The sequence below is a fragment of the Leptolyngbya sp. FACHB-671 genome (assembly GCF_014695745.1).
Classification (GTDB): domain Bacteria; phylum Cyanobacteriota; class Cyanobacteriia; order Elainellales; family Elainellaceae; genus JAAUTN01.
The window spans coordinates 1-57,671 of the sequence record NZ_JACJOV010000129.1 but is presented as its reverse complement, the minus strand read 5'-3'; the positions used below and the strand labels follow the sequence as shown (position 1 = coordinate 57,671).

52 protein-coding genes (1 of these 52 running past the window's edge) are annotated in these 57,671 nt (G+C 49.3%); 27 read left to right on the top strand and 25 right to left on the bottom strand.

The window, feature by feature from the left end:
- Nucleotides 1–610 carry the 5' portion of a cobaltochelatase subunit CobN gene (cobN, locus tag H6F93_RS19040; protein ID WP_190683946.1) on the bottom strand. Its footprint begins 3,257 nt before the window's first position, so only the first 610 of its 3,867 coding nucleotides appear in the window; the start codon lies at nt 608–610; its stop codon lies off the left edge, out of view.
- 210 nt (nt 611–820) lie between these two features.
- Between cobN and H6F93_RS19035 the strand changes: the two genes are divergently transcribed.
- Nucleotides 821–1,990 (top strand): zinc-dependent alcohol dehydrogenase, encoded by a 1,170-nt coding sequence (locus tag H6F93_RS19035; protein WP_190683943.1) that lies wholly within the window; start codon nt 821–823, stop codon nt 1,988–1,990.
- A 53-nt stretch (nt 1,991–2,043) separates the two neighbouring features.
- Here the strand turns inward: H6F93_RS19035 and H6F93_RS19030 are convergent, their stop codons facing one another.
- The 3 genes from H6F93_RS19030 to crtO form a co-directional block, all read right to left on the bottom strand.
- Nucleotides 2,044–2,970, bottom strand: coding sequence for a glycosyltransferase family 2 protein (locus H6F93_RS19030; RefSeq protein ID WP_190683940.1), 927 nt, complete (start codon nt 2,968–2,970; stop codon nt 2,044–2,046).
- Between the two features lie 78 nt (nt 2,971–3,048).
- On the bottom strand, nt 3,049–3,852 hold the full coding sequence (locus H6F93_RS19025; protein ID WP_206755748.1) for an iron-containing redox enzyme family protein: 804 nt from the start codon (nt 3,850–3,852) through the stop codon (nt 3,049–3,051).
- Nucleotides 3,853–4,450: 598 nt separating this feature from the next.
- Nucleotides 4,451–6,142, bottom strand: coding sequence for a beta-carotene ketolase CrtO (crtO, locus tag H6F93_RS19020; protein ID WP_190683934.1), 1,692 nt, complete (start codon nt 6,140–6,142; stop codon nt 4,451–4,453).
- 233 nt (nt 6,143–6,375) lie between these two features.
- Here crtO and H6F93_RS19015 point away from each other — a divergent pair, with 233 nt between their 5' ends.
- Entirely contained in the window at nt 6,376–6,858 is a 483-nt protein-coding gene (locus tag H6F93_RS19015; protein ID WP_190683930.1) for a DUF2243 domain-containing protein, read from the top strand.
- Nucleotides 6,859–7,027: 169 nt separating this feature from the next.
- Entirely contained in the window at nt 7,028–7,702 is a 675-nt protein-coding gene (locus H6F93_RS19010; protein WP_190683927.1) for a Fe2+-dependent dioxygenase, read from the top strand.
- A 335-nt stretch (nt 7,703–8,037) separates the two neighbouring features.
- Here the strand turns inward: H6F93_RS19010 and H6F93_RS19005 are convergent, their stop codons facing one another.
- From H6F93_RS19005 to H6F93_RS18970, 8 genes are all read right to left on the bottom strand, one after another.
- On the bottom strand, nt 8,038–9,516 hold the full coding sequence (locus H6F93_RS19005; protein WP_190683924.1) for a di-heme oxidoreductase family protein: 1,479 nt from the start codon (nt 9,514–9,516) through the stop codon (nt 8,038–8,040).
- A gap of 206 nt (nt 9,517–9,722) precedes the next feature.
- Nucleotides 9,723–11,360 (bottom strand): imelysin family protein, encoded by a 1,638-nt coding sequence (locus tag H6F93_RS35330; RefSeq protein WP_347277324.1) that lies wholly within the window; start codon nt 11,358–11,360, stop codon nt 9,723–9,725.
- A gap of 369 nt (nt 11,361–11,729) precedes the next feature.
- A complete protein-coding gene (gene ureC / locus H6F93_RS18995) occupies nt 11,730–13,439 on the bottom strand; it encodes an urease subunit alpha (RefSeq protein WP_190683921.1) in 1,710 nt (569 codons plus the stop codon).
- 223 nt (nt 13,440–13,662) lie between these two features.
- Nucleotides 13,663–15,153 carry a mannitol dehydrogenase family protein gene (locus H6F93_RS18990; protein WP_190683918.1) on the bottom strand — a complete coding sequence of 497 codons (1,491 nt, stop codon included), beginning with the start codon at nt 15,151–15,153 and terminating at the stop codon, nt 13,663–13,665.
- Between the two features lie 39 nt (nt 15,154–15,192).
- On the bottom strand, nt 15,193–16,299 hold the full coding sequence (locus H6F93_RS18985; protein WP_190683915.1) for an ABC transporter ATP-binding protein: 1,107 nt from the start codon (nt 16,297–16,299) through the stop codon (nt 15,193–15,195).
- A 32-nt stretch (nt 16,300–16,331) separates the two neighbouring features.
- On the bottom strand, nt 16,332–17,162 hold the full coding sequence (locus H6F93_RS18980; RefSeq protein WP_190683912.1) for a carbohydrate ABC transporter permease: 831 nt from the start codon (nt 17,160–17,162) through the stop codon (nt 16,332–16,334).
- A gap of 16 nt (nt 17,163–17,178) precedes the next feature.
- Nucleotides 17,179–18,084 (bottom strand): carbohydrate ABC transporter permease, encoded by a 906-nt coding sequence (locus H6F93_RS18975; RefSeq protein ID WP_190683909.1) that lies wholly within the window; start codon nt 18,082–18,084, stop codon nt 17,179–17,181.
- Nucleotides 18,085–18,259: 175 nt separating this feature from the next.
- Nucleotides 18,260–19,633 (bottom strand): ABC transporter substrate-binding protein, encoded by a 1,374-nt coding sequence (locus H6F93_RS18970; RefSeq protein ID WP_190683906.1) that lies wholly within the window; start codon nt 19,631–19,633, stop codon nt 18,260–18,262.
- A 238-nt stretch (nt 19,634–19,871) separates the two neighbouring features.
- Here H6F93_RS18970 and H6F93_RS18965 point away from each other — a divergent pair, with 238 nt between their 5' ends.
- On the top strand, nt 19,872–20,687 hold the full coding sequence (locus tag H6F93_RS18965) for an SDR family NAD(P)-dependent oxidoreductase (protein ID WP_190683903.1): 816 nt from the start codon (nt 19,872–19,874) through the stop codon (nt 20,685–20,687).
- A 173-nt stretch (nt 20,688–20,860) separates the two neighbouring features.
- The gene (locus tag H6F93_RS18960; protein ID WP_190683900.1) at nt 20,861–21,823 is read left to right on the top strand and encodes a sugar-binding transcriptional regulator; all 963 of its coding nucleotides are present in this window, start codon (nt 20,861–20,863) and stop codon (nt 21,821–21,823) included.
- 46 nt (nt 21,824–21,869) lie between these two features.
- Here the strand turns inward: H6F93_RS18960 and H6F93_RS18955 are convergent, their stop codons facing one another.
- From H6F93_RS18955 to H6F93_RS18925, 7 genes are all read right to left on the bottom strand, one after another.
- Nucleotides 21,870–22,013 carry a hypothetical protein gene (locus H6F93_RS18955; RefSeq protein ID WP_190683897.1) on the bottom strand — a complete coding sequence of 48 codons (144 nt, stop codon included), beginning with the start codon at nt 22,011–22,013 and terminating at the stop codon, nt 21,870–21,872.
- A gap of 110 nt (nt 22,014–22,123) precedes the next feature.
- Complete coding sequence (locus H6F93_RS18950; protein ID WP_190683894.1) at nt 22,124–23,641, bottom strand: tetratricopeptide repeat protein; 1,518 nt, start codon at nt 23,639–23,641, stop codon at nt 22,124–22,126.
- The gene (locus H6F93_RS18945) at nt 23,638–24,993 is read right to left on the bottom strand and encodes a P-loop NTPase fold protein (protein WP_190683889.1); all 1,356 of its coding nucleotides are present in this window, start codon (nt 24,991–24,993) and stop codon (nt 23,638–23,640) included. Before H6F93_RS18945 ends, H6F93_RS18950 begins: the two co-directional genes overlap by 4 nt.
- Before the next feature lie 212 nt (nt 24,994–25,205).
- Entirely contained in the window at nt 25,206–26,672 is a 1,467-nt protein-coding gene (gene xylB / locus H6F93_RS18940; RefSeq protein ID WP_190683886.1) for a xylulokinase, read from the bottom strand.
- A gap of 52 nt (nt 26,673–26,724) precedes the next feature.
- Nucleotides 26,725–27,111, bottom strand: a complete 387-nt coding sequence (locus H6F93_RS18935) for a response regulator (RefSeq protein WP_190683883.1) — start codon at nt 27,109–27,111, stop codon at nt 26,725–26,727.
- A 34-nt stretch (nt 27,112–27,145) separates the two neighbouring features.
- Entirely contained in the window at nt 27,146–29,143 is a 1,998-nt protein-coding gene (locus H6F93_RS18930) for a PAS domain-containing sensor histidine kinase (RefSeq protein ID WP_199313825.1), read from the bottom strand.
- A gap of 99 nt (nt 29,144–29,242) precedes the next feature.
- A complete protein-coding gene (locus H6F93_RS18925; protein ID WP_242043525.1) occupies nt 29,243–31,729 on the bottom strand; it encodes a response regulator in 2,487 nt (828 codons plus the stop codon).
- Nucleotides 31,730–31,777: 48 nt separating this feature from the next.
- Here H6F93_RS18925 and H6F93_RS18920 point away from each other — a divergent pair, with 48 nt between their 5' ends.
- From H6F93_RS18920 to H6F93_RS18910, 3 genes are read left to right on the top strand one after another with little or no spacing between them, the layout of a single operon-like run.
- Nucleotides 31,778–32,674, top strand: coding sequence for an SDR family NAD(P)-dependent oxidoreductase (locus H6F93_RS18920; protein WP_242043524.1), 897 nt, complete (start codon nt 31,778–31,780; stop codon nt 32,672–32,674).
- A gap of 18 nt (nt 32,675–32,692) precedes the next feature.
- On the top strand, nt 32,693–33,229 hold the full coding sequence (locus H6F93_RS18915; RefSeq protein WP_190683878.1) for a nuclear transport factor 2 family protein: 537 nt from the start codon (nt 32,693–32,695) through the stop codon (nt 33,227–33,229).
- A gap of 15 nt (nt 33,230–33,244) precedes the next feature.
- On the top strand, nt 33,245–34,285 hold the full coding sequence (locus H6F93_RS18910) for an aldo/keto reductase (protein ID WP_190683875.1): 1,041 nt from the start codon (nt 33,245–33,247) through the stop codon (nt 34,283–34,285).
- 239 nt (nt 34,286–34,524) lie between these two features.
- Here the strand turns inward: H6F93_RS18910 and H6F93_RS18905 are convergent, their stop codons facing one another.
- Nucleotides 34,525–39,423, bottom strand: coding sequence for a translocation/assembly module TamB domain-containing protein (locus tag H6F93_RS18905; protein WP_190683872.1), 4,899 nt, complete (start codon nt 39,421–39,423; stop codon nt 34,525–34,527).
- Nucleotides 39,424–40,269: 846 nt separating this feature from the next.
- Here H6F93_RS18905 and H6F93_RS18900 point away from each other — a divergent pair.
- Nucleotides 40,270–40,668 carry a DUF3110 domain-containing protein gene (locus H6F93_RS18900; RefSeq protein WP_190683869.1) on the top strand — a complete coding sequence of 133 codons (399 nt, stop codon included), beginning with the start codon at nt 40,270–40,272 and terminating at the stop codon, nt 40,666–40,668.
- Between the two features lie 3 nt (nt 40,669–40,671).
- Nucleotides 40,672–41,607 (top strand): N-acetylmuramic acid 6-phosphate etherase, encoded by a 936-nt coding sequence (gene murQ, locus H6F93_RS18895; RefSeq protein WP_190683867.1) that lies wholly within the window; start codon nt 40,672–40,674, stop codon nt 41,605–41,607.
- 43 nt (nt 41,608–41,650) lie between these two features.
- On the opposite strand, the gene H6F93_RS18890 is transcribed toward murQ, so the two are convergent.
- The 5 genes from H6F93_RS18890 to H6F93_RS18870 form a co-directional block, all read right to left on the bottom strand.
- On the bottom strand, nt 41,651–41,998 hold the full coding sequence (locus H6F93_RS18890; RefSeq protein ID WP_190683864.1) for a hypothetical protein: 348 nt from the start codon (nt 41,996–41,998) through the stop codon (nt 41,651–41,653).
- 37 nt (nt 41,999–42,035) lie between these two features.
- Nucleotides 42,036–42,287 (bottom strand): hypothetical protein, encoded by a 252-nt coding sequence (locus H6F93_RS18885; RefSeq protein ID WP_190683861.1) that lies wholly within the window; start codon nt 42,285–42,287, stop codon nt 42,036–42,038.
- Entirely contained in the window at nt 42,288–42,974 is a 687-nt protein-coding gene (locus tag H6F93_RS18880) for a Uma2 family endonuclease (RefSeq protein WP_524537968.1), read from the bottom strand.
- Between the two features lie 22 nt (nt 42,975–42,996).
- Nucleotides 42,997–43,206: a hypothetical protein gene (locus tag H6F93_RS18875; RefSeq protein ID WP_190683858.1), complete on the bottom strand. Its 210-nt coding sequence runs from the start codon at nt 43,204–43,206 to the stop codon at nt 42,997–42,999.
- 88 nt (nt 43,207–43,294) lie between these two features.
- Complete coding sequence (locus H6F93_RS18870; protein WP_190683856.1) at nt 43,295–45,406, bottom strand: NACHT domain-containing protein; 2,112 nt, start codon at nt 45,404–45,406, stop codon at nt 43,295–43,297.
- A 530-nt stretch (nt 45,407–45,936) separates the two neighbouring features.
- On the opposite strand from H6F93_RS18870, the gene H6F93_RS18865 reads away from it, so the two are divergent.
- From H6F93_RS18865 to H6F93_RS18790, 17 genes are all read left to right on the top strand, one after another.
- Nucleotides 45,937–47,457: a site-2 protease family protein gene (locus H6F93_RS18865; RefSeq protein WP_190683853.1), complete on the top strand. Its 1,521-nt coding sequence runs from the start codon at nt 45,937–45,939 to the stop codon at nt 47,455–47,457.
- A gap of 2 nt (nt 47,458–47,459) precedes the next feature.
- Nucleotides 47,460–48,284, top strand: coding sequence for a PIN domain-containing protein (locus H6F93_RS18860; RefSeq protein ID WP_190683850.1), 825 nt, complete (start codon nt 47,460–47,462; stop codon nt 48,282–48,284).
- 951 nt (nt 48,285–49,235) lie between these two features.
- Nucleotides 49,236–50,171, top strand: a complete 936-nt coding sequence (locus H6F93_RS18855; RefSeq protein ID WP_199313824.1) for an MBL fold metallo-hydrolase — start codon at nt 49,236–49,238, stop codon at nt 50,169–50,171.
- A 439-nt stretch (nt 50,172–50,610) separates the two neighbouring features.
- Nucleotides 50,611–51,585, top strand: coding sequence for an alpha/beta fold hydrolase (locus tag H6F93_RS18845; RefSeq protein WP_199313823.1), 975 nt, complete (start codon nt 50,611–50,613; stop codon nt 51,583–51,585).
- Nucleotides 51,582–51,782, top strand: a complete 201-nt coding sequence (locus tag H6F93_RS33415) for an SDR family NAD(P)-dependent oxidoreductase (RefSeq protein WP_199313822.1) — start codon at nt 51,582–51,584, stop codon at nt 51,780–51,782. Before H6F93_RS18845 ends, H6F93_RS33415 begins: the two co-directional genes overlap by 4 nt.
- 18 nt (nt 51,783–51,800) lie before the next feature.
- On the top strand, nt 51,801–52,070 hold the full coding sequence (locus H6F93_RS18840; protein WP_347277326.1) for an SDR family oxidoreductase: 270 nt from the start codon (nt 51,801–51,803) through the stop codon (nt 52,068–52,070).
- 177 nt (nt 52,071–52,247) lie between these two features.
- A complete protein-coding gene (locus H6F93_RS18835) occupies nt 52,248–52,613 on the top strand; it encodes a nuclear transport factor 2 family protein (RefSeq protein ID WP_190683843.1) in 366 nt (121 codons plus the stop codon).
- A 6-nt stretch (nt 52,614–52,619) separates the two neighbouring features.
- Nucleotides 52,620–52,904: an AraC family transcriptional regulator gene (locus tag H6F93_RS18830; RefSeq protein ID WP_190684157.1), complete on the top strand. Its 285-nt coding sequence runs from the start codon at nt 52,620–52,622 to the stop codon at nt 52,902–52,904.
- A 162-nt stretch (nt 52,905–53,066) separates the two neighbouring features.
- On the top strand, nt 53,067–53,411 hold the full coding sequence (locus tag H6F93_RS18825; protein WP_242043522.1) for a RidA family protein: 345 nt from the start codon (nt 53,067–53,069) through the stop codon (nt 53,409–53,411).
- 96 nt (nt 53,412–53,507) lie between these two features.
- Nucleotides 53,508–53,936: a response regulator gene (locus H6F93_RS18820; RefSeq protein WP_524537974.1), complete on the top strand. Its 429-nt coding sequence runs from the start codon at nt 53,508–53,510 to the stop codon at nt 53,934–53,936.
- 55 nt (nt 53,937–53,991) lie between these two features.
- Complete coding sequence (locus tag H6F93_RS18815; protein ID WP_190683837.1) at nt 53,992–54,612, top strand: PAP/fibrillin family protein; 621 nt, start codon at nt 53,992–53,994, stop codon at nt 54,610–54,612.
- A gap of 274 nt (nt 54,613–54,886) precedes the next feature.
- Complete coding sequence (locus H6F93_RS35855) at nt 54,887–55,012, top strand: hypothetical protein (RefSeq protein ID WP_277882200.1); 126 nt, start codon at nt 54,887–54,889, stop codon at nt 55,010–55,012.
- Nucleotides 54,978–55,223, top strand: coding sequence for a hypothetical protein (locus H6F93_RS18810; RefSeq protein ID WP_242043520.1), 246 nt, complete (start codon nt 54,978–54,980; stop codon nt 55,221–55,223). Before H6F93_RS35855 ends, H6F93_RS18810 begins: the two co-directional genes overlap by 35 nt.
- A gap of 302 nt (nt 55,224–55,525) precedes the next feature.
- The gene (locus tag H6F93_RS18805) at nt 55,526–55,885 is read left to right on the top strand and encodes a nuclear transport factor 2 family protein (protein ID WP_190683834.1); all 360 of its coding nucleotides are present in this window, start codon (nt 55,526–55,528) and stop codon (nt 55,883–55,885) included.
- 167 nt (nt 55,886–56,052) lie between these two features.
- Nucleotides 56,053–56,289 (top strand): response regulator transcription factor, encoded by a 237-nt coding sequence (locus tag H6F93_RS18800; protein ID WP_190644242.1) that lies wholly within the window; start codon nt 56,053–56,055, stop codon nt 56,287–56,289.
- 171 nt (nt 56,290–56,460) lie between these two features.
- Nucleotides 56,461–56,715, top strand: coding sequence for a hypothetical protein (locus H6F93_RS18795; protein ID WP_190683831.1), 255 nt, complete (start codon nt 56,461–56,463; stop codon nt 56,713–56,715).
- Between the two features lie 85 nt (nt 56,716–56,800).
- Nucleotides 56,801–57,484, top strand: coding sequence for a hypothetical protein (locus H6F93_RS18790; RefSeq protein ID WP_206755747.1), 684 nt, complete (start codon nt 56,801–56,803; stop codon nt 57,482–57,484).
- The last annotated feature ends 187 nt before the right edge of the window (nt 57,485–57,671 follow it).

Below are 57,671 nucleotides of genomic sequence, written 5' to 3'. Positions count from 1 at the left end.
CGATTTGGGGGTTGGGGGTTGGGGGTTGGGGCGATCTCGGAGAGATACTCGCAAGGGGTCGCCATTCATACAAACCTACACGCGGAATAGGTTGGGCGGGACGCAGATCGTAGTGCTGACCCAAACTGGTGTTTGCGATGAATTTGAAGGCGTTAATGGTGTTTTCGATGCCGCCTTCGATCAAGTAGCGCCAGAGTTGATTAACGGCAGTGAGTGGAACGGTGGAGTGGCTGATCAGGTCAGGGTCAGGGCGATCGTCTCCCGGTAAAACAAACAGAGCGGCTCCAGTTTCCTCTACTGTTTGTTTCACCACTTCCAACCCGTAAGACCAATAAGCTCTTCCTCCAAGTAAGCGCAGGACAATTACTTTTGCTTCTGTCAACACCTCCTCAGCATAAGTATCGATACTCAACTGTTGCTGAAGCTGTAGCAGATTGCTGACTCGCAACTCTGGAAAGCCAGATGGAAGTAGGGGCAATGCTTTTGCCAACGTTTGAATCTCTGTATCAGCCGCTGTTAAAAATACCAGCGGAGCCGGATTTTGTTCGATAAAAACAACACCCTCAGTTTCAGGATTCCATCCTCCCGGAGTTGCAGCAATACGATGCATAAATGAAAGTTACTTGTGTTACTTGGTGTTGATGAAAATGTAGGTTGGGTGAAGCGAATGCGCAAACCAACCTACGATGCTGGCTAAACAATGAGCGTTGCCCACTTTACCACAATACGGCAGGACTCTCCTTCCAAAGGAAGACGATAGCCTCAATCAGCACTTGTTACCTTGACAGGTATCAAAATCTAATTTATCTCCTGTGAGCTAATGAAAGCAGTATGCTGGCATGGTGCCAATGATGTTCGAGTTGAGACAGTTCCTGATCCTAAGATTCTCAACCCCCGTGATGCCATTCTGAAGGTAACAGCCACTACCATTTGTGGTTCTGATTTACATATTTACGATGGCTATATTCCCTCTATGCAAGCAGGAGATATCATCGGTCATGAGTTTATGGGGGAAGTAGTCGAGATTGGTTCAGAAGTCAGGAAGCTGAAAGTAGGCGATCGCGTCGTTGTCTCTTCAATCATTGGCTGCGGTCAGTGTCGCTATTGCCAGCATCAAAAGTGGTCGCTCTGTGACAACTCCAACCCCAATAGCTGGATGCAAGAACCGTTGTTTGGTTTTGGCACAGCGGGCATTTTTGGCTATTCTCACTTGTTTGGCGGTTATGCAGGCGCGCAGGCAGAATATGTGCGCGTTCCCTTTGCTGATCATGGCGCAATTCCCGTTCCTAAAGAACTTAGCGATGAACAGTTGTTGCCAATCTCCGATGCCTTCCCGACAGGTTTTATGGGAGCAGACTTGTGTAACATCCAGCCAGGAGATATCGTTGCCGTTTGGGGATGTGGACCAGTAGGCCTATTCACGATGCGTAGCGCTTACATGCTGGGAGCGGAAAGAGTGATTGCGATCGATCGCATCCCTGAGCGACTGAAAATGGCGCAAGAGTTTGGCAAAGCCGAAGTGATTAATTACGAAGAAGTAGACGCAGGGGAAGCACTCAAGGAAATGACGGGCGGTCGCGGTCCCGATGCCTGCGTCGATGCCGTCGGCATGGAAGCCCACGGTATGGGTTTAGAAGGATTCTATGACAAAGCCAAGCAGTCTGTGCGACTGGAAACCGATCGCCCCCACGTATTACGGCAGATGATTGTGTCCTGTGCTAAAGGTGGCACCCTGTCAATTATGGGAGTTTACGCAGGTTTCCTCGACAAGATGCCAATGGGTGCCGCGATGAACAAAGGATTAACCTTCCGGATGGGACAGATGTTTGGACAAAAGTATATTCCTATGCTGGTTGATCGCGTTCAGAAGGGAGAAATTGACCCTTCTGTTGTGTTTACTCACCACTTACCGCTAGAGGAAGCAAAGCAAGGCTACGAGATTTTCAAACATAAGAAAGATAACTGTATCAAAGTCCTGTTGAAACCATAACAACCTATAACATGTAAGAAAAATGCAGGTGAGCGATGCCACCTGCATTTTTCTTATCTTGCCCCTGCTATCCAGTCTCGCCCTGTGCCTTTAGCAATTACCTTGTCGCCAAAAGGATAACCTTTGTGAACCAGCCACCAGTAAACTGCCCAGTACACACTTAGCGATCGCTCCATCACCCAAAGTGGTGCAAAAAAACAGATGTTAATTGGGAAAAATGGCTCGGCTCCGCTGCGTCCTTTAAACGCAATTAGGATGGAGGCGATCGCCACTCCCAGTCCATACCCCAACGCTGCTTTTGTACCCCAAAGCCACGCTAGCAGAATGCCAGCAGGAATGAGTGCTAGAAATAGAGCCGTCTTAAATCGCATGACAAAATCTTCGTAAGCCTGACGGGGGCGTTGTTCCCACCATTTTTGCAGGGTTGGAGGAAGCTTTTGGATAAAGAAGTCTGTGGCGTAACCGATGCTTGCTCCTTTTACGGCAAAGTGACGTACCATTTCCTCGTTGTCAAACAGCACGTCTCCGTCATAGTGACCCACTCGCAGCATTGTACTGCGTCTGAAACCACAAGTTCCGGGATAGTCGCCGGTTGGTAAGATGCCTCGATTGAGCAACATTCGGGCTGCTTCTAGCCTTCCCCACCAGGGTAGCGGTTTGAAATAGTTTTGGGGACGCACCAGTTCATACTGCTCAAGCATGGCAACCATTCGAGCTACATTGTCGGGTGTGTAGCGAATGTCGTCGTCTCCGACAATGATGCGCTCACAGTCCGTCAGCGCAACCCCAGTGTGGATTCCATTCACCTTTCCATTCAGGTAAGGGTATTGCGGATCGACCGTAACATGGCGACATAACTTACCCCATACCCGCTCATTTTCTGCAAAAACATCGGGAGGTGAACCATCAACAACTAATACTTCGCAACCCGCCTCAGCTAACATTTGAAAGTAGTTAGCAAAGTCCGCTAACTCCACCATTGATACGCTTACTCTGCGAATTGGCAGGAGGTAAGTGCAACAGGGAATCATATTGGTACTCCTGGCTAATTGATACTCCTAATTTTTTGCTCCAGAGGATTTCGCGATCGCCCGTTCCGCTCGTTCTGCGGCTCTCACCGAAGAGGCGATCGCTGCCACCGCTCGTCTACTCATTGCTCGCTGCTGGTCATATCCTAAAACTAGTTCCCAAGCCTGTTGAGGACATTGGTTTGCCACAGGTAGGACAACCTTATCCAACATTTGGTAACCATCTTCTGTATGAAGCCGTGTATGTAAATCCCAATAGTTAATTACAACCGATGGGAGCTTGAGACGCTGGGCAGCTACTTGATAGTGAGTAAATGCTGCTGGCACCGCAACCTCCAGATAGAGCAATCCCCCTACATACTGGAGCAGATAATTTTTTTCTCGGGTCAGCAGAAAGGCTTGATTGTGCAGAGCAAACACTTCCCACGGAACCACATCAAAATAGGTTTCTGGTTCTGTATTCATGCCAAGGGCGGCAAGCATCTTGTTAAAATAAGTAGAATATTGACGGTTTAAAGGGGCAAGGTAATTTTCCTGAAGAAATAACCTTGTGAATTCGCTTGGTATAGAGTGATCTTTACTGGTTGCGTTTAGAGTACGACAAAGATGACTGACTGCGGCCAATCCGTCTATAGAGGCGATCGCCAGCAAGCGTTGATAGCCAGCCTGAGTCATTTGAGTGCGAAAGAAACGATCATTTTCAGCCGAAATAGAATTTGAATCCGCTACAATTCGCTCATTTAGTGTTTTTTCAACACTCACTTTTTTTAATGCATCAAGCTCAAACTGAGCTAATTCCCACCGTTGCCAAACCTTTTCAATCTGGTTCCGCAAACTGTGTAAGTAAGTGCTGCATTCGTGCGTAAGAAACTGTGAATGATCAGCGTTAAGACGACTAAGCTGAACGTTGATCTGATACAGAATTCTCTGTAAAAATCGATGAGCAAGGTGCGAACCTGGTGTTTTTCTATCTGCTCCTGACAATACAGAAGCAAATGCTTTTAGTATTGCTTCAGACACCGTATTTTGAAAAAACTCTACCTGTGAAGATAGAGATAGAACTTGATTAGAATTCTGCTTAAATAGACTGTCTAGGTACTTTTCAGCTTGTGCATAGTTTGCAATATCTAACTGATTGCTGCGAGAATATCCTATTTTGGGAGCCTTAAGAGCGGAAACCATAATATTTTGCGGCCTTGCAAACATTCCCTTGAGCATCCAGACGAGTGAAGTAACAGGATAGAGAGTGTCTACACGTATGTTGATTACCCTTACACTGTACAGGTCACCTTTTTGTTTAATCTAGATCCAAAGGTGGTGTCTTACGCCTAACTATGTTAAGTATGCTTGTGTTCCCGCTCACAAGCCATCTCGAAACACTTTACTCTTATCACCTCAAAAGTCTCTAAGGAAAAGGGCTTCAAGCAAAATTTTAGGGCAGGTTAAAGACTGATTTTGCCGTCAATTTTAGAGAAGTTCCAGCATTAGCTAGCGTTTTGGTTATCGATCGCTGATGTTGTAAAAATACCTTAGCACAGTTGCGGCCTGGCATTCCTGAAACAGAGCCGCCCGGATGAGTTCCAGCACCCGTCAGAAACAAGCCTGAAATTGGTGTGGTGTAATTAGCCAGTTCTGGCAACGGACGGAAAAACATCATTTGATCGAAAGTCATATCCAAATGATAGTAGTTGCCCTTCAGCATTCCTAGCCGTTCTTCTAGGTCTGGTGGACTTTCAATGTGGCGCGCAATGATACTGCTCTTAACATTGGGAGCATATTCTGCTAGCTTGTCAAGGACGCGATCGGCAACCTGGTTTTTTAGCTCTTCTGTCCAGCCCGTACCTTTTATTCCCGTACCTGCCGCTCCAGCAATTTCGTAGGGCACAAAGTATTCAATCCACAACGTGTGTTTACCGGGAGGAGCCATTGAGGGGTCAAGCATGGTTGGCACCACCACATACATCGAAGGATCTTCGAGCGGAATCTTACCGACATTTGGATCAGTGTGAGCAACTTCTACCTGATTAACTGAATCTGCAATTAAAACAGATCCAATCAAGTACTCATCCTGGTGATTGTGATGTTCAAAGCGAGGCGCTTCTGATAAAGCACAGTCAATTTTGAGAATGGCTTCATTGTGGTTGACAATACGACGAGAGAGGCGATCGCCCAACTGGGCATCAGCAGCTTTGACATCCGCCTCATCCATTAAATGTAAAAAGGTACGTTTTGCATCCAGACTAGAAATAACACCTTGCTTTGCCCGGTATTCCTGCCCGTTGGCAAGCTGCACCCCTACGGCTCGACCATCATCTACCAGAATTCGCTTAACCTGCTGGTCGGTCAAAATCGTACCGCCCAAGCTTTGCACCAGTCGAATCAACGCCTCTGTTAATGCCCCAGTTCCACCTCTAGGTCGTGCCATGCCAGGGTCATGCCGCAACGACATCATGATTGAGCCGATAGCCATGTTCTTTTGAGAAGGAGGAGTGCTGAGTTCAGCCGCTAGTCGAGCCAGAGGAGCTTTGAGGAACTCTGAATCAAAGTACTCATCAATCACATCCATTGGACTGGTGAACATGGTACGGACCAAATCCAACGTTTTGTTTGGTGAACCAACCAGCGAGAATACATCCTTAATCTTGCCGATGTCGTAGTTACTCAGAATGTCAACAATGGATTTGGGAGGTGCATTAAAAACAGGAGTCAACATCCCAATTACACGTTGCCAAAAGTCAGTAAATTCAGCATACTTCTGAGCATCACGAGCGCTATACCGTGCAATTTCAGCGCATGTTTTTTCGACTGAGCGGTGAGCCAGAAAGTATTTGCCGTCTGGATGCGGACAAAAAACAACCGGATCGCAGAACAGATACTCTAACCCGTATCGATGCAGCTCTAATTCTTGAACAACGGGGCCAAGATGGATAAAGATATGGTCGATCGCACAAGGATTAAACCGAAAACCAGGAGCGTCTTCTGGCAGTAGCTCTTCTGTGGTTGCTCCTCCGCCCGGAAACTCTCGTTTTTCCAGCAACAGTACTCGATAACCTGCCTTTAATAAGTAGGCAGCACAAATTAAACCGTTGTGACCTGCCCCAATGACAACAACATCAAATTCCATCTAAACCGTTTCCCCAACCTACTAACCGACGATGTCACTTTAATCGTGATTCCAAACGTAGGTTGTTGGAGCAATGCTGGACCTCTGACTGAAGAGGGAAGTTTGCAATTAGTAATAACTTTATGAGAATCTTGAAATCTACGTCTTTGGAGAGTTGGTCAAATTCAACTTGCCTGTCGGAATGAAACTAAGCACCTTTGAAACTTGTGTTGAACGTAGACCAAGGAAAGCCAGTGGAGAAGAATCTTACCCATCGCCCCATCATTTTGGCGGGAATAGTCCTGGGTATTGGGCAAGCAGGATTTTTTGACGGCATTGTGTTGCATCAACTGCTGCAATGGCATCACATGTTTAGCAGTGTTGCCACCGATACAACCGTTTCGGGATTAGAGTTAAACACGCTTGGAGATGGGCTGTTTCATCTGGCAGATTGGCTGATAACACTGACAGGAATTTTTTTGCTTTGGCGGGCAGGCAGGCAGGGCAATGTAATTTTTTCTACGCAAACTTTTCTCGGTGCTTTTGTGCTGGGTTTTGGACTATTTAACGTAGTTGAAGGCATCCTCGACCATCAAGTTTTAGGAATCCATCATGTTAAGTCAGGTCCCCATGAGTTGGCTTGGGATATAGGCTTTCTAATCGTTAACGCTGTAATTTTGGCGATCGGTTGGTTGACTTTGCAAGCTGGCAAGCAGAATGCAGAAGCGACTGATTGACTGACAAATCTTCTGATGTAGGTTGGGTGCAGCAGAGCGGAACCCAACTCCTGCTTTAAAGCATGGTTAAAACAGTGGATTAAGCGTAGGTGGGCGAAGCAAAGATTGCTAGCAAATCGCCAGTATCAAGATACGCTAGAGGGAGTATTCTCAATTGATCTAACGTTGCATGATTGTATGCATTGGCGATGTCTTAACGCCTGATGAACTAAGCAAAATTACGACAATGGTTGAAGTGGCTGAGTTTGTCGATGGCAAAACAACAGCAGGTTGGCACGCCAGCCTGGTCAAGCACAACACTCAACTTCCCAAAGATGCACCAGAACTAGATAATATTCGCAAGCTGATTAGCGCAGCATTGCAGCGCAATCGGTTATTTCAAATGGCGGTACGTCCAAAGCGGATTCATCCAATGCTGATTAGCCGCTACCAAACTGGAATGGCTTATGGGGTTCACACTGACGATGCATTAATGAATTCTCAACAGCAGTTAATGCGATCGGATGTCTCCTTTACGCTGTTTCTTAACTCACCAGAAGAGTATCAGGGGGGTGAACTGGTAATTGACAGTACTCAAGGCGAACAACCCTACAAACTAGAGGCAGGTGCCATGATCGTTTATCCATCTTCTACACTGCATTGGGTTGAAACGGTCACGAGTGGAGTACGTTTGGCGGCAGTCAGTTGGGTGCAAAGCTTGATTCGTGACCCGCAGGAGCGAGAAATCTTGTTTGACCTGGATACGGCACGGCAGGCATTGTTCAAGCAACAGGGAAAAACGAGAGAGTTTGATTTGCTCTCTAAAACTCATGCGAATTTACTGAGAAAGTGGGTTGAGGTGTGACCTTTAGCTGAGCCATGTAGGTTAGGACAAAGAAGGATAGGGTAAAGTCCTATTCCTTTTTCGCCCGCTCTTACAGCTATGTTTGGATGAGTAGAACATAGTGTAGTAGCGCGGCAAGTCTAAGCGTTGGGTTCCGCTCTGCTCCACCCAACCTACGGTTCTACGTCTGTGTTCTGTAGGTTGGGTGAAGCGCAGCGAAACCCAACTTCTTAAGCGTAATGCTATACCAATTTAAACAGCTCTTGTGACACATCAATTTCTGTAAGGGCACACCGCAGTGTGCTCCTACCCACGTCTGCAACATCCTCAGATTAAATTGGTATTAGGAACGTGGACTAAAGCGATCGCAAAAACTGAATCAAAGCAGCACGATCTTCTGCTGACAGGGTGCGAAAATACTCTCTTGCGGTAGCGGCTTCGCCCCCGTGCCAAAGAATAGCTTCTTCTAGGGTACGGGCACGACCATCATGTAGATAACCCGAATAGGGTAATACAGTTTGCGTCAGTCCAACGCCCCATAAGGGTGGTGTTCGCCACTCATTTCCGTCGGCAAGAAAGTCGGGACGACCATCTGCTAACTCGCTTCCCATATCGTGTAACAACAGGTCGGTGTAGGCATGAATGGTTTGGTTCGCCAAAGCTGAAATTTCGTGTTCGCCTGTGTGTAGCTCAGCCACATGGCAGGAAGCACAGTTCGCAGCAAACAACCGTTCTCCTTGCTGCACCTGTGGACTGTCTAACAGCGTACGAGCAGGAACCGCGATTGTTTGCACGTAGACCGCAGCCGCTTCGAGGATGTCTTGGTTAATATCCTGGGTGTTATCTGTGTCTGGAAACAGGGGATTGGTAACCCCCATGTCATTAACGTAGGCGGATGCGGACTGCTGTAGCAAGGTGGGTGTGTTTGCTTTCCAGCCAAATCGCCCCAATGCCTCGGCTTGCTGAACTACATCCCACACTCGATTTGGGCGACCAGAGATGCCGTCGCGATCGCCATCTTCAGGGTCTGCTAACCCTAAAATTTCAGATTCTGGAACCGCCTCTAGTAGCCCCGCCCCAAAGACAGGTTGAGGAATCCGGTTGGAAATAGCGACCCCTTCTGGAAAAGGTGTGCCATCCCAGAGGGACAGTTGTATTTGGGGCGATCGCAATGAGTAAGCGGTGCCATCTCCATAAGTTCCCTGTTGCTCTTGCCAGTCCAACTGCACCACCGCTTCTGGTTCATATCCATACACGCCTTGTTCCTGCACCTGAGTACCAATTCCCAGGACGGGTAATATATTTTCTCCTGGTACTTCGGTTTCCAAGGCATGGAAGGAGCCGGATTCAGGGGAAGCGCCAGAATCCTCGGCTGGCTTTTCAACGGTTAGCTGGCTAAGGCGCACGACTCGCTGCCCTTTTTCTGGCATTCCTCGCCCATTTTTGATGTGGCATCCCGCACAGGATGTGCCGTTGAATAGGGGACCCAAACCCGGATTGACATTGGCGGGTGCTGTCACAAACGCCGCTTCAAAAGCCAGATCCCCCACAGCATGGCGGTCAAGCCAATAGGCATCCAGGTTGGGAGCAGGTTGTTCAAAGGCACGAGAAGTGCGATTTTGGATGGTTGTTTCCCCTCCTGCCAAGGGGGGTGATATTTGGGACTGTGCTGGCAGGTGGAGCAGCGTAGAGAGGAAGATCCCGGCGATCGCAGCCACGAATCCCAGAACGAGATGGCGGTGAGGAAAGATAATAGGGCGTACAGAGAAACTGAATCTCTGCTTGAAGTGGTGAGATGGCTCTCTGTTATTCCCCTGAATCAATTGTCTTACCATTGCTTCCCTATTTCCTCTCCTCTCATTTCTTACCGTGTAAACACATTACTTGTGATTAACCTCAAGCCTCTCATTTCGCCCCTAACTCCGCATTCTGAAGGACTTTTGAACCGCGTCCATAAAGGATTTAAAGTGGCTCCAAGTACCTCAGAATGGGGATCTAAGGGGGCTGAAAGGACTTATGTTTACACCCTATTCTCTATTTATCACTGTTGCACCAGAGGTAAAACACGCTGTTCAAACGTTTCAAACAGTTCGATGACGCTGGTTTGAGCGGCTTCAATTTGTGGTCGGGCGCTGCGATCGCACAGGGTTTGCTCGATTGGTGCAGGAATTTCTGCTAATGCGGTTGATGCGGTTTCCATCTGCTGACGAATTTGGGCATCCAGGCTAGGATCAACTGCTACAACAAAATCGCTGAGGCTGCGACCATCCGTACCCGCTGCGGGAAATTCTCCTAGGTAAGCATTTTTGGCACTGAGCAAATTATTCTGAAAATCTTGCAGAGAGCTTTGGGCAAAGCGTCCCTCCAGCAGGAAGGGGTTTTGGGCTTCTAGCGCTTCGCCAATTTTGACGTTACCCAGTTCGTCCAAAATACCCATGATGCCTTGAACGATTTCTTCCCCAGCTGCCTGCACGGTGGGGTAAGCGCTGCTGCTTTCACCCGCGTTGACAAACTCACTACGATAAGCAGGATATCCGTCTACGCCTTCTGTCCAACTGCTCAACAGATCATTGGCGGTCTGGTCGAAAACGGGAGCGATCGCCCCCAAATACTCCAGTTCGCGAGGAGTAAATGCCTGCAAAGACTTATCACTTTCCGTGCCAAATAGCAAAAATCCGATGGCATGGAAGCCCTTCTGACTAGTTTGCAAACTGTCAACGTATTCTGGCGTGAGTGTATCTGAGCTATTGAGAACAGCTTGCACATCTGCCTCGTTCAGCGGCCAGTCATCCAACTCTGCATCTAGTCCCAGGGATGCGGCTGGGCCAAAGGCAAATGCTTCACTTTGCTCCCAAGGGGCGCGGGTCGCCAACCATGCTTGACGAGCAGCTTCTAGCGTTGTCTCATCAGGATTGCTGACAAATGCATCAATTGCGGTGGCTAAGTTACCCGAACGCTCTGTCAAAAGCTGGTAGTTGGGGATGATCAGTTGGTCAACAAAATCTGTAATGATTTGGCGATCGCGAAATTGTCTTGCAGGCGGTAAAAATATCCTTGTTATACCCGTTGGTGCACCAGTAGCGCTGCTGCCTTCGCCGCCTTCACCGCCTTCGCCACCCTCACCGCCTTCGGATTGTCCAGTAGGCACAGCGGCTTCACCGCCTTCACCGCCTTCACCACCTTCGGTTTGTCCAGTGGGTGCAGCAGCTTCGCCACCTTCACCACCCTCACCGCCTTCACCACCTTCGGTTTGTCCAGTGGGTGCAGCAGCTTCGCCACCTTCACCACCTTCGGCTTGTCCAGTAGGTACAGCAGCTTCGCCACCTTCACCGCCCTCACCGCCTTCGGATTGTCCGGTAGGTGCAGCGGCTTCACCACCTTCGCCACCTTCACCGCCTTCGGCTTGTCCAGTGGGTGCAGCAGCTTCGCCACCTTCACCACCTTCACCGCCCTCGTCACCTTGGACTTGCTCAGTTGGTGCGGGTTCTTCACCGCCTTCACCGCCCCCTTCAACGGCTACAGCGGCGCAAGTATTGCTCTGGCTGATTAGCACAGGTGTTTCGCTCAGACCCTCTGAAACTTCAGCATTGGCAGGATCTGCAATGGTAAAGGCGATCGCCCCTGCATGAGCCAGGGCATAGGTACCAATTCCTGTCCAAATTTTTAGCCGTTTCCCCACAGTTTTCTCCTTGCTTTTTTGGAATAAAAATGCATTAATTCCCCAGCTTTTTACCTGGGACGTGTCATAAGCATGAAGTATTGTACCCCTAATTATTGAGATTTCTTCCCAATAAGAAATTAAATTCTCGCGCCAGTTCAGAAGTCTAGTCACTTAAGCTAGAGCAACAGAAGTGAGAGATGCTTCAGAATCTAATCCTAAATCCGTCTCTGGAATAGCAGTAAATACTGTGTAAGCTCTATGAGCGGTTACTTGAGCGGAATACGAAATGTGGCATACAGCAGCAGTGAGGTGTATCGCCGCTATATGCCACGCAATTGAGAATCTCTATATTTAGGATGTAGGGTATCAGAACTCTAAAACAATTTCCTAAAACAGAAAATATCGCTGAGCCATTGGTAAAACAGTAGCGGGTTCACAGGTGAGCAACTCCCCATCAGCTCGAACTTCGTAAGTTTCGGGATCGACTTCCATCTGCGGTAGCGCATCGTTCAGTTTCATATCGCGCTTGGTAAGTTTGCGAATCCCGGAAACAGGAAGGGTGGCTTTTTGTAGCTTCAGGCGTTTGGGAATATCGTTGTCTAAACCCGCTTGAGAAATAAAGGTGAAAGAGGTAGTGGCGATCGCCCCACCAAAACTACCAAACATTGGTCGCATGTGAACAGGCTGTGGCGTAGGAATGCTGGCATTGGCATCGCCCATTTGTGCCCAAGCAATCAAACCTCCTTTGATCACCATCTCTGGTTTTACCCCAAAGAACGCCGGTCGCCACAGACACAAATCGGCGATTTTCCCTTCCTCAACGGAGCCAACATATTCAGCAATGCCATGAGTAATCGCAGGATTGATCGTGTATTTCGCCACGTAGCGCTTGGCACGGAAATTATCGTTGCGATCGGAGTCCTCAGCTAATGCACCTCGCTGCACTTTCATCTTGTGAGCCGTTTGCCAGGTGCGGATCACCACTTCTCCGATCCGCCCCATCGCCTGCGAGTCAGAAGAAATCATGCTGAAAGCACCCAAGTCGTGCAAGATGTCTTCAGCCGCGATCGTTTCTCGTCGAATCCGTGACTCAGCAAACGCCACATCTTCTGGAATGCCGCGATCGAGGTGGTGGCAAACCATCAGCATGTCCAGATGTTCCTCTAAGGTATTGAGGGTATAAGGACGGGTCGGATTGGTGGAAGAGGGCAAAACATTTAACTCACCACAAACCTTAATGATATCTGGAGCATGTCCACCGCCTGCTCCTTCCGTATGGTAGGTGTGGATACAGCGATTTTTGAACGCAGCAACGGTATTTTCGACAAATCCAGACTCATTTAAAGTATCGGTGTGAATTGCGACCTGAATGTCATAGTCATCGGCAACGCTGAGACAGGTGTCGATTGTCGCGGGAGTGGTTCCCCAGTCTTCATGCAGCTTCAAGCCGATTGTGCCAGCGAGTACTTGCTCGGTTAATCCCTTGGGCTGAGAACTGTTGCCTTTGCCAAGCAGTCCAATGTTGACCGGGAACGCGTCGGCAGCTTGCATCATTCGATAAATGTTCCAGGGTCCAGGTGTGCAAGTTGTGGCCGCGCTGCCTGCGGCGGGTCCGGTGCCGCCACCGATCAAGGTTGTTACGCCAGAAGCGATCGCCACCTCAACTTGCTGGGGACAAATCATGTGAATGTGAGAATCGATTCCACCCGCAGTGAGAATTAACCCTTCTCCGGCGATCGCCTCTGTTCCAGGGCCAATGATGATATCGATATTGTCTTGGATGTAAGGATTTCCAGCTTTACCAATTTTGAAAATCCTGCCGTCTTTAATCCCGATGTCTGCTTTGACAATGCCCCACCAATCCAGGATTAGCGCATTTGTAATGACCGCATCTACCGCTCCATCTGTATTGGAAATGGGGGACTGCCCCATGCCATCCCGAATCACTTTACCGCCGCCAAACTTGACCTCATCACCATAGGTGGTGCGATCTTCTTCCACCTCAATGATTAACTCGGTATCCGCTAGACGGATGCGATCGCCAACGGTCGGGCCATAGGTTTCAGCGTAGGCACGGCGATCCATGCGGTAACTCATCGGGGCACTCCTTCACAGCACAACAAGAATGGCAACTCGCCCCAAGTACTATAGAGCAAGTCTGACTAGATATATAGTCAAACAGCCTACAGCAAATTGGGATACATCGCGTTGCTTGGTTGAGCGATCTTTGTCAGAAGACTTAGAGTTATCAGGCAGACGTAGGTTGGGTTTCGCTTTGCTTCACCCAACCTACAAATTTAGGTTAGACGTACTACTACAGTTAATGCTGCATGAGTTGAGCGAGGGTTTCTTTGACTCCAAGCTGATCAAAATTTTGTAAGTGTTTTGCAACCGTTTTGACGAAGTGAGACGACTGGGATAAGTCTCCAAAAATTTCAGTGAGTTCAAACAAAGAGTGAGGATCAGAGCCACCCGTGTTAGCCCGCTGGGTCAACACATCTGCCATTGCATCGTCAATGGGAATGGGGTTGCCCTGCTCATCCTGTCCTTTGAGATAGCGAAACCAGGCGGCGATCGCCAAACTCATGTATTCAACTGCTCCATTCTGGTTCAATGCATCTCGCACCGAACCTAAGAGAAACTTGGGAATCTTGGCGGAACTGTAGAGACACAAACGCGGTAGTTGGTCACGAATTTTTGGGTTGGCAAACCGCTCAATCAAAGTTTTCTTATAATCATCCAGGTCGATGCCAGGAACTGGCTGCAGGGTAGGCGTGACCTCGTTCATCAGGCGATCGACTGCTTGCCGAATCAGTGGATCAGCCATTACGTCATGCACATAGGTGTAACCGACCAATGTGCCGAGACAACCAATCAGCAGATGACTGGCATTCAACAGGCGAATTTTCATCATCTCGTAGGGATGAACATCGTCGGTCATTTGAACGCCAACGCTTTCCCAGTCAGGTCTTCCGGCACAAAAATTATCTTCAATTACCCACTGTAAAAACGGCTCCGCAACCACTGGAAACCCGTCTTCAATGCCAAACTGAGTTCTCACCATTTCAACGTCGGCAGGAGTCGTTGCAGGTGTAATGCGATCGACCATGTTGTTTGGAAAGGTGACATTCTCAGCAATCCAATGAGCTAATTCTGGGTCTTGCAACTGGGCAAAGGCAATCAGCATTTTTCGAGCAATCTTGCCGTTTCCCTGCAAGTTATCACAGGACAATACGGTGAATGGCTTGTATCCTGCTTGCAAACGTTGACTGAGGGCAGCGGTCAGAAAACCAAACACCCCAATAGGCTCATTCGGATACTGTACATCGTGCTGAATGGTGGGATGATTGACATCCAGTTCGCCCGTGCCTTCAATGTAGTAATATCCTGCTTCGGTAATGGTGAGTGAGACAATTCGGCATTTTGGATCAACCATTGCGTTAATCACGGCTTGCCGATCGTCTGGAGCAAACAGGTATTTTGTAATTGCACCAATGACGCGGGCGCGATCGCTCTCTGGTGATCGCTCCACCAATGTGTACAAGCAGTTCTGAGACTGAAGCGCATCCCGCATTTTCTTGTCATATTCCAGCAAGCCAATCCCACAAACTCCCCAGTGGCGATCGCTCGTTTGATGTAGATAGTTATCGAGATATAGCGCCTGATGAGCGCGATGGAATCCACCGACCCCAATGTGAACAATGCCATTTGTGACCTGATGGCGATCGTATTTAGGAATTTGAACGGTATCGGGTAAATGGGAGAGAGATTGCTCATTCAGCTTTGTTACTGCTGTGCGATGAGTATTCATATCGTTTACTTACACAGTTTTTCTATTTACGCAGTTTATTCAAACAGTGAGAGGACGTAGTTCGGCTCTAGGAATAGTCATTCCCTGAGGGTCAAATAAATGGCAGCGATCGCCATTCAGATAAATCGGCACCTGATCGTGGAGTTGCACCGGAGTGTCTCCATCTGTTTTCACGACCATCGTGTCGCCACCGGGTAAGTTGACGTATGCAAAAGTTTCTCCTCCTAGCCGCTCAACCACTTTGACTTCTCCGTGAATGGTGGCATTGGTGCGATCAAACCGCAAATGTTCAGGACGAATGCCAAGCGTGGGGCGATCGCCCACGGCTAGATTTCTGGGCTGTACGGGAATAGAAATCGTTTCGCCACCCGGCAGTTTGACCGTTGTTGCAGAACTGTTAACGTCTGTGACGGTTACCGTCAAGAAGTTCATGCGGGGTGAACCGATAAACCCGGCTACAAACAAGTTATGAGGATGGTGATACAGGTCTAAGGGTGAACCTACCTGCTCGATCACGCCACCCTGCAACACCACAATTTTGTCTGCCAGAGTCATTGCTTCTACCTGATCGTGAGTTACGTAGATCATGGTCGATTTCAAGGTATCGTGCAGGCTAGCCAGCTCAATTCGCATCTGTACCCGTAATGCCGCATCCAGGTTTGACAAGGGTTCATCAAACAAAAATACCTTTGGATTTCGCACCAGTGCCCGACCGATCGCCACCCGTTGTCGCTGTCCTCCAGACAATGCTCTGGGCTTGCGATTGAGCAAGGGTTCTAACTGCAAAATCCGGGCAACGTCCTGTGCCCGTTCATGCCGTCTTGCTTTGGGCACACCCGCCAAGCGCAGGCTAAATGCCATATTCTCAGCAACGGTCATGTGTGGATACAGCGCATAGGTTTGAAACACCATTGCCAATCCCCGCTTATCGGGCGGCACATCATTCATGCGATCGCTATCAATCAGCAAGTCACCAGACGTAATTTCCTCTAATCCAGCAATCATGCGGAGCAGGGTTGATTTGCCGCATCCAGAGGGACCTACAAACACCACAAACTCACCATCGTTGATATCGAGATCAACTCCTTTGATTACATCAGCGTCGGTATACCGCTTGCGAATATCTCGTAACGTAACGGTTGACATAGAAGACTCCTATTGATGCATTTAACCAGAATCTATTTCACAGCCCCAAAAGTCAGACCCCGAACAAGCTGCCGTTGGCTGAGCCAGCCAAAAATTAGGATGGGAGCGATCGCCAGCGTAGAGGCAGCAGACAACTGTGCCCAAAACAAGCCCTGAGGACTGGAGAAGGACGCGATAAAAGTGGTTAATGGAGCAGCATTAGTGGTGGTTAAATTCAAGCTCCAAAAAGCCTCATTCCAAGACAGAATGATGGCAAGTAGTGCAGTCGAGGCAATACCCGGTAACGACAGCGGCATCAACACATGAAACACTTCTTGCTTAGGGGATGCACCATCCATCCGTCCCGCTTCGAGAATATCTTTGGGAACGTCTTTAAAGAAGGTGTAAATCATCCAGACCACGATTGGTAAGTTGATCAAGGTGTAAATAATGGTTAATCCAATTCGTGTGTCAAGCAAATTGGAGTCCCGAAATAACAAGTAGATCGGAACCAATACCCCCACAGGCGGCAGCATTTTTGTGGAGAGCATCCACAGCAATGTGCCTTTGGTGCGTTTCGTGGGAAAGAACGCCATTGCGTAAGCAGCAGGAATCGCTAGGATAAGCGCCAACAGCGTAGAGCCAACGGATATGACAATACTGTTCATGGCAAATGAGAAATAATCTGCCCGTTCCTGAATCGTGACGTAATTCTCAAAGGTCGGTCGAAAAAAGAGTTTGGGAGGAAGAGCGATCGCTTCAACTTCAGTTTTGAAGCTGGTGAGAACCATCCAGAAAATCGGAAAGAACAAAAGTGCGGCGGCTAGCCAGCCCAGAACAGTTACAAATAGGTAACGATAGCGTTTTGAGGATGCGGATGACATGAGTTGAGTTCCCTCACTAAACGTCCAGATTACGAGCAACAAGACGCATTAAGAAGATCGCCACAATGTTTGCCAGGATGACGGCAATTAAACCTGCGGCTGACGCGCCACCGACATCAAATTCAAATAAGGCTCTGAGGTAGATGAAATAGGCGAGGTTTGTTGTTGCTAGTCCGGGACCACCGGAGGTAGTGACGAAAATCTCGGCAAAAATGGTGAGAAAGAATATCATCTCAATCATTGCCAAAACTGCGATCGCCCGTCCCAAATGGGGCAATGTGATAAACCGAAAAATTGCTGTTGACTTCGCCCCATCCATACGAGCGGCTTCTACCTGTTCATGATCCAGAGATTGAATCGCCGTGAGTAAAATCAACAGGGCAAACGGCAACCATTCCCACGACACGATCAAAATCACCGACAGCATGGGATATTGAGCAAACCAGTCAATCGACCCCAAGCCTAGCGCTCGCGTCACAAAGGCGAACAGTCCGTTGACCGGATGCATCAGCATATTTTTCCAGATCAAGGCACTTACGGTCGGCATCACAAAGAAAGGGGCGATCGCCAACAATCGGGCAATGCTGCGTCCCCAGAATTCTTCGTTAAATAGAACGGCTAAAAGGGTTCCCAGGGCGATCGTAATGACCAGGACAGAACCCACCAGTACCAGCGTATTGAAGATCGAGATCCACAGTGACGAAGTGGAAAGCAACGAAATATAGTTGTTTAGCCCTGCGAAACCAGTATTTGCTGGGTTAAGTAGGTTGTACCGCTGAAGTGAAAACCACAGCGTCATCAACAGCGGCACAATCATCCAGATCAGCAAAACCAAGACAGAAGGCGCAACCAGCGGCAGTGTTGCCACCTGCCGTTTAGAGGTCTTTGTATTGTGAGGCTTAACCGCCAGTGTAGAGGACATAGCTTTTAAGAGTTAATGTGGGAATCCCGTACGGTGCGTTAGGCAACGCCGTAACGCACCGTTGTAATTAGAAGGCACGTACCTGTTGCGATCGCCTTACATCAGGCGTGATTTGAGCTAATCGAGGTGCGTTACGCTGAACGCTAACGCACCCTACACGATAACGAGAACTAAGCTACGATATGTAACCTGCTCGTTTCATCGTTTCTACTGCATTAGCTTGAGCTTGCTGCAACGCTTGATCCACTGAAACTTGCCCCGTTAGTGCTGCTGCAAGGGTCTGTCCGACCTGGGTTCCGAGCGCCTGGAATTCAGGAATCGCAACAAACTGCACTCCTTTGTAAGGCACCGGGTCGGCGGTTGGTTTGCTAGGGTCAGCAGACTCGATCGAGGTCAACACAATATCAGCAAACGGAGCCGCTTCTTTATACTCTGCCTGCTCATAAGTTGAGCGTCGAGTTCCGGGAGGTGCAGCAACCCAGCCCCGCTCTTGAGCCACTAGTTGCACATAAGGTTTAGAGGTTGCCCATTGGATAAAGGTTTGTGCCGCTTCAGGCGATCGGGTCGAAGCGGAAACCGCCAGCGACCATGCCCACAACCAGTTAGAACCGTTGGGATAGCTTGCGACAGGCGCACGAGCAAAAGCAACAGTATCAGCTACCTGAGATTCATCTGGATCGGCAAGTTTACCCGCAGCAACGGTTGCATCGATCCACATCCCACAATTGCCGGTCGAGAACAGAGCCAAGTTTTCATTAAACCCATTAGAACTGACTCCCGGCGGTCCATACTGGTTAAGAATATCAACGTAGTACGTTAACGCTTCTCTCCACTGAGGGCTATCCAAAGTAGGCTGCCAGTTCGTATCAAACCATTTGCCGCCAAAGGTATTCACCATTGTGGTGAATAACGCCGTATTCTCACCCCAACCTGGCTTACCGCGCAAACAAATGCCGTACACGCCATTATCAGGATCATGTACCGCTGCTGCCCATTCTCTCACCTGCTCGTAAGTTGGTTGGTCGGGCACCGTGATACCTGCTGCGTCAAACAAGTCTTTGCGGTAGTAAAGCATTGAACTTTCCGCATAAAAAGGCAGCGCATAGAGCTTGTCTTCATAGGAAAGTGCATCGCGTACAGGGGGCAGAATGTCTTCTACGTCATACTCTGCGGGCAAATTCTCAAACGGAAGCAGCCAGCCCTGCTCTGCCCAAATGGGTGTTTCATAAGTGCCAATAGTGAGTACGTCAAACTGACCGCCTCGATTGGCAATGTCGTTGGTGACACGCTGACGCAGCACGTTTTCCTCTAACACAACCCATTTCAAGCTGATGTTAGGGTTCTCTTCCTCAAACTGTTTTGAAAGATCTTGCATGACCACCATGTCGCTGTTGTTGACTGTGGCGATCGTCAAAGTTGTATTCTCATTTGCCTGCGAACCCGATGCTCCTTCGGAATCCTGTGAACTGGGCGAACAGGCATGGATTTGGACTAGCAGAATTCCTATCAGGAATGCCGCAATCATCTTAGCGAAGCGAAATTGACGCATCGCACGACTCCTTTTTTTATTAAAAATCTAATCACGACAAACTGTGCATGAAACGTCCGCACAACCGAATCTAAATTGGCAGCATTGAGTTGAACGTGGAGGGGCTTTCTCTGTTACAGAAGTTGATATTATGCTCCAATGCTGAGCATTTGCTCAATAATTGAAATCATATCCGTCTCTCGAAGATTACTGAGAAAGAAAGCAACATTTGCAATATTTATTCACAAGGAATTAAAAGATGACGACTCAAGCAACCTATAACTTTTCAGGTAAAGCCATTCTGATCACAGGTGGTGCTGGAGATATTGGGCGGGCAACGGCCCATCGCTTTGCAGCAAATGGGGCAGGTGTAGTGCTGGCCGATTTGAACGAGGCAAAGCTGGAAGATGTGGCACAGGAATTAATAAGCTTTGATGTTCCCGTTGTCACGCTGCGCTGTGATGTAACGAGTTCCAGCGATGTGACCCAAGCCTTTACCAAAGCGGCAGCGCAATTGAAACAGAGCGATCGCCAAGTTGATTATGTGTTCAACAATGCAGGGTATCAGGGAGTATTCGCCACAACAGATGAATATCCCGAAGATGACTTCCAAAAGGTGATAGAGATTAACGTTCTTGGGGTCTTTCATGTGCTGAAGGCGGCAGCACGACAGATGCGCCAATCAGGTGGGGGAGCGATCGTCAACATGGCGAGTCATGCAGGGGTTTCTGGTCCCCCTAATATGTTGGCCTATGGCACTTCTAAATTTGCAGTCGTGGGGATGACGCAAACGGCTGCAAGGGATTTGGCTCCTTACGGGATTCGGGTAAATTCGCTTGCCCCTGCTCTGATTGGCCCTGGTGCAATGTGGACGCGACAGACCGAACTACAGGCAGCGGTAGGATCTCAGTACTTTGATGCCGACCCCAAAGTAGTTGAGCAGCAGATGATTAACTCTGTTCCATTGCGACGTTTGGGGCATTTGGAGGAAGTCGCCAATGGGGTCGCTTTTTTGATGAGCGATGAGTCGAGCTATATTACAGGATTCAACTTGGAGGTGACAGGAGGAATATAGGCGATCGCCCCTTGAGCAAAAGCTTCACACTTGTTGATATGCCCAGGATGTAAATCTCTCATTCAGTAGATGTTTCCTCTGAATTGCTTTAGAAACGTCATAATTTTGGGCATAGACAATATTTTGACTGTGAAAGTGATTGTCTCCTTGGACCTCCTTTTGATCAACGGCATATGAGAGAACCCTGGACAGAACGGCGCGATCGCAAACTCGACTTGGCAGCTCATGCGGCCTGGCTCTACTACATTGCCGGAAACACTCAAGAAGAGATTGCGACAAAACTCAATGTGTCGCGTCAAGCCGCACAGCGATTGGTTGCCCTCGCTGTGAGTGAGAAGCTGATTAAGTTTCGGCTCGATCATCCCTTGAGTGAGTGCATTGCGCTAGCGGAGTCTCTGCGCGACAAGTTTGGGTTGGCGCTGTGTGAAGTCGTACCCACTGATGCAGCCAATCAGGATAACCTGACGGGAATTGGAGTGTGTGCTGCCACTCATTTAGAGTCCTATCTGGTCAACAAAACGCCGACGGTGATTGCCTTTTCGTCAGGTCGGACGTTGCGGGCAATGGTTGATCAAATCTCGTCCATGTACCAGCCCCAACACAAAATTGTCTCTATTATTGGTAATATGTCTCAGTATGGGCGAGCGGGACGCTATGAAGTCGTGATTCACTTAGCCGATCGTGTCGGTTCTCAGGTTTACCCAGTTCCAACTCCGGTCGTGGCTACCAGTGTTGAAGAACGAGATCTACTGCAAACGCAGCGATCGTTTATTGCGGTCAAAACATTGGTAGAGCAGGCAAAAGCAACCTATGTTGGTATTGGTCAAATTGCCTGGAATGGCCCGCTGCATAATGATGGGTTCATTAATGACAACGAACTCACCGAACTGATTGAACTGGGTGCTACGGGTGAAATTGCCGGGTGGGCATACGACCAGCACGGCATTTTGCTGAAACAGGGAACCAACAACCGAGTGGCTGGCGTTCCGCTGGAACAACCGGCAAAGCGGCTAACGATTGGTTTAGCGAATGGCGCTAAAAAAGCAGACGCGATCTTAGCGGCTTTGCGCGGTAAATTAATCACCGGATTGATTACTGATGAAGCTGCCGCTGAAGCCATTCTCAGCGAAATTTAGTGTACAGAATGCTTGGAGAAGAGGAAATTCTGTGGTTGAGCAACAATTAGATACGGGCGATCGCATTACACAAAAATCTTAATCCATTGCCAATGCATTGGCTGACAGCAGCAAAGCGATCGCCTTCATTAACGCTGTAGGGCGATCGCATCCTACTGTATCCGCCAATATTACCATTGCATCGACTCACATTGCCAATGTCACCTGATCCATTCGTTATGCAGTCGCAAACACTAAAGCAGCCACGCAATTAGCAGAGCGATCGCCAAGCCCCATTAAAAAGTAAACCCACAGCGATACTCATTCTTGAGGGTGCGGTTTTACTGCCATGCTTTGCCTAATTTTATTGATGAACTGATCACACTGCTCAACTTTGTAATCAAGCTCAATCTCAAAAAACAGTTGCTTTGCTTGTTGGATCTTCTCCAATGCTTCTTGATACTGTCCTAACGAGAAGTAGGCAAGACCGAGATTGCCCAAAGCATAGGCTTCCCCTTGTCGATCGCCAATCTCGCGAGCGATGTTCAAGTGCCGCTGATGGAAGTCGATCGCCTGCGGGTACTGCCCTAATGAGTTATAGGCAAGACCGAGATTGCCCAGAGCATAGGCTTCCCCTCGTCGATTACCAATCCCGCGTTCGATCGTTAATGACTGCTGATAGAAGTCGATCGCCCGCTGGTACTGCCCTAACGAGAAGTAGGCAATACCGAGATTGCTCAAAGCAATAACTTCCCCTTGTTGATCACCAATTTCGCGATCGATCGCTAACGACTGCCGATAAAAGTCGATCGTCTGCTGGTACTGCCCTAACGAGAAGTAGGCAATACCGAGATTGCTCAAAGCATTGGCTTCCCCTCGTCGATCACCAATCTCGCGAGCAATGCTCAAGTGCTGCTGATGAAAGTCGATCGCGTCTCTAAATCTGGATTGAGAATACAGAAAGTTTCCCAGTTGATTCAAAGCAGCAGCCTGAGCAGATTTTCGATCAAGTTGTTGATATCGGTTGATTGCAGTTTGAAAGGATGCGATCGCCGCTTGTCGTTCTTGATCTAAGTCTGCTGCTTTTCCAGTCGTGACGCGATCGGCATAGACTCGCCCTAGTTGGTCATATAGGGTTGCCAGGTTGGGTGAGTCTGGTGCGGTTGATTCTAGCCGCTGAATTTCTGCTTGCAGTTCTTCTAGCGGTGGCAGAAAGTCATTACGCGGCTCATTGTGTTGTATCGCAAGAGGCGATCGCCCTTTCCCTACCGCAAGTTGATCTGCATTGAATGTACCGCTATCCACTGTTATGCCTTCATTCACAGTGGCTTTTGTTTCGGCTCTAAATCGTAAGACTGCTTTGCGCCAGCTCCAAAAGTCTGGAGCGCGGCGGCTGATTTCTTTGAGGATGCGATGGGAAACCCACAGCACGATCGGATAGCGAAACTCGCGCAGTCCCTCGCGAGTCCACTGCAAATAGCCAAAAAACTTATCGAGTTCGCTTTGTTCGTCTTCGGGTTTCAGCGTTACTCGCAGCAGGGTGTCTGCTCCTGTGATTGTAAACACGGCGGGTCTGCCCTGTTGAAGCGCTGCGTTCGTTTCCTTCAGGTTTGCCAGCGCTGCCCGCACACTGGGTTCACGTCCCAGCTCGACACGATAGGGAAGGATGTTTGCCTGTCGCGCTTCTGCCTCGTAGCGATCGATCACTCGCTGCCGCAGCGCCCAGTCATCACATGCCACGATGATGGGAGCCAGTCGCCCCTGACTGTTTTCAATCAGCGAGATTAGCTCTTCATAGGTTTCCTCATTCGTCCGAGAAGGACTGAATGGCGATGTCATAGATCTCCTCGCTGCCGCATCAAGTCAATCACGATCGGCGAAAGGTCATACCACTGGGCGGCATTGCGATACTCCAGCATATACAGCCCGTGCAGCAAATCCAAAAACCGCTGATTTTCGGCATCTTCCGGTTCAAATTCATCATAGATAAACTTCAGCAGTTTATAGTCGTTGCGACCCAGTGGCTCTGCATATTCAATCTGCAAATCGGTCATCACCTGATCAAGCACCTGCTGATTGATCACCACGGGTGGTTTGTCGAACTGCGATCGCCGTATCTGTCCGCGAATGTCTGTCTTGCACTTATCACAGCAGCGATCGACAATCCGAATCAGTTCGCGGAGTACTCCACCGCTTTTCAGCAGCATTTGCTGCTTTACCGTTAAATCGATCAGCTCTGGCGGCAGTCGCTTATCTAGCACTTCGGCAAACAGCTCTACACAGGCAGCATCTGGAACGCGATCGGACGATCTCACCGTTGCTTTGCTAAAGAACTTCGCCACTCGCATCGAATAAATTTGCTTAACTCGCTGTTCAATTCCTCTTCGCAAAGACACTTCACGCAGGGTGGCGATCGGAATTGTGTAAACAATCCGAAATTCTGGATCAAGTAGGGGCTGAATATTTTTGCTAAAGATTGATTCTGTGATGCTTAAATCCAGCTTATCTAAGTCATCAATGATCACAACAACCTGCTGCCCAGTCGCATTCATGATATAGCTTTGAATAACGTTAATTTGAGCAATCAAATCAGAAATTTTGCGGGCGAATTCGACTGAAATCTCGTCTCGTACTACAGAATTAACCTTCAGCTTCGACTTAATCGCCGCCAGAAACTCCAGCAGCAGGGGAATTCCAGCTTTCACGGCTGCCTGTGCATTGGCTTCGATCTCGGCTTCTACCGCTTGCGATTCCGTTTTGGTGTGCTTGCCCAACCACTGATACAGCGCTTTCTGAATTCCGGGCTGAAGCTTGACCTGCTGCTGTTCGGCGGCTTCTAGCATCTGCACCGCCATCGAAAATAAAATGTTGACGTGATCGACTGCCGATCGCTCGATCGTGTCTGCGATCGAAAACATCACCACAAAATAGCGTCCCGTCTCGATCAGTCGAAACCTGAGTTCTGCCAGCAGCGTCGATTTGCCGCATCCGGTATGTCCGGTAAAAATCAGCTTTTCATCCAGTCCGATCGAGTCGTCGATCGCCTGCTCTAATTCATCAATCAGCTCGGTCTGATACTCCACGCCTAACCGCTGCAAAGCTGCCCGCGTCAATAACGGCTCAAGCTGAAGGTTTTGGCTCGCCGCTCGAAACTGCTCAAGCTGCTGTTGGAGTTCTTCCAAAGAGGACATACAGAGATTTTGTGATCAAGACTGCTTTTAGTCTATAGCGATCGCGGTTTTGGATAGCAGTCAAAATTTGCGGGTGCGATCGCCCTCTGCAACGGTGGGGTATCAGGGTTAAAGCAACTTGCATTCACAATGCAGCAGTAGAATTTGTAGGATGCGTTACGCTACACTAAAGCATCCTACACAAGAATTCGGAATTATTAAGTCCACGATCCTTAGCGAACTGCTTTGAGGGCTTGATACAAAGCTCGATGACGCTCAAGCGCCACTTCGTAAACAGAATTTTGTTGAGGCTGAATTCTTGCGCTGCTATCAGGAATCAGTTTAAACACACTTTCTAAATCGGCATAGGCTCCAACCCCTACCATTGCTAGTAGTGCGGCTCCATAGGCGGCTCCTTCTTCGGTTTGGGGCATGACCAGTTCTGTACTGAGAACATCAGCCAGAATTTTGACCCATACTGGCGATCGCCCTCCACCTCCAGTAACCGTAAGTTGATGCACTGATGTGATCGCATTCACGATTTCCAATGCCTCGCGCAAGCCCAACGCTACACCTTCTAACACTGCCCTTACTAAATCTGCCTGTGTATGGGCGAGAGATAGGTTTGCCCAGGCCCCACGGGCATCTGGGTCGAGGTAGGGACTGCGTTCTCCAGATAGGTGTGGCAAAAACAAAACGCCATTTGCCCCCGGTGGAGACTGCTCCGCTAACACCATCAACTCTTTGAAGTCTACTTTGGGAGCAAATGTGTCACGATACCAGCGCAGCGCACCTCCAGCCGCTAAAGTGACTCCCAATAAATGATAGCCACCATCCGCATGACAAAACAGATGCACACGTCCCTCTGGGTCTGGAGTGGGGCGATCACACGGAACAAAAATTACCCCTGACGTGCCAATACTCAACCCTCCCCGGTTCAAGTTGTTGGATGAGATACCCAGCCCGATCGCAGCAGTGGGATTGTCGCCCCCACCTGCAATTACGGGTAAGCCAGCGGGAAGTCCTATTTGACTGGCAATATCAGGTTTTAAGCGACCTGCGATCGCTGTAGACGCAATGACCTGAGGAAACAAGTCCGGTGAAATCTGTAGTGCATCGAGTAAATCAGTATCCCACTGGCGTTTTGCCAGGTTTAAACAGCCGATACCGGATGCATCAGATGGCTCCGTCACCGATTCTCCAGTTAGTACATAGCCCAGATAATCTTTAGGCAGCAAAATCTGTTGTACCTGAGCATAGGCTTGTGGCTCTTCTGTCCGCAGCCACACTAACTTAGGAAGCTGAAACCCAGTAATGGCAGGATTGCCAGTCCGTTGAATTAATTCCTGTCGGGGAATGATATGTTCAATCTCTTCTACTGCCTTGCCGGTACGCTGGTCATTCCATAAAATTGCCGGACGAATCACATTTCCTGCTGCATCGAGAGGAACCATGCCGTGCATTTGACCGGATAGCCCCAGGGCAATGATTCGATGACTTTCTAACTGTTGAGCCAGAGTGGACAAGGCAGTTAGGCTGACCGTTACCCAGTCGGATGGATGTTGCTCTGTCCAACCTGGTTTTGGGGTAAGCAATGGATAGCTGCCTACTGCCTGCGCGACTAACCTCCCCTGCAGATCGACGGCGATCGCCCGTACACCCCCTGTCCCTAAATCCAGTCCGATGACGATATCACCCATCTTTTTGTCCTAATTTATGGCTTCTATCAATCTCCCCCACACGTCCATGCTATCAGCGTTCTAATGTCCAACCCAACGCAGTAGCAACTTGACCAGCCAGTTCGAGCGGGTTAAAGGGTTTGGCGATCGCCGCAGTCAGCCCCATTTGTATATAGCGGCGACGGTCAGAAGATTGAATCTTTGCCGTCAATAAAATTACGGGAATTGCTTTTGTGGCTGGATTTTCCTGAAGTTTTTGAAAGGTTGCGATGCCATCCATATCAGGCATCATCACATCCAGCAGAATGGCATCCGGTTGCTCCGTTTCGGCTTGATGCAAGCATTCCTGCCCAGAGCTGGCAATTAACACTTCCCAACCCGCTACAGTTTCCAGGCATACCTGCGCTACCTCCTGAATATACTGCTCGTTATCCACCACCAAAATCCGTTTTGCTGTCATCGTTTCCTCTGAGTCACTGATTCAGGTCTGCTATTCATAAGGGTGAATCGGAGGGGTGAATTGGAAGGGTGAAATAGAAAGTACTGCCCTCACCCAAAACACTTTCAACCCAGATTTGACCGTCGTGCTGTTGCACAATACTGCGACAGATCGCTAGCCCCAAGCCGGTGCCTTCATGATTGCGCGAGTCGGAGGAGTCTACCTGCTGAAAGCGCTCAAAGATGCTCTCCAGTTTATCTAAAGGAATGCCGCGCCCCTGATCTTTGACGGTAAACAAAACTAGTTCTTGCTGCTGTTGAACGGTTAACCAAACTGTATTTCCAGTTAGAGAAAATTTAATTGCATTGCTGAGTAAATTGGTGAGGGTTTGTACAATCCGGTCGGGGTCAGCCCAAAGTGAGATCGATAGGCTGGCAACAGACAACGTTACTTCACCTTTATCAGCCAGGGCTTGTACCACATTCACGGCTTCTGTAATGAGGTCATCAACATTGCAGCATTGTTTCTCCATTTGCACTTGTCCAGATTCAATGCGCTCAATGTCGAGAATGTCATTGATCAAGCGCACCAGGCGATCGGTGCTGTCTACTGCAATGTGCAACATTCGTTTGCCCTGCTGTGAGTCTGCCTTGAGTAACCCACTGGCAAGCATTCCTAGCGAACCATGAATGGAGGTTAGAGGAGTGCGGAGTTCATGACTCACCACAGAAACAAACTCATTTTTCATCCGATCGATTAGTTTGCGATCGGTGACATCTTGCAGAAACACGGTATAGGATACTTCTCTGTCTAAGTTCAGCTTGGAGATAGAGGCTTCTGCGGGAAATTCGCTACCGTCTTTATGGCGACCAAAAATTTCGCGCCGTTCTCCCATGCGGCGAGATTGCACTTCAGAGTGCCCAAAGTCAGCTACATGGTGTCGATGTATTTGAGCAGTGCCTAAGGGTAATAGGATGTCGAGCGGTTGCCCGATTACCTCCGCTGCGGAATAGCCAAAGATTCTTTCTGCTCCCTGGTTAAATAAAGTAATATGCTGGTTGCGATCGATGGAAATGATGGCATCTTCTGCAATATCCAAAATTCCAGCAAACCGAGCCTGAGAAACCTCCAGAGCCTCTTGAATACGCTTCCGTTCCTCCAGTTCGGATTGCAATCGCCTGTTGACCTGGAGCAGTTCTGCGGTGCGTTCTGCGACTCTCAGTTCTAAATTATTTTTTTCAGTTTGCAAGGCTACTTCAGCTTGTTTGCGAGGGCTAACATCCCTAGCAGTACCTATCATTCGCACAGGTTCACCTGTCTCACTATAAAAGAATTTGCCTCTACCCTCAATCCAGTGAGTACTGCCATCGGGCCAGATAACTCGATAAGTTTGGTTATAGTCAGTTTGTTCTTGACGGGCCAGATCGACTGCTTCTGTTAAACTCTCACGGTCTTCTGGATGGAGACAGGCAACAAAGGTTTCATAAGTTCCATCAAACGTACCGGAAGCTAGACCTAGCAAACGTTCATGTTCTTCAGACCAGATCAGTTGGTGAGTTAACAAGTTCCAGTCCCAGGTGCCCATTTGAACTGCTTCTAAGGCTAGCCGCAACCGCTGTTCACTCACTTTTAGGGCTTCTTCTACCTGTTGGCGATCGCCCATTTCCCGTTCAAGGTCTTGATTGATGGCTGCCAAACTCGGAAAAACCAGTGCTTTAGGAAGTAAAAAGATGAGGCAAATTGCGGTGTAGAGCGAGACTGCGGCTGTGATTGCTTTGAGCGTCCCTGATAACCAGTAGGTTGGATGCCAGAGTGTCCATACCTCCATTAAATGGGTCGTACCACAGGCAACAATGAAGCTACTAAAGAGCAAAAATATCCAATTAAAGGGTAAGTCTTTTCGTTTGCCTACAAAGTAAATTAGGGCTAGAGGAATTGAATAGTAGGCGAGCGCAATCAAAGTATCTGATACGACATGAAGCCAAACCAACTCTGGCTTCCAAAGATAACAATGCCCGTGGGGAATAAATCTCTCAGCAGTAAAAACTTGCATTAAATCCTGCATAATACCTCTTGAAAGAAGGCTAAATTATAGCCATTGGTGTAGTCTAAGCTACACTCCGGTGATGTGACCATTACCAGTCGTCTTTGCTCATAGAAGTGCTGAATTTGCAGCTTGATACAGTGTGTTTAAACTGTCTCCATTTTCGGGATATTGAGCTACTCCTGCACTAAATGTCAGCCGAGAAGTATCGAGCGATTGGGCTGCCCGTTTAGGCGTATTAGAGTTAGGTGTATTAGAGTTAGGCATACCAGAATCTGCAAAAGACTCTTGCCGCAACGCGTTTAGCAGATTCTTTAACCGCTGTGTACCGTCTTGCTTGTCTATGCCATACACACCAATCACGAACTCTTTCTCACTCCAACGAGCCACTACATCTTCTGGCTCAAATGAGCGGCGCAACAGTTCTCCGGTTTGGCGTAGTATTTCATTTGCCGGAGAGTGACTTGTCAGAGAGTGATGGGGGCGATCGCCAGCCTGCTCAAATTGCTCTAAACCTAGAACAAATAGGCATAGGGGTTGATTATGCCGTTTTGCCAACCGGAGCAACTTATCCAACTCTTGAGCTGCCTTTTGCCGAGTTGAAACCTGAGTGAGTGGGTCAGTTTCAGCTAAGTTTTGCAAGAACCGAATTCGTTCTAGACGATTGATGATGCGCGTGACGAGTTCTGGTCCGACAATCGGTTTACTGACAAAGTCATCAGCACCGACCGAAAAAACTTGGTTTACAGTGTCAGCATCGGTATGCGCGGTGAGAAACAGAATCGGTAAGCTGCTCCAGCGGGAGTCATTTCGGACGATTTGGCAGAGGTCAATGCCGTTAATTTGCGGCATTTCAATATCTAGAATCAGCAGGCGAGGGGAGGTGGCTTCCAAGGTTTCCCAAAACTGGCGTGGATCGGCAAGGGTTGTAATGTTGAGTCCCCAGGGTTCTAGCAGCGATCGCACAATTGCCAACAGCTTTGGATCATCATCAACCACCATCACGCCCGCTTTTGCTTGATCTGCTTGATGTAGAACCTGGTTGATCGACTCCAGCACTTGTGAAAGCGGCAGCGATTTTTGCAAAAAGGTGCGTCCTCCCAATCGTGCTACCTCCAGGCGCTCCGTTAACTCATTATGTTCGGTGAAAATGATCGCCGGAATAGGAGGAACCTGTTTATTTAAATCAGCCAACAAAGTGAGGCTTTCTGCCATCGTTGGAGAAATGGCTGGATCTAGGAGCACGATATCGGGCGGTTGTAGATGAATCTTATCTCTAGCACGGGTCAAGTTCGCTGCAACTTCGGCCCGAAATCCCCAGGCTGGCGCTTCAGCAATGAGTTGGTTGGCTAAGGGGCGATCGCGATCTACAATCAACAGCAATGGATGCTCGTCTTCGATTGGGGTTTGGGTTGTATCTTCAGTTGTGGAACGTTCAACCTCCTGCCGCAGCAAGCTGACCCACTCTTGCAGATAGGTGACTTCATCCTGGCTCAAGGGCGATTCGGTTTTGAGCGTTTGTTCAATCCATCGGGCTAGTTGCGACCCCTCGGATAAGCCAAATGTGCCTAAAGAACCTGCTAACGTATGAGCTTCCTGCTTGGCTTGTTGCCATAATTCTGAGTTCAATTGCTGCTGCTGTAGCGCGGAAATGGCTGTTTCTAATACCCCAACCTGCTCACCCACCCGCTCCTTAAACCGATACCAGACTTTGCTGACCAGTGCCAGAGTTTGCTGTTGAGTCGGCTGACTAATTTGAGCGAGTGAATTTTGGATAGAAGAATGGAGTGTTTCTGTGTCCCGCTGCTCTTTTGAGTCTGGGTGGCTTTTTTCGACTTGCTGTTTTCCAAGTTTCAGGCGATAGCCGATGCCATAAACTGTTTCGATCAAATCGGGCGGGGCACCTTTTGCTTTTAACTTTTGTCGCAGTCCTTTAATGTGAGTCCTAACGGCTTCGTCACTGGGAATTTCTCCAAATGACCAGAGATTTTCCAAAATTGCCCCACAGCTAAATACACGGCGGCTGTTTCGCAAAAATAGCTCTAGCAGTGCGTATTCTTTAGCTGTGAGCGATACTGGTTTGTCACGATATGTTACCTCACAACTTTTGGGGTCAAGCTGCAAGTCTCCCCACTCCAACACTGATTGGGCGATTCCCTGGTTGCGACGTAGCAAGGCTCGAATTCGGGCGGCTAATTCTTCTGGGTCAAAGGGTTTTACGACGTAATCGTCTGCGCCTGCATCTAAGCCGATCGCCTTGTCTTGGCTACTATTTCGAGCCGTTAGCAGGAGAATAGGCATTTGATGTCCGTGCGATCGCAACTGTTGACATAGGCTAATCCCATCTTGTTTAGGCAGCGTCACGTCTAGCAAAATCAGGTCATAGGCAAAGGCTTCTGTTAAATCCCAGGCTGCTTCACTTGTTGCGACTGTTTCGACCGTATAGTTTTGGTTGGCAAGTGTTGCGACTAGTGCTTCGGCTGTGAGTTTGTCATCTTCTACTACTAAAATCTTCATGAATTTAAAGCGCAACTTTAAAGCGGCGATCGCCCTAGCAACAAAATAGCAAGAATTTCCTAGACTGTTTGAGAACATTGCCTGTATCCTGCTGATTACCGATTTTTGAGCAAGATAGGTAGAAGCATGATGTCAGATATTAGTCGTCGCCGAATCCTGACTACGGGAGCAATTGGGGCAGCTGGATTTGCAGCGGCGATCGCCCCTCAAACCGCTCAAGCCAACACCCAAAATCCGCCAGAGCCGCAGGCAAGTGTGAATCCTAATGGTCGCTTTGCGGGTAAAGTCGTCCTGATTACAGGAGCCACATCTGGAATTGGAGAAGCCACCGCTCGCGCCTTTGCTGCTGAAGGTGCTACCGTTCACTTTTGTGGTCGGCGCGAAACCTTAGGAGAGCAGGTGGCTCAAAGTATCCGGGATGGCGGCGGCAATGCCACTTATCAACGAGCTGACGTGCGGGTTGAAGAGGATGTGAAATCTTTTGTTGATACCTGTGTGGAGCAATACGGAAAGATTGATATCGCCTTCAACAATGCTGGAATTGAAAGTTCTCCCAGCACCATTGCCGATCGCCCCCTAGCTGATTGGATGGACGTGATGATGACTAATGCCACAGGCGTTTTCCTGTCTATGAAGTATGAAATTCCATACATGTTGCGTCAGGGGGGTGGAGTGATTGTCAATAATGCATCTGTTTCTAGCCATGTCGGCTTTGCCACAATCGCCCCTTACAGTGCCAGTAAACACGCTGTACTCTCACTCACGAAAGTGGCAGCGCTAGAATATGCAGATCAAAACATTCGCATCAATTCAATTGCTCCAGGTGCAGTCGATACCCCCATGCTACGACGTGCTCTAGCTGCATGGAATACTGACTTTGAAACTGTTTCACAAGACTATCCGATTAAGCGAATTGTTATGCCTGAGGAGATTGCGAGAAACGTTATGTTTCTCAGCTCTGATGATGCAAGCTGCATCACAGGTACAGATTTAGATGCAACAGGCGGTTATCTCACAAAATAACTTACGCAGAACATAACAATGGCTAATGGACAAACCCGCAAAGATTTTTTGAAATTTGGAGCCGTTTCTGCTGCTTCATTATTTCTGGGAAGCCAGAGTTCTTCTAGAGAGGCGATCGCTCAAACTCCATCAACCGATCATCCTAATGTGGCGATCGTGCAGCGCTATTATCAAGCCTATGGGCGCGGCGATTTAGCGACAGTTCGAGAAATTTTTGCTCCAGATATTACCTGGACTATTCCAGGTCATCACCCTCTAGCTGGAACCAAGCGCGGAGTAGATGAAGTACTTGCTTTTTTTGATCAGCTTGCCAAAGCACAGTTTAAAGCAGAGGTACTTTTTCTTGGAGGTAACGATAATTATGTTGTAGATGTACATCGCGGTTGGAGTAATTTGGAGCAAGGCGAAAACATTGATGAGCTGTGGTCGCTGCTATTCCGGATTGAAAATAGCCGCATTGCAGAAGCCATTAATTTTCCTGGAAACCAACACGTGGCTGATGCATTTTTCTGGAAGACCTATGATCTGAAGCCCATCCCAGACCGATTAGTGTAGTAGAGGATCTTTTTTGTGCAATACACCACACTTGGAAAAACAGGTTTAGTTGTTTCACGCCTTTCCTTTGGCGCAATGACTTTTGGCGAAGGTCAACTTGTGCCTGGAGTGACTAACGATATTGACCAGATGGCAGCAGATCAAATGATAGGACGAGTCCTGGAGGCTGGAATCAACCTATTTGATACGGCAGATGCCTATACCAACGGGCAGTCTGAAATCATTCTTGGTAAAGCTCTAGCAAATCGTCGAGATGAGGTAATCATTGCCACCAAAGCGGGCTTTCGAGTAGGTAACGCCATTACAGATACAGGTTCCTCCTATCGTCACATCATGGCGGCAGCCGAAGCCAGCCTAAAACGGCTAAACACAGACTATATTGATCTCTACCAGCTTCACATTCCTGACCCGATTACCCCCTTAGAGGAAACCTTACGCGCTCTAGAGGACTTGGTGCGGCAGGGTAAGGTGCGCTATATCGGCTACTCCAACTTCCCATCGTGGAAAGCTGCCAAGATGGTAGGAATTCAGAAACAGTACAACTATGCTCCATTCGTTGTGGCTCAGATGTATTACTCACTGTTGGGACGTGATTTGGAGTATGAAGTGGTTCCCTTTGTGGAAGATGCGGGAATTGGCGTGTTGGTCTGGAGTCCCTTAGCAGGTGGCTTTTTGAGCGGTAAATACACTCGCGACAATCCAAACCCGGAGGGGGCAAGGTTAAATGAGTTTAAACTTCCCCCGATTGATGTGGAACAGGGCTATGACGTGGTGGACGTGACTCGCCAAATTGCTCAGGAACATGGGGCTTCCCCGGCACAGGTGGCGATCGCCTGGATTCTCACTAAACCCTTTATCTCCTCAGTTATCGTTGGCGCAAACAAAATGCACCAGCTTGAGGACAATCTGAAAGCCGCAGATCTGACCCTCTCCCCTGCCGAGATTGAGCAACTTGACCAGCTAACCACTCCTCGTCCTGTTTATCCGGGATGGATGCAGCCGCTGGGTTGGGATGCCAAGGTGAAATCAGCTTTGGATGGTTCAGATAGTCATTAACTGAACAAGGATGGCGATTGAGTTGCAGAGTTTGTGCCCGAATGCTTTGCCCCGACACCCCTGGTTGACTGACAAAACTCCCAAAACCATTGATATTCTGTAGGTTGGGTGAAGCATCGCGGAACCCAACAGAATCGAGGCAGAAGTTGGGTTTCGCTTTGCTCCACCCACCCAACCTCAGAAGATTTGTCAGTCAATCAGCCCTACACCCAATAGCGCTTCACGAAACGGATTCCATATTAGAAGCGGGTCTCATATTCCAAAATGACTCGGCTGTCGTCATCCAAGTTAGTAGAACCGCGCAGCAGGAATTCGTCGCTTAGTCGATAGCGCAGACCAAACTGAGTGGGTTCCTGAGCAGTGAGGATTCGCAGCACTGAGGCAGAGAGGTCGCCGGTGATGTTGACTCCTAGCTCGGCAGCAAGACCAAAGGTTGATTCATTTTCTTCAGAAGTGAGTGTTGTGGGGAAGAGACGGAAGTCACTCAGTCCCAATGCGTCGCTAACCAAGTTTTGTACGTTGGTGAGCAGGGCGGAACCGGCCAGGTTGGCGATCGCCAAGGTCGTATCTCCCCGCCCTAGCGTATCGACAAAGCCGCCGCCGATCAGAGCAATGATTTCGTTCTCACCGCGGGAGGGGCTGCTGGTTAGCTCCAGGTTGTCAAACAGTTGGCTGGCAGGACCAACAACCGATGCCTGAATTTGCACCGTTTCTACTGCGCCAAAGGTGGTAACCGAGCTAGTATCGGCAATCTCGGAGCTGACGAAGGGAGAGGTGGTGGTGATCGGGGTGCGGGTGATTTCAGGAACGGAAGCAACTAAGCGTACATTCAAAAATGGATCAAGTCCTCGGTTGGGGTCAAAGGTCGCCGTCTGCTCGTAGCCTCGCGCCAAGTTGAACTGAGTTGTAAACAGGTTCACCTGACCGCTTCGCAGGCTGATTGTGCCATCTGGTCGCAGGTCGTCCAGAGTGCCGTCGATGTTTAACTCTCCGGTGGCGACAAAGTTGAGTAGCGGTTCACGGGTGACGAGCAGGCGATCGCCCAGCACAATTCGCAGGTCATCCAGACGGGGCGGTGAGGTAAAGCCTTCTTCAGCAGGTTCTTCTGTGACGACAGGGGGTGCGGCAGTCTCTTGATCACTGCCTGCCAGAGAGACGCGACCGTTTGCCAGCCGAATTTCACCACCAATCACCGGGGCGATCGCTGAACCCCTCACCGTCACCTGACCATCCACGCCACCGTTATAAAGTCCCTTAAAGTTAAGCGCCAGTTGGTCAAGCGTCACCATCAGCGGATTGGCTGGAGTGGTTGTTCCCGGTATAAGTTCTGTATCAAACGGATTGAAAATTGGAATGATGCCCTGAGCCGTGACCTGACCGTTGCTCAACTGCCCCTGAAGCGAGGCAACCTGAATGCGGCTGCCGTTAAACTCTACTCTGCCTCTAACGTCAGTGAGCGGATCAGGCAGCGCTCTAGCAGAAAAAGTCGCGCCATCAAACTCAGCAATGCCGGTGGCGATCGGCTCTTTCAAAGTGCCGTCTACTTCCAGGCTGACAAAGCCTTCCCCACCTTCCCAGGCGACCTGGTCGGTAAACAGATTCAACAGCGCCAGTCCTTCATCTCGCACATCGACATCTAGCCGGATGCTCTTGTCGTCTGATTCTACGTCCATAAACGGCAGCGCATAGGGAATGCTGCCTGCGATCGTCAAAGGTTCTGGCTCTGACACCACCACTCGACCGTCAAAGTTGAGTCGCGCATCGTTGTAGCCAAATACCGTTCGCGCTTCTTGCACAGGCGTGTCGTTGATACTGCCCTCATTCAGGCTAAATTCACCCAGTACTTGAGGGTTGCCCAAACTGCCAGCCAGCGTTGCAGTTGCGTCTAACCCACCCTCTACATCAACCGGAACCTCAAACAAATCGCGCAGTGCCGCAACGGGAATATTCTCAGCCCGCAACTGACCAGACTGCTGTTCGCCGCCGACCTGTCCTGAGAAGGCTAGCAGCGCTTCATCGGATTCTAATCGCAGGGGCAATAGGGTGAGAACGCCTTCCGCAAAGGTGCCATCGACAATGACGCGATCGATGTCGTAGTTTTCCCAGGTCCAGCCTTCGCCCAATAGGTTAAAGTCCAGCGCTACGCCTGTTTGGGGTGAGCCGGAAAGATTGAGCTCAGCCGTAAAGGTGCCTTCCAGTTCTGAGAGGTCAGGCAAGATTGAGGCAGCTTCGCGCTGCTCAATTTGCTGATCCCGCAGAGCCACAATTTCTGAGAATCGGCGCAGTTGGGTAATCAGCGGTTCATCTGGAACGCTAATCGGAATCGGCGCAACGGCAGAGGCATTGCCGTAGGTGGGTGGCGCGATGCCCCTGGAAAAGTCCGCCAGTTCAAAGATTTGCAGAGTTTCGAGAATGTCCTGGACCGTGCCCTGGTTGGCAATAATCTGCCCCTCAAACTGGGAACCGGCATTCTGGTCAACATTGCCCGTAATCAGGTAACGACTGCCGCCGCGCAGCAGTTCACCACCTGTCAGGCTGGCTACCCCATTGGCGTAGCGAATTCGTCCGGCAAAGGAATCGGCTCTGAGATAGCCCAAGGCTGGACGAGCGATCGCCACTTCACCCACAGTTGCATAAGTATTCAGGTTAATATCCAGATTGCCCGTCAGTTCGCCACCCACTTCTCCTAGCCCAACAGTGGCGGCTGGTGTGAGGTTGAGAATTTCTAGCGGGAATCTTTCCAGATTTGCCAGGAGGCGATCGCCCTCCCGTCTACCCTGGGCGATCGCCTGATCTCGCTGCACAAAGAAGGAGATTGGGCGATTGTTGCCATCTAGCGCCACTGCAATCCGATCCTGGTTGCCCCTCAGGTCGAGCCGTAACCCTTGCCCCCCGGCATAGCGAACATCGCCAGAGAGCACCGGATCAAAGGCGACGCCATTTAGCACGAAATTATTCAGCCCGGTTCTTCCGACCACGTTGAGCGCAGCGGGAGTGCCCGTGATGCGTCCAGCAAAGTCAGCCAGTCCTGCAACCTGGATGTTTTGCGGAGTTTGTACAGGCAGCGCTGCCAGGTTGTAGTCCTGAAGCTGCACGTTCAGGTCGATGTTAGAAACCGCAGGCGCACCTGCACCCTGGAGCCGTGCGGCAATAAAGCCATTGGCGCTAAAGCCAGGACCGGTCGCCTGACGAATCTGGAGCCGTTCCCCGTTCCAGGCGATCGCACTAGTGATGGGACGATTGAGCGGTCCAAGTCCTTCTGAAAAGTTGACCTGACCCTCTGCCCGAACGCCTGCCGGATTTAGTGCATCCAGGCTGCCCGACAGCGTCAAGTTGCCGCTAAATAGCCCCTGCAACTGGTCAGAGAACTGGCTTAACCGAATGCCTGCCCCTCTCACCGCCGCCTGCCAGCGTCCCTCAGAAACGGAGCCAGTGCCCGTGACCGTCCCGCCTGCTACCTGAAGCACGGTATCGCGAAACTGAAGTCCGCCACCCGCATACAAAATTTCGCCCTGACCGGGATAGGTTGCACCAGGGGCACGCCAATCGATCACCGCCTGAAAATCTCCCAGTGGGCCAAAAACCTGAACATCAGCGCCAACCGGCCCAACCGTAAAGTTGGGAGAAGTCGCGCCATAGGAACGAGCGAGTGCATCTCCCGGCAAATCTCTGCCTTCAAAATCAAACACCAGTCCGCCATTGTCGCCAAAGGCAATTTCGCCATTGCCGCTGACCGAGCCGCCATCGGCAGGAGTCGCCTGAATTTGGGTGAAGGTCAGTGCTTGGGGTGTGACGCTAAATTCGGCACGGACTGCTGATAGGTCAACTCGATCAACCCTAGCGACCGTCCGATTGACGGCAACGCCATTCAGTTGCGGCTTGTCAATCGGTCCGACGAGGTTAAGGTCAGCTCTGAAATTGCCTGAAGTGGCGATCGGAAACTCCAAATCAAAGGTTTCCAGTACGTCCTTAGCGCTAGCCGACTCTACCTGAGCGGTAATGTCATAGCCCTCCTGAGTGTGCAAACTGCCGCCGACTCGCGCCGGAACTTGCCCATACAGCGTTTCAATGTCCTCCAGCGCCACTCGCTGTCCCTCAAACCGCAGTCCCCCGTCCGCTTCGCTGAATTGGTTGGGAACGCCGGGGATCTCCATCGTCACGTCGCGAAATCGAGCTGCCCCAAATAGCTCAATCGGTTGGTCTGCCCGAAACTGAACTTCTAAATTGCCGCCCAGTCGTCCTGCCCGAAACCGCAAGGGCAAGGGCAAGAGCGCCCCAACATCGGTGGCTAATAGCTCCTGACCCTGCACCACTAAATTGGTTGCCTGATCTGGCACCAGCGTTTCACCATCAAGCTGGAGTGTACCGCCGGAGGCAATTTGTCCGGTTAGCTCATAGGCAATGCGATCGTTGTTGTCATAAAAGCTGGCAACCCCGTTCAGATTCTCAACCGTTACCAAAGTTGGAGTGGTAACCGCTTCTTCCGCAGCCTGCTCATCTCTGGCAGTGTCACGTGTTGCAGCGTCGTCATCCGAACCCTCGGCGGCTTCAACTTCTTCTTCGATCTCTGGTTCAACAATTTCAGGCTCAGGCGCTAGCACCAGCTTGGCGTTTTGCCAGCGAATCGTTTCTAGCTCGGTTTTGAGTCCCCCTTCACCTTCCTGGGTGCGAATCTGGGTACCAATCCAGCGACCGTCCGGTGCAGAGTCTACATAGACATCGGGACGGATCAGGGTAATGTTTAGCCCTAGCCTGCGGTCTAACAGCACGGGAAGCAGGCTAAAGCCGACATCGACTGCTTCTACTGAAATCTGATCTGCATCAGTTTCGGTAGGGGGCATAGAGGACGGGCCAAAGCGAATTCCGTTGAACGAAACGCTCTCGACCTCTCCTAAATCGACCGGACGATTGAGCGTCTGGGTGAGATTTTGCTCGACCAGGGGAGACAGGCGCTCTTGAATAAAAATCCAGACCCACCATGCCCCGACTGCCCCAGCGACAACGGCAATGCTGCTGAACAATAAAGTCGTGCGAAACAAGAACCTCCGCAAACGACGATTTCTTCTAGGTGGAGTCGGTTCTGGGGTGAGTTGTGGAGTGGGTTCAGGTTCATGACCTGAATTCGGCGAATTCGTCATGTCGTTCTTGGGGGATGACCAGGTGTCTAAGACTCAACGGTTGATGGCGAAAAAGGCTGCATCGCTGACGGACAAACGGGCAATAAAACCTAGTGCTGAGAAATACAGGAAAACTTTACAGACTCAACCAGAATGCTGCCAAAGACAGAATAACGGAGGAGCCAACTATTTCCACAGATCAGGTTGTACTTTTTCAGGAAGTTATTTGCGTCGTTCGGAATGAAGCTGCACCGAGTTGAAGCATCCCTGCTTGAAGTCATGCAGTCTTGGTAGAGGGCTTGAGAGGAGCTGAGAGGTAAACAAGATCCTCTGTAAGGGTGTAGCATTCGGCAGGTCAATCCTAGAGAGCCGGGATTCCTTGCCCGAATGTCTATGACCCCTACGTATTCTTGGGCTCAAGGTCGGACTTCTTAAACGTTCCTTGAAAGAGTGGATCTAATAGGTATCGCCAAATTAAGTTGCATTTTGGGGAAGAGAAGTTGTTTTTCTGTATCTCAGAATTGCGGGTTGAAGAACCTGCGTAGGCTGGGTTGAAGAATGAAACCCAAGGCTCCAGGGATGTTGGGTTTTGCAAAACTCCACCCAACCTACAAATTTTTGAATCTAATCTGAGGGGCGATCGCTCAATCAGTCACGATTTACGGTAGATTAAGCCAGCAGTACGAACATTGAGACAAGCATCTTAGACGTTGAGACGTGTATCTTAACAGGTCTGCAAGTCCTAATTTGCTACGTTTCTAAACCAGAAACAACTGATCCCCACTTGATGGACGAACATAGATAAACGAATGAAATCTTGGCTCAGAAGTTTCAAATTCAGTTAGTTCTAACCAAGCTTAAAGATCTATGCAAGTTTTTGTGTTACTTTACAACGCCGGAACAGAAAACGAAGGCATCCACACGCTAAAGATTGGCGATCGCAATGTCGTTCTCATGTTTGAGACGGAGGACGATGCCACCCGCTACGCCATGATGCTAGAGGCGCAGGACTTTGGCAGTCCCGATGTGGAAGGTCTAGAGGCTGAAGAAGTCGAAGAGTTTTGCCAGAGCGCTGGGTACGAATCTAAACTGGTGCCCGACGGCTCGCTCGCCGTTCCCCCAGACGCTAACGTAGACAACCCCGATTGGCAACCTGACGCGGCTCCTCCCGAACTCTCTGAGCCGGGGACGAGCGCTTCTGAGAAGCCAGAATTCTCTAATTCTGAACTAGACCGAATTCGCCGTCAGCTAGAAGGACTGCTGTAATTCATGCAGGAATCTGTGCCGGACATTGAACCGACCCACGAGCGGGGGCACTTGCTGACCGAGCAAAGCAACCCCAACAGCCAGAATCTTGACCAGCTTAGCAGCCTGGAGCTAGTCGATCTGTTTAACCGGGAAGATGCCCAGGTGATTGAGGCGATCGCCGCTGCCCGTGAACCCCTGGCGGCTGCCATCGATCACACCGCTGAAGCATTACGTCAGGGTGGAAGGCTGTTTTACATCGGTGCAGGCACCAGCGGTCGACTGGGCGTGTTGGATGCCGCAGAGTGCCCTCCTACTTTTTGCACCCCGCCAGAGCTAGTGCAGGGGATTATTGCAGGTGGTGCAGGGGCACTCGTTCGCAGTTCCGAAGGGCTAGAGGATCTTGCAGAAGATGGCGCAGCGGCGATCGCCCATCACCAAATTCACGACCTGGATGTCGTTGTCGGCATCACCGCTGGCGGCACCACCCCTTACGTGCATGGCGCACTGCAAGCCGCCCATCAGCGCGGAGCCACCACCATCTTCATCGCCTGTGTGCCCGCCGAGCAAGTCAGCGCTGAGGTAGACATCGACATTCGCCTGCTGGTCGGCGCTGAAATTTTGGCTGGCTCCACTCGCCTCAAAGCCGGAACCGTCACCAAACTCGCCCTCAATACCCTCTCAACCGGAGTCATGGTGAAGCTGGGCAAAGTCTACGGCAATCGCATGGTTGATGTCGCGGTTACGAATCGCAAACTGCACGACCGGGCGCTGAGAATGTTGCAAGACCTGACGGGCTTGAGCCGCGAAGCCGCCGCCGTCCTACTAGAGAAGAGCGATCGCCGCGTCAAGCTAGCCCTACTGATGCATTGGGCAGAGGTAAGTGCAGAAGAGGGCGATCGCCTGTTGGCAACCCATCAGGGAAACTTGCGTCAGGCATTGCAGAGTAAAGCGGTCTAGGTTAAACCTGCCTTAAAGGAATTCTGGAGGTTCAGGAAACGACCTAACTACGTTTGACCCGCTGTAGAGGCGCAGCATTCGGCAGATAACCTTGGCGATCGCCCCCAAATCCTTGCCCGAATGCTACGCCCTCCTTACCCGTTGCTCCTGAGAGGTTTTGCATAGCTCCTGAATGGTTTTGCACTGCTCCTGAGTAATTCCGCACTGCTCTTGAGAGATTTTGCATAGCTCCTGAATGATTCCGTACTGCTCCTGAGAGGTTTTGCGCTGCTCCTGAATGGTTTTGTACTGCTGCTTTGTCGTTCCGCACAGCTACTTTGTTGTTCCGCACAGCTGCTTCGTCATTCCCGATCGCTCCTGAATCCATACCCGTCAATAATGGGTGACGCAACGTAGAAACTGAACTCTTCTGCGCGAATGGCAAAAACTCAGCCACCCTGTAATACAGAATCGACTTCGTAACGAGACACTGTCTTTGTGTACGGGCGAAGCATTCGGCAGAGAAATTGTGATTCAGTTGCAAGCTTTGTGTCCGAATGCTTCGCCCCTACCCTCGATCGCCCTGGTGAAACTAGCTTGAGGAGCGATCGCGCAATACCAGCAAGATAAAAATAATCCCCGTCAAAGCGACAGAAACTGCTAGAGCAGTTAGCAGGGAAAGCGATGGGATTGGCATCCATCTAAAAATCCCAGTCTTCAAACAGTTCTGATACCGCCATTGAAAACCCCGGTACGATGTCTTCTCCATCTAGATGATCCCCAGGGCGTAGAAAGCGATCGGGTTCTGGTGAATGGTAGACCAGCACATATTTCTCGTCAGGATGGATCACCCACACCAAACGAGTATCGTTGTCGAAATATTCCACAATCTTGTCGTGGATCTCTTCAATGGTGTTGCTGGGTGAAAGAATTTCGACAGCTAGATCGGGTGAACCCTGGAAGAATCCACGAGGAGGACGCTTCAGTCCTTTGAGTCGGTCTTTAGCTACAAAGGAAACATCAGGCGATCGCTTATTACCAGTTTTTAGCGTGAAAGCTGTACTCGAATCACAGACAATGCCCAGTTTGTGCTGTTTAACATAAATTGCCAAAAGACCGCCTAGCAGGGAGCCAATTCCACCATGCTCCATCCCCGAATTGCCCATATCCAAGACCTCACCATCTACCAACTCATAGCGATGTCCATCTCTGGATAGCGCCATAAATTCCTCATCCGTCCAGACTTTCTTTTCAGTAGAGAGGGTCATATGCTCCAGCCTCCTGAGTTCCTGAATTGCTGTTTCTAGTTTGGCACTTTCAGCAAACTGCTCTGAGAAAACGATGCGACGACGTTTGCCTCCTGTAGAGGCGTAGCGTTCAGCAGGCATCCCTTGCGATCGCCCGGTAAAACTAGCTTGAGGAGCGATCGCGCAATACCAGCAAGATAAAAATAATTCCAGTCAAAGCGACAGAAACCGCTAGAGCAGTCAGCAGGGATAGTGATGGGATGGCATCCATAGGGCGATCGTTCTTCTCAGTGCAGCATTTGCATTCTAAAGCCCAAGTCGTCAAACTCACCTGTGGCATCGTTGAACATCGCTGAACGTAGATATCACTCACTAAGTAGCAATTCCAACGGTAGGGGCGTTTCGCGAAACGCCCCTACAAGATCCATGCATCAAATCAACAATGCCTGCTCGTCCTACCTTTAAGCTCGTAGCATCTGCGCCTCAAGCGCCTCCCGTGCTACTGTAGACACCCGAACGGCAGACTGCCTGCACTGTACCAAGAGAAGATCAGCATTCAGGTAAGTTGTAAGTGCCTCTACCTCAGCTTTGGATAAACTGACTAACTCTGAATTGAGATGCAGAGCATCGAGCCAGAGCTTCTGAATGTCTTTAGCCAAGTTAACGGCTTCTTCCCTAGACAGCTTTCGGTCTGAGATCCGCGCTCTCAAAACCTCTAATTTAGCGACTAGACTTCTTAAGTTCACGTCCTTGAAGATTTTGGTGCGGTCTAGGGCAAGAGCGAGGTCTAGGGCTAGGGCAAGGTCAAGAGCGCGGTCGAGAGCGAGGGCGAGGGCGAGGTCTAGGGCACGGGCGCGGTCGCGGTCGCGAGCGAGGTCTAGGTCGCGAGCGAGGGCACGGTCGCGGTCGCGGGTGAGGTCTAGGGCGCAGTCGCGAGCGAGGTCGCGACCGAGGGTGAGGGCACGGTCGCGGTCGCGGGCAAGGGCAAGGGTGAGGGCAAGGGTGAAATAGATTGCAGCAGCACGTTTAGCAACAGGGTCATAGTTTCCCTCTGAACCAGTTGTTATCTGGTCAGCCCAATGCAGTAGATCTTGCAGTTTTGGAGTGAGGTAAGTTTGAGCCTGCTGCTGCATTTTTAGGAGCAAACCATCTGCTGTTTTCAACCCAGCTAGCAGCAGAAATACTTCCCGCCAACGCTCATCAGTCAAGTGATCAACCACCAGTTGCTTAACTCGGTGATAATCATCCACGATATGTTGAGCGGTCAAAAACTCTTGGAGCGTCAGATGAGAAAACGAGTAAATTCCCTCTGCCCGCTCTACCAAAATCCCGTGCTGGACTTCAATTGATCTAAGTACTGCTGCCCCATCAATAAACTTCTCATCTGGCAACATATCTTTGAGCGATCGCTCTATCTGCTCCACCACTTCCCGCTTCGAGAGAAACAAACGGTCTTCCTTAAACGCTTCGTAAGCGATCTCCGACAGCATCAACTCCTTGCGCTTAGTGTCTAGCCCTTTGTAAAGGCTGTCTCGCGGCAGTTCCTTCTCAGCAGCCCATTCCTCTAGCAGCACCCGCAGCGCTCGTTCATAGAGAGTGGCGCGATTCGTTGGAAACTGCCCTGCCCGCTGATATAACAGACAGGCTAAGGTCAGCAGCAGCGGCGTATGGGTTAGCTCTTTTGCGGCGGCATACTCAGCACTGGTCAACTTCTCCCAGCATTCCTGCCCTAGCTTTGGCTGACTGTGAAACCAGTTGGCGATGAAAGCTTGAATCTGGTCGTCGTCAAAGTCTGCGATCGCCACATCTGTAAACCGCCGAAAGTTATGACGATAAGCTGCAACCCGACACGACGCAATGAAACGGTTTTTGTCATGAAGGTCTACAAAATCCTGAATCTTCGTGATCGCATCACTCATGCGATCGGTGGGCACTTCGTCTAACCCATCCAGCAGAATCAGCAGCCTGCCCTGCTCTAGCATAGTGTTGGTAAACCGTTCGTGATCGGGGAAGCCGCAGGTGGCGAACTCGTGGGCGATCGCACTCCGAATATCAATCTCCCCAGCCCGAAATAGCTTCAATTCCACAAAGACGGGCAGACATGGGTGATGAAATCCTTCTCTCCGCCTTCCCTTCAGGGCTTCCAGTCCCATTTTTCTAAGGAAAGTCGATTTCCCCATCCCTGGACCACCCAACACCATCAAATATTGCTTCTGATTCGCAATGGTTAACCCTGGCTGCTTTGATGGTTCTCTAAACCCAAACTGTCGCCGCTTGCTTTCCCGATACGCCTGCTCCAAACCTTCAATCGATTCATATCCCCGCAGCGTCGCATTATCCAAACACTGCACCGCGACATAAACCGACTCCAGCGGAATTGGCTCCCGCATTCCCAACACCTTTAAGATGCCGTGTCGCTCAGTGTAGCTGCGGACGTATTGCTGCGAAGCTCTAAAAATTAACTGCTTGGCAGGTTTATCAATCGGGATGTTTGCCATTTCCCATCCCGCTTTGATCACCAGTCCTGTCAGACCTTTGGCAGCTTCCAGCAAGAAGGGTTCAAGTCCTGTCATGAAGGCACCTGTGGAGTAAGCAACCAGCCATTTTTAGGCACAGCTTAGCAAATAGAGAATTTGTAGGTTGGGTGAAGCAAAGCGGAACCCAACACAACCTTTGCACTTGTTGGGTTTCGTTCCTCTACCCAACCTACACTGCTACACGACCCATGTAAAAACGGCTGTGAGGGAAGAAGGGGGAATTTGTAGTAGAACCGTAGATTGGGTGGAGCAGAGCGTAACCCAACACCTTAAGCTTGCTGTAACAGTAGGATGCGTCTAATCCCCACCCCCGTTGCCCCAAAATCTCAAGTTTTGTAAACCGTTTACTGCAAAACAACCCTCAGCATTCAGCCTCTAATCCCAACCGAAAGCTTTGTTAACACAGTGGTTACAGCAATCTTCCACTGCTGACCAAGATCGCTTATCCTAGCTCCATCCGTTGAACTACGGTGGGTGGCTTGCTAGGTTTAGGGTAAGGCAAGCGTGACATCTCCATTGGCTTGTCCTGCTTTGGCTCTGTCTTATAGAACAGAGAAAATTTAACGATGGTCACTGTTTTAATTCTGTTAATTGCTTTAGGGGTATTGGGTTGGGGCTTCTACCGAGCTAGGCCGTTTGGCAAGCTGGGTATTTTGGCGTGGCTTCAGTCCGTAGTGCTGATGGCTCCCTGGCTGGTGTTTTTTGGTCTGTTTGCAGCAGGAATTTACCTGAATTTGGCGGGTGTGCTGCTGCTGCTTGTGGTTTCTATTGGGCTGTACATTTTTCTAGGAGGTCGGTTGAGGGAAGCGGGGCAAGATCTCGCTGCCTTAAAAAAGTTTTCTGCCGTTACAGATGCCCCACCCTCCAGTGAGGAAGATCTAGCTACGACAGGGGCTAACCCCGATAATGCAGAAGCTGATGCTGTACCTGTAGAGAAAAAGGTAGAACCCGTCGCCGCTGTGCGTGAAGATGCCATGGCGATTCCGGCGGATGACCTCAAAGCCATTCAGGGGATCTTTGGTTCGGATACGTTCTTTGCGACCGAGACGATCCCTTACCAGAATGGAGCGATCTTTAAGGGCAATCTGCGTGGTGAAGTGGAGTCGAGCTATAGTCACCTATCGGCAGTTTTGAAGGAAAGAGTGGGCGATCGCTACCGTCTATTCTTTGTCGAAGGCCCTGACGGCAAGCCAGTCGTCGTCATCCTGCCCAGCACTAACGATCCCAAGCCAACTACTCTAGTGCAGTGGAACATTGCATTGATTCTGCTATTAGCAACGATCGCCACCAGTTTAGAAACGGCTGGTTTGCTGCTGGGCTTTGACCTGTCGATGGAACTAGGTCGAGTTCGAGAAGTTTTACCGATTGCCAGCGGCATTCTCATAGTCCTGGCAGTTAACGAAATTGGGCGGCGAATCAGCGCTCGTTACCATCAGGCACGAATCAGCCCTCCCTATTTCATCCCCACCTGGCAAATTGGCTCCTTTGGAGCGCTCACCCGATTTGAGTCAAACTTGCCAAACCGCAGCGTGCTATTTGACATAGCCTTTGTCGGACCGGCCGCCGCTGGAATAATTTCGCTCGGTATGCTAATCATCGGGTTATTATTATCCCATCAGGGGAGTCAGTTCCAAATTCCAGCAGAGTTTTTTCAAGGTTCGATTTTAGTTGGGACGCTGGCACGGGTTGTGTTAGGATCTGCTCTTCAACAGCCCCTGGTAGACATTCATCCACTCACTGTGATCGGCTGGCTAGGGTTAGTCATCACAGCTATCAACCTGATGCCTGCTGGACAGTTGGACGGTGGAAGGATTGTTCTTTCTATCTATGGTCGTAAAGTTGCCAGACGCACTACAATCGCGACTTTGATTGTACTGGGTTTGGCATCTTTGGTTAATCCGTTAGCGCTCTATTGGGCGGTTGTACTTCTATTTCTACAACGCGACCTGGAGCGTCCCAGTCTCAATGAACTTTCTGAGCCAGATGATGCGAGGGCAGCTTTAGGATTACTAGTTCTGTTTTTAATGGCAGCGACTTTACTCCCTATCACCCCCAGTCTGGCGGGTCGTCTCGGAATTGGAGGTTAGGAATGGCAGCGATTCCTCCTGTTATGCTGGTCTTGGATATTAGTACGCTTTCGTCGGCTACTCCACGGGAGTGGATGGAGTTTTCGCGGGTAGGGACTTGTTGTATTCCTCAAGTAATTTATGAGGAAATGCGACTTTTGTTTGATCGCTCTCCTGATCCTGATCTAGAGAGAATTTCACGGGAATTTAACCGCTTTTATCCCCATAGCGGCTGGAAGATTACAGATGTAGTGGGGCATCACGCGGCACTCAAAACGAATACGTCCCATGCTTTAACAAAACGGGCCAGGGTGTCTCTGGCCGTTGCAAAGTGTGCGTATGGGCTGGCGCAAGAGTTTCCGCAAAATCTGATTGTGCTGGTTGCAAGCGATCGCGAGTTGCAGCAAAAAGTCTATGACATGCAGGTTGATAATCTTTGTGCCATTCCTGGCTCAGGGCTGATCCAGTGGAGCCGCAGCGGACAGCGACCGATCGCCGTCATTCAAAAAATCCAGCAGCTACGGGCAAAGGTGGGTACCAAGACAGCTGTTGGCTCCACTAAACCTGTTACTAGCTCCAAAACTGCCACAACTGGAATTAAAAAGACTTCCATTCCAGCAGCTTCGCCTACCCACAACACCAGCATCACGCCCAAAAGAGCTCTAATGCGCCCCTCTTTAGGGATCTCAGGTCTGGTGTCTCAACTGATTGCGATCGGGTTTACCCTGGGAGCACTGGCAGTTGTCGCTTGGATTGTTTGGACACTATTTTTAGGCAAAGAATTCAATCCACAGCAGATTATTCCTTCCTCCAATTCCTCAGAGCAAACTACAGGAACATTCAGCTAGAAGTAGCGATTGTCTTGGGAGTCACGGGGAAAGCAGGAAAAAGTTCTAGCCTGTAGACACTCATGGCAAGATGACGGGTTTGGCGACCTGTCATCTTGTCGTAAGTTGGCGATGCAGCTGGACTAAGCCGGAGATTGCCAGGTTTTGTTGTCTCGGATCATGGCATTTGTAGAGCGGAGGAATAAATGTCAAAACCGAAGGAAGGAAGGTCATAACCGCTCTTCGGCTCAAAATTTTGCAGGATAAGGTCTTAAGGTTTTTTAGCCATCAATTTTTAGAGAAAACCTAACCGAAGGATTACGCGTCATTTTGTCAGAGCAGTGCTGCCCTCAACGTCGAGTTCGCCTATTGTTCATAAAGTAATCCTATGAGTAGAAATTCTATTGAGAGCAGATTGCTTTGTTAGGGGGAGCGATCGCTATTTGGGTCTAGTTGAGCAGACTCTAGTAGAGCCGATTTGACAGAGGGTAGCGATCGCGCCCAAAGGAGCCATTCATTTCGTCGCCCAGCAAATTCAGTTAAAATCAGTTCCAGATTGGCAATCTGTCGCGGGTGAGCTGGAGCTGTGAGTTTCGCTGCTTCAGTTCGCCCAATTGTTTAGAACAGGCGATGGAACGGAGCAATATGAATTAGCAATGCCCCAGTTCATTCATCACGTTGTCGATCGCTTGCAAGCGATTGACGGGTTTGCGGCGTTTAGCGCGAAGCGCAACTGCGAAGCAACCACTCTGAAAGGTTCAAGGGCAAGGTGAACGTTCAGGCTAACACCATAAGAATCTGATAAAGCGTTGTAAGAACCTGAAAGAAGTTGAGTATTGGAACTCATTACACTATCAGGTAAATAGGACGTAGATAGCCGCTTCAGGAGTGAACCACTGTAGCTGCCTTTTCCACAATTCTTGTTAAAGATTCTGGAGTACATTTATCATGCTCTTTAGAGCGATTTTCGCTGTGATAACCGCAGTACTGATTATTGCAACTTCATCCATTTCCTCAGGAAGTGCTACAGGTGAAACTGCAAAGACTCAAGTACCCGGTGTTTACTCGTTTAGGTTAGGAGAATTCACGATTACAGCACTGAGCGATGGTACAGTATTGCAAGATCTCAATCAGGTGCTAACAAATGCAAACTCGGCAGAGGTCGAGCAGCTCCTCCATCGCAACTTCCTGACAAACCCTGTTGAAGCCTCAATTAATACGTTTCTAATTGATACCGGAGATAAGCAGGTATTGATAGATACAGGGGTTGGACAATTGTTTGGCGGGCAAGGTGGCAAACTGCAACTGTCGCTAGAGGCAGCAGGCTACACACCCGATGAGATCGACATGATTCTTCTGACTCATATTCATTCCGATCACAGTGGCGGTTTGGTCGAAAACGGGCAACTCATGTTTCCAACTGCCACTGTTTATGTGGGCAAGCCTGATGTTGATTTATGGCTTGATCCCGCGAATGTAGAGCGATCGCATCTCGATCGCAGATATTTTGATGAAGCCGTCACAACGGTAAAACCCTACCTTGATGCAGGCAAGCTGGAAATGTTTTCTGGCGAGACAACCATCTTACCGGGCATCACTGCGTTGCCAACCCCCGGACACACCCCCGGACACAGCTTTTATGTCGTGGAAAGTAGGGGCGAGAGCATTGAGTTTTGTGGCGATATTCTTCATTTCGGTTCGATCCAATTTCCAAATCCTGAAATTACTGTTGCCTACGATGTCGATGCTAATGCCGCAGCAGAGCAACGAGCTAGACAGTTTAGCCGTTTAGCAGAATCACGCCGTCTAGTCGCTACGGCACATTTGCCCTTTCCAGGCGTGGGGCACATCCGCGCAGAAGATCAGGGTTATGCCTGGGTGCCTATGGATTATCGCTGGCGCGATTAACGCCTTTGATTACAGAAATTACTGTTCCTCCGCAACCAGGGATCTATACCTTACGTTCTAACACCGTGAGAATTGCCGCACGCGATCGCGCCACTGTTATTAAGCCTTCTCTAGCGGAGGGGCACTGACTGCCTCTATTAGCCCTGATTCTAATGGGGGTGATCGCTATTTAGTTAATGACAAAGTCTGATTGTTCAGCAGTCTGAGCCAGAGACTCTGTTCGAAGATACCGAATCGCTACCCATCTCGTTGCGCGGCACTCATATCATTGGAAACATAGGAAAAGCCGTCTGTATACTCTGACAGTGATGGTGCCTAATGAAGAGTTTGCTGAGCTGATTTACAGCGGTACCCCAACAGGACTGGATGCGGAAGATTTAGCGGTGTTGCAGGGAAAAGCTTTACCTGTTTCAGGTTAACTGGATGACATAGGAGGAAAATGATGCAAGCCATAAATCATCGCTTCATCGAGACAAATGGCATCAAAATGCATATTGCTGAACAAGGTCGAGGCGATCTTGTCATCCTGTGTCACGGGTTTCCGGAGTGCTGGTACGCTTGGCGGCATCAAATTGGTGCAATTGCAGAAGCTGGATTTCATGTTGTTGCGCCAGATCTGCGGGGTTACGGACAAACCGATCAACCAAAGTCCGTTGAGGCATACAACATTCTTCAGCTTACGAGCGATATCGTCGGGTTGGTTCATGCACTGGATCACGAACAAGCGATGATTGTCGGGCATGACCAAGGAGCACCTTTAGCTTGGCATTGTGCATTATTGCGCCCAGATTTGTTCAAGGCGATCGCCCTGCTAAGTGTTCCTTATCGTACCAGAACCTGGGAGAGTAGCCCTCCAACAGAAATACTAAAACGGATGGCGGGTGAACAACAACTCTATGTATTGTATTTTCAGGAACTGGGCAAAGTAGAGGCAGAACTAGAAGATAACGTTCGTCGATCGCTTCGCAGGATGCTCTATTCTGCATCTGGGGATGCACCCACCGAAAAACGGTGGCGGTTTCTATTCGACAAATCAGAGACATTTCTGGACAGTATGGCTGAACCGGAGCAGTTACCAAGTTGGTTGAGTGAGCAGGACCTTGATTTTCTCACCCAAGAGTTTGAGCGAACCGGATTTCGAGGTGGGCTGGCTCGCTATCGCAACCTGGATAGAGATTGGGAACTCACGTCCTTTCTGAGTGGCGCAAAGCTGCAACAACCTGCTTTGTTCATTGGGGGAGAGTTTGATGCAGCCGTGATGATGAATCAAGATCTGATCAACCAGCTAGAAACAACAATGCCGAACTTGAGAAAACAGGTATTGCTGCCCAATGCGGGACATTGGATTCAGCAAGAACGACCTACAGAGGTCAATCAATTGCTCATTAAATTTCTGGTTCACTCTGCATCTTGAGAAAGCACATTAGCCATGACTCATTGCAGATTCACTTTCTCATTTACACGATCGCCATAACAATTCATTTGTGTAGCCTGATGAAAGCATTTATCGGCAAAGTAGTTCTTGTTACCGGCGGCATCTCTGGTATTGGACGCGCCACTGCTCTTGCCTTTGCCCAAGAAGGAGCCAGCGTTGTTGTTGGACGACGATAAGGTGAGGGCGCAGAATCCATTGCGCTAATTGAGCAAGCGGGTGGTAAAGGACTTTTCGTCCAAGCGGATGTCTCAATCGAAGCTGATGTTGGCGCAATGGTAGCAAAAAACCTGGAATCGTTCGGCAGGTCAGACATTGGCTTCAACAACGCGGGTGTTTTTCCCGAATCTGCTCCCATGACAGAAGTCACACTCAAATCTGGCGGCGGTGCGATCGTTAACACAGCTTCTTTTCTGGGGATTCGTCCTTATTCTAGGTTGAGCGTTGATGGCGGAATCACTGTCTAGTACTTTTTAAGCAATTTATTGGAATGATATCGAAACAGATTCGCTAACACTATAAAAATCGACAAATCACTGTAAGAATCTGAAAGAAGTAGAGCGTTGAAACTCATTACACTTCAGGGAGATAGCACCTGATCTACGATAGTTAGACACTGTTTCTCGTCTTCAACCATCTACTTTATGTCAAATCAACCTGTACCAGAAATTGAGCTGCTGCACGCAGCTTACGCCGCCTTCAACGCGCGATACATCGATGCTGCCCTTGCTCTTATGACTCCCGACGTAGCTTGGCCGAGAGCGTTCAAGGGTGGATTTGTTCGTGGATCGGAGGAAGTCCGCGCTTATTGGACGGAGCAATGGAGCGAGATCGACCCGCATGTGGAGCCGACGATCTTCCACCCTGAGGATGCCGGACGTGTTGTAGTTGAGGTGCATCAGGTTGTACGCGACTTGGCTGGAACGATCCTTGCCAATGAGCGTGTGGGACATCGTTTCACCATTGAGCATGGACTGATTCAAAGCATGGAGATCTGTTCGCTTCCGTAGTTCACGATCGATTATATCCAAACTCACCTCGATCGAGATTTGTCACTGGCTGAGGTTGCAGGCGTAATCAATATTAGCCCCACTTATTTCGCAAGTTTATTCAAACAGGCAATGGGAATTTCGCCCCATCAGCACGTGATTCAGCAGCGAGTAGAGAAGGCGAAATTGATGTTGAAGAGAACAAATTTGGCGATCGCAGACCTTGCCCTACAAGTCGGCTTTTCCAGCCAAAGCCATTTGACACAACAGTTTAAGCGAATCACTGGAATGACACCTAAGCAAGTTCGCTAACACGATGCTAACACCATAAGAATCAAACAAACTGCCCTAAGAATCTGAAAGAAACCGAGCATTAGAACTGGTTACACTCCAGATCGGTAGAAAAAGAACTTAGACACAATGAGAAAACAACTTGTTAATCCACCACAACTCTATGATGGAAAACCACATGGAATGTCCCAAGCTGTTATTGATACCGCATCGGGTATCGTTTACATTTCTGGTCAGGTTGCCTGGGACGCGGACTACCAAGTCTCATGCCATACCGTCGAGGGGCAACTCTCAAACGTGCTCAATAACCTAACGGTCGTCCTGGATGCAGCAGGAAGCTCTGTCGAGAATTTGCTTAGCCTTCGCATCTATGTTCGGGGTGAGCTTGGAGACCTTATGGGAACTATCGCACCCATCGTCGCGCAATTTCTGGCAGAATCACGCCCCGCTGTTACTGGTATCGGTGTTTCCTCACTTGCCTCTCCAGAGACGTTGGTTGAGATTGAGGCAACAGCAGCACTTCAATAACCAATGTTCAACTGTTCATAGCTGTTGAGCTGATGTGTGTACTCAACCTGTCAAGGGAGATATTCTGATCGTTGATAATGCGTTAGATAGTCTTCGATTGCTCTCTGCCATGCTGATGAGCAAGGATATGAAGTGCGTTGCGTTAATAACGGGTCAACAGCATTGATCGGCGTTCAAGGATTGGTTCCCGATTTGATTTTTCTCGATATTCAAATGCCCGGAATAAATGGTTATGAAGTTACCTATTTTCATCTCGTCTCGGATGGCATTGCAAGTTCACAAACGATGGCAACCGCAGAGCGCAAGATGAGTATGATTCATATCCAGTTAAACCGGGTTTTCGGGACACATATTCTTGATAATTATCCCTTCTACAATACGCTCACGATCGTGGCAATTCAACGATTTCAAACTGAACACAATTTTGTCGTTGATGGCATTGCCAGTTTACCGATCCGGCAGCAGTTGTATCTCTTAGCTTACCTCAATACAACTCCTGAGCAGCTGGAGACAATACCGGTTTAAGGGATACTAGATTACAAACTGTTCTAGCGATCAAGCAGAGACGGACTCCTCATTCATGAGTTTAAACACTGAAACACGACAAATCCTAAAACAAGACTTACTGGATCGGACAACCACTTTAGGACAACAGGCGCTGCTGCCAACCGAAAAAAGTGAACTGGATGCGATCGTGCAGCAGCTAGAAACTCTGAATCCCACACCGTTACCCCTCGCTCCTGAGAATCGATCGCTGCTTCTGGGCGATTGGAAACTGCTCTATGCCTCTAACGGCACAGTGGTCACTCGCAGACTAATGGGTGGCATCACTATTAATGCAATTTGGCAGACGTTGAGCGCAGCGGGTGAAGCAACACTCTCTGCTACCAATGGCGCAGAGTTGGAATTGCTGCTATTAGGTAGAGTGCAACTGCAAGCACAAGGGCACTGGCGATGGCAAGGCAATACTCAGACCGCCACCGTTGCCTTCGATGCTTTTTCGCTGCAAGCAACCGGGCTATTTCACCAAGCTGACTGGCAACTTCCAGCTTTGCACATTCCGGTGCTAGAAGGGCTGAGACGAGAAGCGACCTGGCAAACGTCTTACCTTGACTCAGATTTGCGGATCGGACGTGGGGCAACGGGTAATTTATTTGTGTTTGCGCGGTTGCTACGCAGTTCCCCCGTATACAAACCCTAATTTGCTGTAGAATCACGTCTAACTTAGGCTTTATGGCAACTATTGAACTAATAAGCTTGAATGGTGTTGCCGCAGCAGGTCAACAAATACGATCCCGATGATGTGTTTCATTCGACGATGGGACATCTTGCATTACAGCACAACAATTAGCTGCTCTGAAGATGGAGCTAAATATAGGACAAAAAACAAAACCCCGTTAAAAACTTTGATTTTTATCCTGTACTTAGAGCGGTTATAATCAACAGCCAATGAAGCAATAAACCCAGCTCAATCCATGCAAGCTACCTTTTTTACCACCGTTCTTTTACCAGTCGGTCTAGCGATCGTGATGCTAGGCATGGGGTTAACCCTTCTACGTGATCTCAATGGCAATCGGATTTTGGTTTGGTCAGTTGTTTAATCTGAAATTTCCCCAGCGCATCTGTATTGCGATCGAGGTAGGAATTCAGAATGCGACGTTGGCGATCGCCATTACTGCTGGGCTGTTAAATAATCCCGATATGGCGGTTCCTGCTGCTGTTTACAGCTTATTTGCATACGGCACTGCCATTTTTGCTATCTTCTATGGCAGAAGAACTGCTCAAAGGATTTATCAGGAAGAGATATCATGAGTAAATCATCTAATCGTTGATTCAATCCTTTCAAGTTTGATTTCCGGTTTACCCAAAATTTTGATCGTTAGCGGAATGTCCCCAAAACAAGTTTGCTAACACCATAAGAATCTGACAAATCGCCGTAAGAATCTGAAAGCAATTAAGCATTGCAACTCATTATGCTTTAGATAGATAAAACAAAATTGGTAAGGACTCGATCTTGATCAACTGTTAAACCATTAGAAGAAATGACAATGACAACCTCTCATGATCTATTGCTTAAACCTGATCAAGGAAAGATAAACCTTTAAGGAGAAGTCATGGAATCTAGTCAAAGTGTCGTCGTAGAGCGACTGCAACAAGCACAAAACGCGCATGATCTGGAAGCATTTTTAGCCTGTTTTGCACCTCACTTTCAGGGCGCTCATCCAGTCCATCCCGAAAGGGATGAACTGGGAATTGAGCATGTCCGTAGGAATTGGTCTGCTATGTTCCACAACATCCCAGATTTTCACTCCGAGTTACTCCGATTGACAGTTGAGGATGAAACGACCTGGGCTGAGTGGTATTGGTTCGGCACCCATCGTAATGGTTCGCAGTTTGGTATGCGCGGGGTGACCATTCTTGGCATACAAGCAGATCAGATCGAGTGGGCACGCTTGTATATGGAACCTGCGTAAGTGGGTTCAGTTGCGATACTTTTTAGAGGTCAGTGCGTGCCTTTGCTACCTCACCCTAAAGATTGCAATGCCTACCCATAGAGCAGTTATATAGGGTATGGACATCAGCAAAGTCGTGATTGATTGTATTAATGATTAGCAGTTTTAGCACCACCTAAGAGGTTTTCATGCAAAAAATAAAATATTCCTCCTCAATATCTTTAACACCTGCTCACAAACTCTCAGTTCGTGAATTGGAAGTTTTGAAGCTCATGGCAGAAGGTCGAAGTAATTCTGAAATTGCAGCCCATCTATATCTGAGCCACAACACTGTAAAAACTCATGTACGTGGGATCTTCAACAAGCTTGGAGTTGACCATCGTGTACAGGCTGCCGTAGCCGCTTTACGTCAAGGGCTAATTTAAGAGGTTTAATGATGGCTTCTGGGACGCTCGTTTGATGAAGCCGTTGGATTAGGCGCAACCCAGGAAGAAATTGGTATTCCTGAAATTGGCTCAGAGGGCTACACAATCCCTCCAGAGTTACAGGCGGGTTTCTATGGCATTGCTGATTTTGGCGAAACCGCACCCGCATATGTGAACGTTCAAGATACACCAAAAGCATTGATCGCGGTTGAAGGTGCGAATCACTATAGCATTACTAATCAAGATCGCGATCCCATTCTACCAACGCTGGATCAAACCCTAGCAACTGAGGCGTTCGGACGCTGGGGTGGACTGTTTCTGCGATCGCATTTTCTCTATGATCAGGACGCTTTTGATTACGTCTACAGTACAGGTGACAACCTTGATCCAAACGTGAGTGTGATTAGTCAAACTCCATTAGGTTAAATCATTCCTAACCAAACAAAGGTGCATCATTGCAACCTAACCTCTAATCTCGACCTCTCAACTATTTATTTTTGGTGTTCCTACCATGAAAGTCGCTCACTTCCTAGTTTTAAGTCTTGTTGTGGCTTCTACCATAATTGGAGTGGCGATCGCTACCGTCGATCAATCCACACCGATCGCCAGCGTCCCAACTCCTTCCTCATGGATTGCATCTCCCTCCACGCTGGCCTCAATGGCTTTTACTCCTGTCCATTACACTTCTCCTACGCTCGAATCTGCTCAATCTGACTCAACACCACAGTCTGAATCGCTCAGCAGTCAGTCACCCCTCACACTCAATGGTATTGGTCCAGTGCGCGTTGGCATGACCCTTGCTGAAGCCGAACAAGCGGCGAGGGTTCCCATTCCAGCAGCAGATACCGATGACAATGGTTGTGGCTATACGCAGCCGCAGGGCATTGAGAACCTGCTGCTTATGGTGACAGACAACCAAATTGCTCGCGTGGATGTGGTGCGCGACAGCACAATCAGAACCCTCAACGGTGCGGGTATTGGCAACACCAGAGCCGAAATTGAAGCGATGTATCCCGGACAAATCGAAGTGTCACCGCACGAATACGTTCAGGGTGGTCATTACCTGACCTATGTACCAACCGATGTGAGCGATCGCAACTACCGTATTGTGTTTGAAACGGATGAAAACGACATTGTGACTCGATTGCGATCGGGCAAACTTCCAGAAGTAACCTGGGTTGAAACCTGCTTCTAAGCGTGAGTTACTTACCATCAAATTTGCTAGCACCATAAGAAGAAACTGTCAGAACTGAGTACTCAAATCACCGCTTTTTTATCACTTTTTTGTATTGTAAGCTTCCTCTTCATTGCCTTCGATTAAATCGCTTGAAATAACTCTTCTAACTCACTCACTCGTTCAATAAAACGTTCTCGTTGCTTTG

Coding starts and splice junctions, on each gene's coding strand:
- H6F93_RS18945 (WP_190683889.1), bottom strand. CDS start 24,993: ATGTCCTCTTTGGAAGAACTCCAACAGCAGCTTGAGCAGTTTCGAGCG.
- H6F93_RS18870 (WP_190683856.1), bottom strand. CDS start 45,406: ATGACAGGACTTGAACCCTTCTTGCTGGAAGCTGCCAAAGGTCTGACA.
- H6F93_RS18970 (WP_190683906.1), bottom strand. CDS start 19,633: ATGCGTCAATTTCGCTTCGCTAAGATGATTGCGGCATTCCTGATAGGA.
- H6F93_RS18835 (WP_190683843.1), top strand. CDS start 52,248: ATGTCAAATCAACCTGTACCAGAAATTGAGCTGCTGCACGCAGCTTAC.
- H6F93_RS18975 (WP_190683909.1), bottom strand. CDS start 18,084: ATGTCCTCTACACTGGCGGTTAAGCCTCACAATACAAAGACCTCTAAA.
- H6F93_RS18860 (WP_190683850.1), top strand. CDS start 47,460: ATGGCAGCGATTCCTCCTGTTATGCTGGTCTTGGATATTAGTACGCTT.
- H6F93_RS18965 (WP_190683903.1), top strand. CDS start 19,872: ATGACGACTCAAGCAACCTATAACTTTTCAGGTAAAGCCATTCTGATC.
- H6F93_RS18815 (WP_190683837.1), top strand. CDS start 53,992: ATGAGTTTAAACACTGAAACACGACAAATCCTAAAACAAGACTTACTG.
- H6F93_RS18810 (WP_242043520.1), top strand. CDS start 54,978: ATGGCAATCGGATTTTGGTTTGGTCAGTTGTTTAATCTGAAATTTCCC.
- murQ (WP_190683867.1), top strand. CDS start 40,672: ATGCAGGAATCTGTGCCGGACATTGAACCGACCCACGAGCGGGGGCAC.
- H6F93_RS18900 (WP_190683869.1), top strand. CDS start 40,270: ATGCAAGTTTTTGTGTTACTTTACAACGCCGGAACAGAAAACGAAGGC.
- H6F93_RS18960 (WP_190683900.1), top strand. CDS start 20,861: ATGAGAGAACCCTGGACAGAACGGCGCGATCGCAAACTCGACTTGGCA.
- H6F93_RS18985 (WP_190683915.1), bottom strand. CDS start 16,299: ATGTCAACCGTTACGTTACGAGATATTCGCAAGCGGTATACCGACGCT.
- H6F93_RS18885 (WP_190683861.1), bottom strand. CDS start 42,287: ATGGATGCCAATCCCATCGCTTTCCCTGCTAACTGCTCTAGCAGTTTC.
- H6F93_RS18845 (WP_199313823.1), top strand. CDS start 50,611: ATGATGCAAGCCATAAATCATCGCTTCATCGAGACAAATGGCATCAAA.
- H6F93_RS18805 (WP_190683834.1), top strand. CDS start 55,526: ATGGAATCTAGTCAAAGTGTCGTCGTAGAGCGACTGCAACAAGCACAA.
- H6F93_RS18920 (WP_242043524.1), top strand. CDS start 31,778: ATGATGTCAGATATTAGTCGTCGCCGAATCCTGACTACGGGAGCAATT.
- H6F93_RS18915 (WP_190683878.1), top strand. CDS start 32,693: ATGGCTAATGGACAAACCCGCAAAGATTTTTTGAAATTTGGAGCCGTT.
- xylB (WP_190683886.1), bottom strand. CDS start 26,672: ATGGGTGATATCGTCATCGGACTGGATTTAGGGACAGGGGGTGTACGG.
- H6F93_RS18935 (WP_190683883.1), bottom strand. CDS start 27,111: ATGACAGCAAAACGGATTTTGGTGGTGGATAACGAGCAGTATATTCAG.
- H6F93_RS19030 (WP_190683940.1), bottom strand. CDS start 2,970: ATGGTGGAGTTAGCGGACTTTGCTAACTACTTTCAAATGTTAGCTGAG.
- H6F93_RS18990 (WP_190683918.1), bottom strand. CDS start 15,153: ATGAATACTCATCGCACAGCAGTAACAAAGCTGAATGAGCAATCTCTC.
- H6F93_RS18980 (WP_190683912.1), bottom strand. CDS start 17,162: ATGTCATCCGCATCCTCAAAACGCTATCGTTACCTATTTGTAACTGTT.
- H6F93_RS18865 (WP_190683853.1), top strand. CDS start 45,937: ATGGTCACTGTTTTAATTCTGTTAATTGCTTTAGGGGTATTGGGTTGG.
- H6F93_RS18925 (WP_242043525.1), bottom strand. CDS start 31,729: ATGTTCTCAAACAGTCTAGGAAATTCTTGCTATTTTGTTGCTAGGGCG.
- H6F93_RS35855 (WP_277882200.1), top strand. CDS start 54,887: ATGCAAGCTACCTTTTTTACCACCGTTCTTTTACCAGTCGGTCTAGCG.
- H6F93_RS19010 (WP_190683927.1), top strand. CDS start 7,028: ATGATTGTATGCATTGGCGATGTCTTAACGCCTGATGAACTAAGCAAA.
- H6F93_RS19035 (WP_190683943.1), top strand. CDS start 821: ATGAAAGCAGTATGCTGGCATGGTGCCAATGATGTTCGAGTTGAGACA.
- H6F93_RS18950 (WP_190683894.1), bottom strand. CDS start 23,641: ATGACATCGCCATTCAGTCCTTCTCGGACGAATGAGGAAACCTATGAA.
- H6F93_RS18825 (WP_242043522.1), top strand. CDS start 53,067: ATGTCCCAAGCTGTTATTGATACCGCATCGGGTATCGTTTACATTTCT.
- H6F93_RS19005 (WP_190683924.1), bottom strand. CDS start 9,516: ATGGTAAGACAATTGATTCAGGGGAATAACAGAGAGCCATCTCACCAC.
- crtO (WP_190683934.1), bottom strand. CDS start 6,142: ATGGAATTTGATGTTGTTGTCATTGGGGCAGGTCACAACGGTTTAATT.
- ureC (WP_190683921.1), bottom strand. CDS start 13,439: ATGAGTTACCGCATGGATCGCCGTGCCTACGCTGAAACCTATGGCCCG.
- H6F93_RS18790 (WP_206755747.1), top strand. CDS start 56,801: ATGAAAGTCGCTCACTTCCTAGTTTTAAGTCTTGTTGTGGCTTCTACC.
- H6F93_RS18905 (WP_190683872.1), bottom strand. CDS start 39,423: ATGACGAATTCGCCGAATTCAGGTCATGAACCTGAACCCACTCCACAA.
- H6F93_RS18930 (WP_199313825.1), bottom strand. CDS start 29,143: ATGCAAGTTTTTACTGCTGAGAGATTTATTCCCCACGGGCATTGTTAT.
- H6F93_RS18800 (WP_190644242.1), top strand. CDS start 56,053: ATGCAAAAAATAAAATATTCCTCCTCAATATCTTTAACACCTGCTCAC.
- H6F93_RS18880 (WP_524537968.1), bottom strand. CDS start 42,974: ATGCCTGCTGAACGCTACGCCTCTACAGGAGGCAAACGTCGTCGCATC.